This window comes from Pacificispira sp., assembly GCF_965228185.1.
GTDB lineage: Bacteria > Pseudomonadota > Alphaproteobacteria > UBA8366 > Aestuariispiraceae > Pacificispira.
In genome coordinates this window covers 630,001-685,925 of the sequence record NZ_CBDDHE010000006.1, presented here as the reverse complement: position 1 = coordinate 685,925, position 55,925 = coordinate 630,001, and the positions used below count along the sequence as shown (strand labels likewise).

Genomic DNA, 55,925 nt, shown 5'->3' with positions numbered 1-55,925 from the left:
TGTCGACGAAGTTTGGTGGCGACGTTGCCCTGAACATCGTTGAGATCCGCAAGCCGGAACTGGACGCCAAGCTGGTCGCCGAGAATATCGCGCAGCAGCTTGAGCGCCGCGTCGCGTTCCGCCGCGCCATGAAGCGTGCGGTTCAGAACGCCATGCGCATGGGCGCCGAAGGCATCCGTATCAATTGCGGCGGCCGTCTGGGCGGCGCGGAAATCGCGCGCACGGAATGGTACCGCGAAGGTCGCGTGCCGCTGCATACGCTGCGCGCCGACATCGACTACGGTACTGCCGAAGCCGAAACCACCTACGGCATCTGCGGCGTGAAGGTCTGGATCTTCAAAGGCGAGATCATGGCCCACGACCCCTATGCCCAGGACAAGCGTACGGCCGACCAGCAGGGCAGCGCGTCCTCGACGGGCGGCTCCGGCGGCGGAAACCGCTAAGTCGGGTTTGTAAGGAACGAAGGGTTTACGCGGCGCTAATCGCCGCAAACCGAGAGAAAACGGGTTAGAACGATGCTGTCACCGAAGCGCACGAAATTCCGCAAGCAGCACAAGGGCCGGATCCATGGCAATGCCAAGGGCGGCACGGCGCTGAACTTCGGCTCCATCGGCCTCAAGGCCATGGAACCGGGCCGGGTCACGGCTCGCCAGATCGAAGCGGCCCGCCGTGCGCTGGTGCGTCGCATCCGGCGTCAGGGCAAGGTCTGGATCCGGATCTTCCCGGATGTTCCGGTCTCGGCCAAGCCGGCGGAAGTCCGCATGGGTAAGGGTAAGGGTTCTCCGGAATTCTGGGCCTGCCGTGTGAAGCCGGGCCGTATGATGTTCGAAATGGACGGTGTGCCGAACGACGTCGCCACCGAAGCTTTCGAGCTGGCGGCGGCCAAAATGCCGATCAAGTGCAAGATCGTCACCCGCATTGGTGCGTAAGGAAGCGAAGCCATGACTAAGATCGCCGATCTGCGTCCGAAGACGGACGACGAATTGAAAGACCAGCTCGCCGAGCTGCAGAAGGAGCAGTTCAATCTGCGCTTCCAGGCTGCGTCCGGCCAGTTGGAAGATACCGCACGCGTTCGTACGGTGCGCCGCGACATCGCGCGCATCAAGACGCTGCTGAACGATCGTCGGGGCTCTGCCTCGGCGGCCACGGCCTGATCCGGCCGCGCATTAGGAGGTTCGGATAATGCCGAAACGCATTCTGCAGGGGACGGTGGTCTCCAACGCGACTGACAAGACCATTGTGGTCAAGGTCGAACGCCGGGTAAAACACCCGGTCTTCGGTAAGTTCGTGCGCCTGTCGAAGAAATTCATGGCGCATGACGAAAGCAACTCGGCGCAGGTCGGTGATACCGTCCGCATCCGCGAGTGCCGCCCGATTTCCAAGCGTAAGTCTTGGGAATTGGTCACCGGCGCGGACGCTTAACGCCACAGCCTGATCGGGAGTAGGTGCAATGATCCAGATGCAAACCACCCTCGATGTCGCGGACAATTCCGGGGCCCGGAAAGTCCAGTGCATCAAGGTTCTCGGCGGTTCCAAGCGCCGGTTCGCGTCGGTGGGCGACATCATCGTCGTCTCCGTCAAGGAAGCCATTCCGCGTGGCCGCGTGAAGAAGGGCGCCGTTCACCGCGCCGTCATCGTGCGGACCGCGAAAGAGATCGCCCGTCCGGACGGTTCGACGATTAAGTTCGACACGAACGCCGCCGTGCTGATCAACAAACAGAAAGAGCCGATCGGCACCCGTATTTTCGGCCCGGTCGTGCGTGAACTGCGTGCGAAGCAGTTCATGAAAATCGTGTCTTTGGCGCCGGAGGTGATCTGATCATGGCTGCGAAGATCAAAAAGGGCGACACCGTCGTGGTCCTGACCGGCCGCGACAAGGGCAAAGAAGGCGAAGTGCTGAAGGTCCTCCCGAAGGAAGGCCGTGCACTGGTCCAGGGCGTGAATATGGTCAAGCGCCATACGCGTCCGACGCAAGCTTCCACCGGCGGCATCGTCGACAAGGAAGCGTCGATCGCGTTGTCGAACATCGCGATCAAGGATCCGAAGAACGGTCAGCCGACCCGCGTCGGATTCAAGGTTCTCGAGGACGGTCGCAAGGTGCGTGTCGCCAAGCGATCCGGCGAAATCATCGACGCCTGATGTGGGCGACGGTTTAAGAAGGTAAGGGATACGAGCGATGGCTGAAGATCGTTACGTCCCGCGGCTCAAGAAGCTCTACGACGACAAGGTCAAGAGCGAATTGCTGCAGGAATTCGGGTATGACAACCCGCTGCAGGTGCCGCGGCTGGACAAGATCGTCATCAACATGGGCGTCGGCGAAGCGGTTGCAGACCGTAAAAAACTGACCAACGCCATGGCTGAATTGGCGCGGATCACCGGGCAAAAGCCGGTGGCCACGAAAGCGAAGAAGTCTGTTGCCAGCTTCAAGATCCGCGACAACATGGCGATCGGCTGCAAGGTGACCTTGCGCCGTGAGCGCATGTGGGAATTCCTGGATCGTCTGATCAATATCGCGCTGCCGCGCGTTCGCGACTTCCGCGGCGTGAACAGCAAGAGCTTCGACGGGTATGGCAACTATGCCATGGGTCTGAAAGAACAGATCGTTTTCCCGGAGATCGAATACGATCAGATCGACGAACTGCGTGGCATGGACATCGTGATCTGCACGACGGCTGGGACGAATGAGGAGGCCAAGAGCCTGCTCACCAAGTTCAACATGCCGTTCCAGGCCTAAGGCGGAGGAATGACGAGACATGGCTAAGAAAAGCGCCATCGAAAAGAACGAACACCGCCGGAAGCTGGCCAAACGCTACGCGAAGAAGCGTGCGGCCCTGAAGGCGCTGATTCACGACCGCGAACTGCCGCCGGAAGACCGCTTCTCTGCGGTGATGAAGCTGGACGCTCTGCCGAAGAACGCCAGCCCGATCCGCGTGCGCAACCGGTGCCAGATCACCGGTCGCCCGCGTGCGTTCTACCGCAAGTTCCGTATCTCCCGTATCGCGCTGCGCGACATGGCCTCTCTTGGCCTGGTCCCCGGCGTGGTCAAGTCGAGCTGGTGAGGAGGATCCAATCATGGCGATGAGCGATCCGCTCGGCGATATGCTGACCCGTATTCGCAACGGCCAACACGCCCGTAAGGCGGTGGTGCCGGTGCCGGCGTCCAAAATGCGTGCCCGCGTTCTGGACGTGCTGCAGCGCGAAGGGTTCATCCGCGGCTACTCCGAGACGGAACTCCGTCCGGGCGTCCGTGAGCTGTCCGTCGAACTGAAGTACCACGATGGCGAACCTGCCATCCGTGAAATGATGCGCGTCTCGAAGCCGGGCCGCCGCGTCTATTCGAAAATCAAGGATCTGCCCCGTTTCTACAACGGCCTGGGCATTCAGATTCTCAGCACCCCGCAGGGTGTGATGTCTGATGCCGAAGCCCGCGAAGCGAATGTCGGCGGCGAGATCCTGTGCCGCGTCTTCTAACCGGGAGGGTCGAACGATGTCACGAGTAGGTGTCTATCCGGTCGCGATCCCCACTGGCGTCGATGTTTCGATTGCCGACGGTGCGGTGAAGGCCAAGGGCAAGAACGGCGAACAGATCGTTAAGATTCTCGACAATGTCGAGGTCACGATCGAAGACAATGCGGTCAAGGTAACGCCGGTCAAGATGACCAAGCGTGCCCGTCAGGCATGGGGTACGACCCGTGCGCTGATCGCGAACGCGGTCCAGGGTGCGAACGAAGGCTTCGTCCGCCGGCTGGAAGTGAACGGCGTCGGTTACCGCGCCCAGGTCCAGGGCTCGACCCTGAAACTGGCGCTCGGTTTCAGCCACGACGTGAACTATCCGATCCCGTCGGATCTGAAGATCGTGATCGAAGGCGACCGTAACAACATCATCGCGATCTCCGGCGCCTCGAAGCAGCGCGTCGGCCAGGTGGCGAGCGAAATTCGCGCCTTCCGTCCGCCTGAGCCTTACAAAGGCAAGGGTGTGAAATACGCGGAGGAGACCATCCTCCGTAAGGAAGGCAAGAAGAAGTAAGGAACCGGACAGATGCTCAAGACGAAAGATCTTTTCGCGCGTCGCAAGGAGCGGACCCGGTTCAAGGTCCGCAAACTGGCGAATGGCCGTCCGCGCCTCTCGGTGTTCCGGTCGTCCAAGCAGATCTATGCCCAGATCATCGACGATCGGGCCGGCCGTACGCTGGCAGCCGCCTCGTCGGTCGACAAGGACCTGAAAGGCAAGCTGAAGACGGGTGCCACGGTGGAAGCCGCGGTCGAAGTCGGCAAGCTGCTGGCCGCTCGGGCGAAGGATGCCGGTGTCGAGACAGTTGTCTTCGACCGCGGCGGGTACAAATTTCATGGCCGGGTGAAGGCGCTGGCGGATGCCGCGCGTGAATCCGGTCTGAATTTCTAAGTCGGGAGCCGTTGATATGGCACAAGGACCCAGAGAAGACCGGGGCGGCCGTGGCCGCGGGCGTGATCGCGACAACCGCGACAACCGCGACAGCAACGAACCGGAACTGACCGAAAAGCTGGTCGCGATCAATCGCGTCGCCAAGGTCGTTAAGGGTGGCCGTCGCTTCGGTTTCGCGGCGTTGGTAATCGTCGGTGACGGCCGTGGCCGCGTCGGCTTCGGATCGGGGAAGGCGCGCGAAGTGCCGGAAGCCATCCGCAAGGCGACGGACCAGGCCCGCAAGACGATGATCCGCGTCCCGCTGCGCGAAGGCCGCACGCTGCACCATGACATTCGCGGTCGCTTCGGCGCCGGTAAGGTCATGATGCGTGCCGCCCCTCCGGGCACGGGTATCATCGCGGGCGGTCCGACCCGTGCGGTGTTCGAGGCGCTTGGCGTCCAGGACGTCGTCGCGAAGTCGGTCGGCACGTCGAACCCGTACAACATGATCAAAGCCGCGTTCGACGGCCTGAAGAACAGCAACTCGCCGCGCATGGTCGCGACGCGTCGCGGTCTGAAGGTTGCCGAGCTGGTCGGTCGCCGCGATGACGGCGTCGACAACAGCGCCCAGGAGGCCCTGAGCAATGGCTGATAAGAAAACCGTCACCATTCGGCAGACCGGTAGCCCGATCCGCCGCCCGAAAGAGCAGCGCGACACGCTGATCGGTCTGGGTTTGAACAAGATGGGCCGGGTCCGCACGCTGGAAGATACCCCGGCGGTTCGCGGGATGATCCGCAAGGTCCATCACATGGTGGAAATCGTCGAGGAGTCGAAGTAACCGCGGCTTAAGCCGGCGGCCTTCCCGCTTCTCTCAATCGTTTGAGGATGAGTGCTATGAAACTCAACGAACTCGCCGACAAAGACGGTGCCCGCAAGGATCGCACCCGAGTCGGCCGTGGTGCCGGATCCGGCAAAGGCAAGACCGGCGGCCGCGGCGTGAAAGGTCAGAAGTCGCGGACGGGCGTGTCGATCGCGGGCTTCGAAGGCGGTCAAATGCCGCTGTACCGCCGCCTGCCGAAGCGCGGCTTCAATAACCCGACCCGCAAGGATTTCGTCGAGGTCAATCTGGGCCGTGTCCAGAAAGCGATCGACGCGAAGAAGCTGGACGCCGGTAAGCCGGTCGACGGCGAGGCCCTGGTGGCCGCGGGCGTGATCAGCCGGGTGCGCGACGGTGTGCGCCTGCTGGCAAAGGGCGAACTGTCCGCCAAGGTTGCCTTCTCGGTCGCCGGCGCCTCCAAGGCTGCCGTCGAAGCCGTCGAGAAGGCCGGCGGTTCGGTGACCCTGCCGGCACCGGTCGAAAAGGTCGAAGGCAAGCGCGTCGCCCGCCGCAAGGAAGCGGCCGCGAAGCGTGCCGCCCGCCTGGCCGGCGAGTAATCGCGTGACCGGCCGGAACGGGTCGGAGAGTTAAGCGCGCGGGTAGGGGCGACAGGCGACATTCTGTCCTTTCGCCCCTCCCGCGCGTTTCCTATATAACACCAACCTTGATAGATCGGCCGGGCAGCTTTCCAGCCTGGCCCTGAGGACAGGACGGACCCATGGCTTCAGCCGCGGAACAACTGGCAGCGAACTTCAATTTCGGCTCGATCGCCAAGGCGACGGAACTGAAACAGCGGCTTTGGTTTACGCTGGGCGCGCTGATCGTCTATCGCATCGGGACCTATATCCCGCTGCCGGGCATCGATCCCCTGGTCCTGTCGGACATTTTTGAACAGCAGCGCGGCGGCGTGCTGGACATGGTCAACGCCTTCGCCGGCGGTGCCATCGGCCGCATGGCGATCTTCGCGCTGAACATCATGCCGTATATCTCGGCCTCCATCATCATGCAGCTCCTGACAGCCGTCTTCCCGACGCTGGAGCAGCTGAAGAAGGAAGGCGAAAGCGGCCGCAAGAAGATCAACCAGTATACTCGCTACCTGACGGTCGTCCTGGCCGCGGTGCAGGGTTATGGGATCGCGGTCGGCCTGGAGGGGCTCAATACCTCCGCCGGGTCCAGCGCGGTGATCGAGCCGGGCTGGTACTTCCGCGCCACCGCCGTGATCACCCTGGTCGGCGGGACCGTCTTCCTGATGTGGCTGGGCGAGCAGATTACCCAGCGCGGCGTCGGCAACGGGATTTCCCTGATCATCTTCGCGGGCATCGTTGCCGAATTCCCGGCCGCACTGGCTGCCACGTTCGAACTGGGCCGCAGCGGTCAGCTGTCGACCCCGATCCTGCTCGGCTTCCTGCTGCTGGCGATGGCGGTGATCGTCTTCATCGTCTTCGTGGAACGCGCCCAGCGCCGGATCCTGGTGCAATATCCAAAGCGCCAGATGGGGAACAAGATGTATGGCGGGGATACGTCTCACCTGCCGTTGAAGCTCAATACCGCCGGGGTTATTCCGCCGATCTTCGCCAGCTCCATCCTGCTGATGCCGCTGACGGTCGCCAACTTCTCCGGCCCGGGTGGCGCCGATGGTGGCCTGTTGGCCGAAATCTCGTCCTATCTGGGGCGCGGCCAGCCGATGTATCTGGCGATGTATATCGGCATGATCGTCTTCTTTGCCTTCTTCTACACGGCGGTCGTCTTCAATCCGCAGGACACGGCGGACAATCTGAAGCGCAATGGCGGCTTCGTGCCCGGCATCCGTCCCGGCAAGAACACGGCCGACTATCTGGATTATGTGCTGACGCGGTTGACGGTCGTCGGGGCGGCCTATCTGGCCCTGGTCTGTCTGTTGCCGGAACTGTTGATCAGCCAGTTCGCGGTCCCGTTCTATCTCGGCGGCACGACGCTCTTGATCGTTGTCACCGTCACGATGGACACCGTTACGCAGATTCAGAGCCATCTGATCGCCCACCAGTATGAAGGGCTGATCAAGAAGGCCAAATTGAGGGGGAAGAAGCGATGAACATCATTCTGCTCGGCCCGCCGGGCGCCGGTAAAGGAACCCAGGCGAAGCGACTCGAAGAATCGCGCGGCCTGGTCCAGCTTTCGACCGGCGACATGCTGCGCGCCGAAGTGCAGAGCGGCAGCCCGCTCGGCAAGGAAGCCAAGGCGGTCATGGAAGCCGGGCAGTTGGTGTCGGATGAACTGGTCATCGGGATCATCGCCAACCGGATCGATCAGCCGGACTGCAAGAACGGCTTCATCCTCGACGGATTCCCGCGCACCGTGGCCCAGGCCGAGGCGCTGGACGCGATGCTGTCGGACAAGGGCATGCAACTGCATGCCGTAATCGAAATGGAAGTCGACGACGCGGCCCTGACGGAACGCATTACGGGACGCTATACCTGCGCCAAATGCGGTCAGGGCTATCACGATTCCTTCCAGAAGCCGGCCACGGACGGCACGTGCGACAAGTGCGGTTCGACCGAGTTCAAGCGCCGCGCCGACGACAATGCCGAAACCGTCACCTCGCGCCTTGCCGCCTATCACGATCAGACGGCCCCCATCCTGCCCTACTATCGGGACAAGGGGATGCTGAAGAAGGTCGACGGCATGGCCGAAATCGACGAAGTAACCCGGCAGATCGAAGGCGCGCTGGGCTGAATCGCCCGGCAGCGCCGCATCGTCGGAAAAAACACAGAAACCGGGCATTTTCCGGCTTCTGCTGCGTTGACAAGCAGGCGCTTTTGCCTATACTCCGCGCGCTTCGCAGGGTGGAGCAAGCGGAAGCGCTTGAAAAATAAGCGACTTCGGGGTTGGCGCTTCAATACCAATCCCAGTTACGGGTCGATTGAGCCGCATGGGGATGTCCCAGAGGATATTCCGAGGCGAAGCCGATCCGACCGGAACGAGATGGATCGATGGACGGAGGCGTCAATGACGTCTCCTAAACACGTTTGAAGGAGTACGCGACGTGGCACGTATCGCCGGCGTTAACATTCCGACCAATAAGCGGGTGCTGGTCGCGCTGACCTACATCACGGGGATCGGTCGCACCAAATCCCAGGAAATCCTGGCCGCGTGCAACGTCGAGCCGACGACGCGCGTGAACGAGCTGGGTGAAGACGAGCTGGCTCGCATTCGCGAAGTCATCGACCGCGACCATACGGTCGAAGGCGACCTGCGCCGCGAAGTCGCGATGAACATCAAGCGTCTGATGGACCTCGGGTGCTACCGTGGTCTGCGTCACCGCAAGGGCCTGCCGGTCCGTGGTCAGCGCACGCACACCAACGCGCGCACCCGCAAGGGCCCGGCCAAGGCGATCGCCGGTAAGAAGAAGTAATTCCGACCGCCCGTGACGGGCGGTCCGGCGCGCGGCATCGATTCGCGCGGCAAGACGAAGGACGAAAGAGACAATGGCTAAGGCTCCTGTTCGCAAGCGTAAGGAACGGAAGAATATCGCGTCGGGCATCGCCCATGTGAATTCCACGTTCAACAACACGATGATCACCATTACCGACGTCCAGGGGAATGCGATCTCCTGGTCCTCCGCCGGTTCTAAGGGCTTCAAGGGCAGCCGTAAGTCGACGCCGTTCGCGGCGCAGATGGCCGCCGAAGAAGCCGGTGCGAAGGCTCAGGATCACGGCGTGAAGACGCTGGAAGTCAACGTCAAGGGTCCGGGTTCGGGACGTGAATCGGCCCTGCGCGCGCTGCAGTCCGTCGGCTTCCAGATCACCGCGATCCGCGACGTGACGCCGATCCCGCATAACGGCTGCCGTCCGCGCAAACGCCGTCGGGTCTGACCGATTTCTCGGGGCGGCCGTCCGGTTTCACCGACGGCCCGCCGCCAGCGACCAAGGCGGACGGCGCCATTCAGCGCCGTTTTCTTCGCCCGGTCCCACGCTTACTTAAGCTATGAGGCGAGAACCAAATGAGTGATATTGCCGCGAACGCCCAGAAAAACTGGCAGGCCCTGATTAAGCCGAAGAAGCTGGAAGTCAGCCCCGGCTACGATCCGCGCCGCATCGCCAATGTCGTCGCCGAGCCGCTGGAGCGTGGTTTCGGCCTGACGCTGGGCAACGCGCTGCGCCGGGTACTGCTGAGCTCTCTGCAGGGCGCGGCCGTGACCTCGATCCAGATCGACGGCGTGCTGCACGAATTCTCGTCGATCCCGGGTGTCCGCGAAGACGTCACCGACATCGTCCTGAACGTGAAGGCCCTGGCCCTGCGCATGCACGGCGAAGGCCCGAAGAAGATGCGCCTGTCCTGCGAAGGTCCGTGCGAAGCGACCGCCGGCATGATCGAAACCGGCCATGACATCGAAGTCATGAACCCGGATCTGGTCCTGTGCACGCTGGACAGCGGCGCGAAGCTGAACATCGAATTCACGGTCGACAACGGCATGGGCTATGTCCCGGCGACTCAGAACCGCCCGGAAGACGCGCCGATCGGCCTGATCCCGGTCGACTCGGTCTTCAGCCCGGTCCGCAAGGTCTCCTACAAGGTGGAAAACACCCGCGTCGGCCAGGTCACGGACTATGACAAGCTGTCCATGGCCCTGGAAACCAACGGTGCCGTGACCCCGGAAGACGCCGTGGCGCTCGCCGCCCGCGTCCTGCAGGACCAGCTCCAGATATTTATCAATTTCGAAGAGCCGGAAGTCCGCACCGAGGAAGACCGCCCGTCGGAACTGCCGTTCAACAAGAACCTGCTGCGCAAGGTGGACGAACTGGAACTGTCCGTCCGCTCGGCCAACTGCCTGAAGAACGACAACATCGTCTATATCGGCGATCTGGTTCAGAAGACGGAATCCGAAATGCTGCGCACGCCGAACTTCGGCCGCAAGTCGCTGAACGAGATCAAGGAAGTTCTCGGTCAGATGGGCCTGTCGCTCGGCATGGAAATCACCAATTGGCCGCCCGACAACATCGAAGACCTGGCCAAGAAGCTGGAAGAACCCTTCTAAGAAGGCCTTCCGCGTTTCGTCCCCCGCCGGCTGTAGCCTTGAGCGACCGGCGGAGACGCATCTCAAACCACTGTTACCTATGGAAGGACGAGTACGATGCGGCATTTGAACAAGGGGCGTAAGCTCAACCGTACGGCCGAACACCGCAAGGCGATGTTCGCCAACATGGCCAACGCGCTGATCAAGCACGAACAGATCGTGACGACGCTGCCGAAGGCGAAAGAACTGAAGCGCGTCGCCGACAAGCTGATCACCCTGGGCAAGAAGGGCGGCCTGCACCGCCGCCGTCAGGCCTATTCGCAGCTGCGCGACGATGCCATGGTCAAGAAGCTGTTCGACGAGCTGGGCCCGCGTTACGAAGCGCGCCCGGGCGGCTATACCCGCGTCCTGAAGGCCGGGTTCCGCTATGGCGACAGCGCCCCGATGGCGGTCATCGAACTGGTCGACCGTGACGAGAGCGCCAAAGGCCAGGACAGCGGCCCGACCCAGGAAGTCGAAGCTGCCGCGGAAGAATAATCCGCGACACCACTGAATGTTACGGCAAAGGCGGCGCCCACTCGGCGCCGCCTTTTTCGTTTGCGCGGACCGCAGGGCCAAAGAGTTGAGTTAGGCATGCTGACGTCTTTCAAACGGGGGCCGCGCTTCCTACACTAAGGGGATGACGATACGCTCCCTTTCAGCCTTCGGGCTCGCCGTTCTGATGGGTGTTGCCGCGGGCCTGCCCGCCGCCGCTCAGCAGGTGCCGCAAAGCCGTGAACAGATCACGCTCAGCTACGCGCCCCTGGTCGAACAGGTCGCGCCGGCCGTCGTGAACATCTATGCGACGAAAGTGGTGGAGACGGCGCGGTTCCGCAGCCCGCTGTTCAATGACCCGTTCTTTCAGCGCTTCTTTGGCGACAATTTCGGCGGGACGCAGCGCCGGTCGGAAAACTCCCTCGGTTCGGGCGTGATCGCGACGGAAGACGGCCTGGTCGTCACCAACCATCACGTCATCGCGGATGCCGACGACATTCAGGTGATCCTGCGGGACCGGCGCGAGTTTCAGGCGGAACTGATCCTGTCGGACGAGCGCACAGACCTTGCAATTCTGAAACTGACCAATCCGCAGGGCGATCTGCCGGTCGTCACGCTGGGCGATTCCGATTCCGTCGCCGTCGGCGACCTCGTCCTGGCCATCGGCAACCCGTTCGGGGTCGGCCAGACAGTGACCAGCGGCATCGTGTCGGGCCTGGCGCGGACATCCGTCGATATTTCCGACTATCAATCCTTCATTCAGACCGACGCGGCGATCAACCCGGGCAATTCCGGCGGCGCGCTGGTGGCGATGGACGGGCGTCTGATTGGGATCAACACGGCGATCTTCTCCGGCAGCGGCGGATCCCATGGCATCGGCTTCGCCATTCCCTCCAATATGGTCGCCGCCGTCCTGCGCAGCGCCGCCTCGGGCGAGACGTTGATTCGACCGTGGCTTGGCTTCACCGGACGGGCGGTCGATTGGGACATCGCCGCGGCATTGGGCATGGACCGGCCGCATGGCGTGATCGTGGAACAGGTCCGTGCGGACGGGCCGGCGGAGGCGGCCGATCTGCGCGGCGGCGACATCGTGACAGAAGTGGACGGCAAACCGGTCGAGGATATCAAGAACCTGCGGTTCCGCGCGGCCACGAAGGGCGTCGGCGAGACGGTGGAGCTGACGGTGATCCGGGAGGGCACGGTGCTGACCCGGGACTTCGCCCTGGTCGCCCCGCCGGAAATCCCGCCGCGCGAACCGATCACCATTCGCCGCAACGCGCCCTTTGCCGGCGCGGTCTTCCTGAACCTGTCGCCGGCCGTGACGGAGGAGTTGGGCCTGCCGCGCGACCGCGACGGCGTCATGGCCGTGGAAATCGCCAACGGATCGCCCGCGGCGCGGCTGGGCCTGAAACCGGGCGACATCCTGAGTGCGATCAACGGCTTCGAAATCAGGACGACCAAGGATATCGCCAGGGTCATGGAGGACCCGCCCTCGGTTTGGCGTCTGGTGATCGACCGGAACGGCGACCGGAAGACGGTCGAGGTCCGATAGGCATGGCCCCGCCCGCCTCCGGACCCGTGCCGGGCCTGTTCGAAGCCGATGCGCCGAGGCCGCTGGCCGACCGACTGCGGCCCCGGACTCTGGATGAGGTCGTCGGGCAGGACCATCTGATCGGGCCGGACGGGTCGTTGCGGCGGATGCTGGACAATGGCCGTCTTACGTCGCTGATCCTCTGGGGCGGTCCGGGATGCGGCAAGACCACGCTGGCACGCCTCCTGGCGGAGCGCAGCGGCTTGAAATTCGAACCGCTTTCCGCCGTCTTCTCTGGCGTCGCCGATCTGCGCAAGGTGTTCGACCGCGCGACGTCCCGCCGGCAGGCGGGGGAGGGCACGCTGCTTTTCGTCGACGAGATCCATCGCTTCAACCGCGCGCAGCAGGACGGGTTCCTGCCGGTGGTTGAGGACGGAACCATCGTTCTGATCGGCGCAACCACGGAAAATCCCAGTTTCGAATTGAATGCGGCCCTGCTGTCCCGCTGTCAGGTCTATGTGCTGAACCGGCTGGACGAAACCGCGTTGGGCCGCATGTTGGCGCGCGCGGAGGAGGCGGAGGGACGCGCCCTGCCGCTCGACGACGACGCGCGCACGGCCGTGATCGCCATGGCGGACGGGGACGGGCGCTATCTCCTGAACATGGCCGAGGCGCTGTTCGCGCTCGGCACGACCGAGAAGATGAACCCGGCCGGGCTGGCCGCTGCGGTACAGCGGCGCCTTCCGGTCTATGACAAGCATCAGGACAGCCATTTCAACCTGATCAGCGCATTACATAAATCCCTACGCGGATCGGATTGCGACGCGGCGCTCTATTGGTTCGGGCGCATTCTCGAAGGCGGTGAGGACCCGCTTTATGTCGCGCGCCGCCTGGTGCGTTTCGCCTATGAGGATATCGGTCTCGCCGATCCGCAAGCCGCGCATCAGGCGTTGATGGCCTGGGACACCTATGAACGCCTGGGCAGCCCGGAGGGCGAATTGGCCTTGGCGCAGGCGGTGATCTATCTGGCGACAGCGCCGAAGTCGAACGCCGCTTATGGCGCCTACAAATCGGCGCGGCGGACGGCGAAGGAAACCGGCTCGCTGATGCCGCCGAAACATATCCTGAATGCACCGACCCGCCTGATGAAGGACCAGGGTTACGGCAAGGATTACGCCTATGATCACGACGCGCCGGACGGTTTCTCGGGACAGAACTACTTCCCGGAGAACATGTCCCGGGCGAAACTGTATCAGCCGGTGGAGCGCGGGTTCGAACGCGAGATCCGGAAGCGGTTGGAATATTGGGACGGTCTGAGAAAGAAACGCCGGCAGGCCGAAATCGAGGAATAGGGGACGCCCGAGATGGATATCATGACGCTGGCCGCCAGTCCGGAGGCCTGGATTGCCCTGTTGACGTTGATCGTGATGGAAGTCGTCCTGGGCATCGACAATCTGGTCTTCATCTCGGTCCTGACCAACAAACTGCCGGAGGCCGAGCGCCCCCGCGCGCGCCGGGTCGGGATCGGGGCGGCCCTGATCATGCGGCTATGCCTGTTGAGCCTGCTGTTCGTGCTGGTCGGACTGACCAAGCCGGTTCTGACCGTCTTCACGCTGGATTTCTCATGGCGCGACCTGATCCTGATCGCCGGCGGTCTGTTCCTGGTCTGGAAGGCGACGATGGAAATCCATCACCATGTCGATCCCGGCGAGGAGGAAGAAAAGCCGTCGACCGGGGGCAAGATCGGTTTCGGTCTTGCCATCGTTCAGATCCTGCTGCTCGACATCGTCTTTTCCGTCGACAGCATCCTCACGGCGGTCGGCATGACGCCGCATCTGCCGATTATGATCTGCGCGGTCATCGTCTCGGTGCTTGTGATGCTTGTGGCCAGCGGTCCCCTTGCCCGGTTCATCGAACGCAACCCGACCGTGGTCATGCTGGCACTCAGCTTCCTCCTGATGATCGGCATGATGCTGATCGCGGAAGGCTTCGGCGCGCATGTGCCGAAGGGCTATGTCTATGCCGCGATGGCCTTCTCCGGCCTGGTCGAGGTGCTGAACATGCTCGCGCGCCGTGCCCGGCGGCTTCGGAAGGAGACCGAGGGCGGCGCGGGTTAGAACGGTTACCGTTCTAGTCGTTGATTGAAATTCGGAACTGCTCGGCCTCGGCGGAGCCGATCGGCCAGTCCGGGCGGTAGCGCGCAGTCAGATCGACCATCGGATTGCGGCTGGCGATGAAGACCAGGACGTTCATCATCATCGTTATACGGCCGTCCTTGCCCAGCGGCAGGATCGCCTCCTCCACGCCGCGCACCTCCGGCACGGGGCCGTAATAGCCCAGATAGTCGACATGCGGTTCGCCGGTCCGGACGACCTGTTCCAGTGCATTCCAGATGCCCGACCCCGGGCCCTTCTGGGGAATGTCGCGATGCCGCTTGCCGGTATAGGAGCCGCTGACATGACGGTCGACATAGGTGCCGATCAGGCGAAACCGGAAATCCAGCGGGTCATGCTCGACATCGATCAGGATGATATGCGGGATGATCCCAGGGATATCGATCGGGTCGATATCCTCGCGGCTGGGCATCGGCCTGTCACCCCGCTTGCGGTTCCAATAGGTATAGGCCTCTTGGATAACAGGGTGCAGATTGCCGATGTGATTGCTTCGGACCATGGGCTTCCCAAACATCGGATTTGGATCATGTTCGAGGGAACCGCGGAAATCCGCGATTGCGAAGCGCCTTTCTGGCCGCGGGCCGCATGCTAGCCCATTCAATTCGGTTTGAATAGGCGCTAATCCTGCCCAATGTTCCGTCCGGCGGCACTTGCATCCGGCCCTGCCCGGACGCATAACCTCATTCCATGAATGCGGTACTTGCCATCGCCGCCGGCGGCGCCCTCGGGGCCTTGGCCCGGCATTATTTCGCGGACCAGGTGATGCGCTGGACGGCGGGTGGGTTCCCTTGGGGAATCTTCGCCGTGAACGTTCTGGGCAGTATCCTCACGGGCGTCGCGATCCACGCCCTGACCCATATATCGGAACCCATGCCCGGATTGCGTGCCTTCCTGACCGTCGGGTTTCTGGGGGCGTTCACAACCTTTTCGACTTATGCACTGGACGTCGTGCTGCTGATCGAGCGCGGGCAGATGGCGCTGGCAGCGGCCTATGCGCTGGGATCGGCGGTCTTGGCGGTTCTTGGCCTTATCGGCGGCATTGCGTTCGCCAGGATGGTACTGGGATGAGTGGTGTGCAGACCTTGGAGGTCCGTCCGGAAGAAGAGGGCATGCGCCTGGACCGGTGGATCAAGACGCGCTGTCCGGATATGCCGCATAGCCGCATGCAGAAGGCGCTGCGCAAGGGCGAAATTCGGCTGGATGGCGGTCGGGCCAAGACAGATGCACGGGTTGCCGCCGGACAGTCCGTCCGGATTCCGCCCTATGATGCCGCGCCGCCCCCGGGGCAGCGCCCGCCCAAGGGGCCGGATCCGCGCGATGAGGCTTTCGTCCGCAAACTGGTCATCTTCCGCAACGCCGCCATTCTGGGCTTGGACAAGCCGCCGGGACTGGCGGTGCAGGGCGGCAGCAAGACGGACCGGCATCTGGACGGCATGCTGGAATTCCTGACCTTCGACGCGCAGGAGAAGCCGCGCCTGGTCCACCGTCTGGACAAGGATACCAGCGGCGTGATGCTGCTGGCCCGGGACCGGGAAACGGCGACGGAACTGGGGCGTGCCCTGAAGGGCCGTCAGATGCAGAAGATCTATTGGGCGATCACGGCCGGTGTGCCGGATCCGGAACAGGGCACGATCCGTATTCCCCTGTCCAAGCAGGGTGGCGCTGGGGGCGAGCGGGTCGTCGCCGATCCGGATGAAGGGCAATCGGCGGTGACCGAATTCCGCGTCATGGAACGGGCGGCACGGAAGGCGGCGCTGGTCGCCCTATGGCCCCGCACCGGCCGGACGCATCAAATCCGCGCCCATTTGGCGGCGATCGGCACGCCGGTCCTCGGCGACGGCAAATATGGCGGCAAGGATGCGTTCCTGCCCGGTGACGAGCTTCCCAAGGGCCTGCATCTACATGCGCGCTCGCTTACCTTGCCGCCCGGCGTGCCTGGGGCCGGGGCGCGGATCGTCGCCCAGCCGCCGCCACATTTTCGTAAGACACTGTCCCTCTTCGAATTCGAAACCGGGGGCCCGGATTTCGACGATCCCTTCGCCGAATTGACGGAGTGACCATGACAACGCCGAGGCTCATCGTTTTCGATTGCGACGGGACCCTGGTGGACAGCGGGCATATCATCGTATCGACCTTGTCGGCGGCCTGGCGCGCCGAAGGGATGGAGCCGCCGGACCCGGACCTGATGCGCCACCAGATCGGCCTTCCGCTGGTCGAGGCGATCGCGAATCTGGCGCCGCATGCCGGTCGTGCCCTGCACGAGAAGCTGGCGGAAAACTACAAGTCGGTGTTCGTCGGCGGCCGGGAAGTCGGCGCTCATGAGGAGCCGCTTTATGAAGATTGTGCCACAATCCTCGCATCCTTGGCGTCTGAGGAGCGTTATCTGCTAGGGGTCGCGACCGGTAAGGGCCGGCGCGGTCTGGGGCATACATTGACCCGCCACGGTATCGGTCACCATTTCGCGGTTCTGAAAACGGCCGATGACGGGCCGGGAAAACCGAACCCGGACATCTTGATTGACGCGATGGACGAGTTAGGTGTTAAGCCCTGGCATACGGTCATGATCGGCGATACGGTATTTGACGTGACGATGGCGGTCCGGGCCGGTGCCCATGCGATAGGGGTTTCCTGGGGCTATCACCCGCCCGCCGAACTGCGAAAAGCGGGTGCCCGCGTTGTTGCCGAACGCTTCGCTGAAATTCCCGGCCTTCTGCAAACGATATGGAGCGATGAGTAATGCGTCGAATTCTGAAAATTGTAGGCGGAATCCTGGCCGGCGTGGTCGTTCTCGTGGTCGGCGCCGTCGTCTACATCCTGAATGTCGACCTCAACGCCTGGAAACCTGAAATCCAGGAAGCGGTTCAGGATTCCACCGGCCGTCTGTTGGTGATCAATGGCCCGATCGAATTCGAATTGGGGTCCGACACCCTCTTGAAGGCCAGCGACATCACCCTGACGAATGCGGAATGGGGCTCGCGGCCGCAAATGGTCGAGGTCGGCTCCGTCGATATCGAACTGAAACTGTTCTCGCTGCTGGGCGACACGCCGGACATTACCCGCGTGCATGTCGACAATGTCCGCGCGATCGTCGAAACGAATGCGCAGGGCATGAGCAACACCGATTTCGGCACGGCCGCCGAGGAGGAAGAGCCGAAGACCTCCGGCGGCGACGCCGATCTGGTTCTGCCGATCATCCGCGATCTGCGCATCGCCGATGTCGAAGTCGTCATGAAAGACGGTGCCCAGAACACCGAACAGACCTTCCGTCTGACCGAACTGACGCTGGGCAGCGAGGCGGCCGACGCACCGCTGGCGCTCAATCTCGACGCGGCTTTCGACGATCTGGCCCTGATCATGACCGGGCAAATGGGCTCGCTTCAGTCGATGACCGACGCGGGTCAGCCGACCCCGGTCGATTTCGTCGGCAATCTGGCCGGCATCGACGTTTCCATCATCGGACAGATCCAGGATCTGGCCGGTCAGCAAGGCATCGACGTGACGATCAGCGCGCTGGGCCAGGAATTGGCCGATGCGGCCAAGATCGCCGGCATTCAGGTTCCCAGCCTGGGCGGGTTCAAGGTCGATGCGACCCTGAAAGGCAGCGGCGACGCGCTGTCGGTCGATCCGCTGGTCGTCGATATCGGCAAACCCGATGTCATTCATACCACCGTCAACGGCAAGATCGCCGACGCGCAGGGCCAGGAAGGGATTGAATTGGCGGTCGCGGTGAAGAGCACCGAAGTCGGCCGCCTGTCGCCGATCACGCGCGCCTTCGCCGGTCAGGACGTGCCGGATCTGGGGCCGCTGGACGTGAAGCTGAACGTTCTGGGCGGTCTGGAAGACGGGCTGCAGGTCTCCGGCCTGAATGCGCGTCTCGGCAAGGACGATCTGATCCTCGTCAATGCCGCGGGCGATATCCAGGACGTGATGCGTCAAAAGGGTATCGCGCTGAATATCGACGTGACCTCGCCGCAGATCGGCAATCTGACCCCGGTCGTGCAGCAGGTTGCGGGTCCGGATCAAAGCATCCCGCCGCTCGGCCCGATGAGCCTGAAGGTCGCCGTCAATGGCGGCATGGATTCGGGATTGGCGGCCGAGGGGCTGGACCTGACGCTGGGCGGGGCGGATACGTTGCTGCTGTCCGTCACGGGCGGCGTGGGCGATCTGTTGAAGCAGGATGCGATCGATCTGAACATCGCCGCGAAGTCGCCGGAACTGGGCAATCTTTCCGATATCGCCAAATCCTATTCCGGCCAGGGAATCCCGGATATCGGTCCGATGAACATGACCGCCAAAGTATCCGGCGGTATGGAATCCGGGCTGGGTCTGAACGATCTGGCGGTCGATTTCGGCCGGCCGGAAACCATCAAGGTCCAGGCCAATGGCGGGATTGCCAATCTGATGGCCCAGACCGGCGTCGACCTGACGGTCAAGGCGGTTTCGCCAGAAGTCGGTAACCTGTCGCCGCTGGTGGAGGCGTTCAGCGACGCTGCCGTCCCGGCGCTTGGACCGCTGGACATGTCCCTGCGCGTGGCCGGCGATGCGAACGGCACGATGTCGCTCAGCGAGCTAGCCCTGGCGCTCGGCAAGGCCGAAACCCTGCTGGTGGAGGCCAATGGTACCGTCGCGGATCTGGTCAAGATGTCCGGCGCGGATCTCGGCTTCAAAGTGGTCTCGCCCGATCTGTCGGTCCTGTCGGATGTCGCCGGAACGGATGTTCCGGCCATCGGACCTGTGGACATTTCCGGCCAGTTGAAGGGCGACGCCGGGGAACCGATGTCGCTGGAACCCTTCGCGGCCAAGATCGGCGACAGCGACATTTCCGGCACCGTGACCTTCGACGGGACCGGCGACGTGCCCAGCATTGTCGCGCGCCTGAACTCCGACCGTTTCGACCTCAAGGACGTCTCGCCGCCGTCTGAAGGCGGGCAAACCTCCTCCGGTGGGGGTGCCGCATCCGGCGGCGCGGCACAGCCGGATGACGGCAAGGTGATCCCGGCCGATCCGCTGCCGTTCGAAATGCTGTCCTCGATCAATGCCGATATTCAATACAAGGCGGGCACGCTGATCGCCGTGTCGCAATTGACCGATCTGGACGTGGCCATTTCGCTTCAGAACGGCAGTCTGACGGTCTCGCCCTTCAAGGCGGGCGTCGGTACCGGGTCGATCAGTGGCACGATCGCGCTGGACGGCAGCCAGGCGGAAGCGCCGCTGGCCATTGTTTTGAACGGCGACAAGATGGGGCTGGACGCGCTGCTGGCCGGTTCCGGCATGGCGGAGAAAGTTGAAGGCCCGCTGGATCTGACCATCGACCTCAAAGGGGCCGGTAACAATCCGCGCGCCATCGCCGCGTCGCTGGACGGCAAATTCCAGATGAGCGTCTATGACAGCCGCGTGCTGAAAAAAGCGTTCGAAGATGCGTTCGGCGACCTGATTGCCAATATGCTTGCGTCGGAGGGCGGCTGGATCCTGCTCGACTGTGCGGTCTTCGATTATGATCTGACAAAGGGCTTGGCCGAGACGAAGGCCGGCTATACCGCGTCGGGTCCGGTCACGGTGACCACGCGGGGACAGATCAACCTGGGGACGGAGCAACTGGATCTGGCGGTGAAGCCGCGCGGCGCCGGCCTTGCGACCTTGCCGCTGCAGGTCTCGGGTTCCTTCACCAACCCGTCTGTCATCCCCGATCCGACCACGGTCGGCATCGGTATCCTGACCGGCGTGCTGACCGGCGGGATTGCCCCGGCGCTGCTGGCGGTGGTCGGCGATCTGCCGGAAGATCACCCCTGCCGCAAGGAAGTGGCGGAAAGCCAGGAACAGCTTGAGAATCAGCCTGAGGAATCCGGTGCCGCCACCAACCCGGTGGAAAACCCGGCCAAGGCGATCGAGGAAGGGATCGGCGGGGCCGTGAAGAACCTTTTCGGCAACTGATCCCGTCCCGGACTTGAGCAAAAGCCCCGGCTGTCCTAAGCAGCCGGGGCTTTTTTCATGGAAGGGCGCGATGAAACGATTCTACAAGACCAGCAGCACCGGCACGGTGGAGGGCGGATTCTCCGTCCTGTTGGACGGCAAACCCGTCCGCACGCCGGCCAAGGCGCCGCTGACCCTGCCCAGTCGGGCGCTGGCCGAGGCGGTGGCGGCGGAATGGGCGGATCAGGGCGACAAGATCGTCCCGGATACCATGCCGCAAATGACCCTGTCGGCGACCGCGATCGACCGCGTCACGGCCGCCGCTGCACAGGTCGCCGCGGACGCCGCGGGCTATGCCGGGTCCGATCTGCTGTGTTACCGCGCCGACACCCCGGTGGAACTGGCGCAGCGTCAGGCGGAAGGCTGGGATCCGGTTCTGGCCTGGGCGTCGGAACGGTATGACGTGCAGTTCCAGACGACCGCCGGGCTGATGCCGGTCGACCAGCCCGAGGAAACCCGGGCGCGGTTCCGGTCCCTCGCGGAGTCCTTCGACCCGTTCCAGTTGACCGCCGTTCATGTTCTGACGACGGCGACCGGCTCCTTCCTGCTGGCGCTTGCCGTGGTCGAAGGCCGTTGCGCGCCGGCGGAAGCCTTCGCCCTGTCCCGTATCGACGAGACCTATCAGGAGGAATTGTGGGGCGTCGACGAGGAGGCCGCCAAGCGCCGCGACCGGCTGGCGCAGGAAATCGATCAGGCGCATCGTTTCCTCTCCCTTCTCGCATCTGCGTAATCGTACCGCTGGTCACCGCCGTAACCGCCCTGTAAAACACTGGGTCGAAACAAGACGAAAACGCATTCAAGCGGGGGGATTCCCATGCAGGACATTCTTCAACGCCTGGAGGACATGCGCGCCGGGGCCCGGATGGGCGGCGGCCAGGCCAGGATCGACGCCCAGCACGGTAAGGGCAAACTGACGGCGCGGGAGCGGCTGGATCTGCTGCTGGACGAAGGGTCCTTCGAAGAATGGGACATGTTCGTCGAACATGACTGCACCGATTTCGGCATGGACGAGAACCGGGTGCCGGGCGACGGCGTCGTCACCGGGCACGGCCTGGTCAACGGCCGCCGGGTCTTCGTCTTCTCCCAAGACTTCACCGTCTTCGGCGGATCGCTTTCCGCGGCCCATGCCCGCAAGATCTGCAAGGTCATGGACCAGGCGATGAAGGTCGGCGTGCCGGTTATCGGCCTCAACGATTCCGGCGGCGCGCGGATCCAGGAAGGCGTCGCCTCTCTGGCCGGATATGCCGATGTGTTTCAGCGCAACGTGCTGGCCTCCGGTGTCGTGCCGCAGATTTCCATGATCATGGGGCCCTGCGCCGGCGGCGCGGTCTACTCGCCCGCCATGACCGACTTCATCTTCATGGTCCAGGATTCGTCCTACATGTTCGTGACGGGGCCGGAGGTCGTGAAAACCGTCACCAATGAGACGGTAACCGCCGAGGAGCTGGGCGGCGCGTCGACCCATACGTCAAAATCCGGCGTCGCCGATCTGGCCTTCGAAAACGATGTCGAGGCGATCCTGCAGCTGCGCCGTTTCCTGGGCTTCCTGCCGCTGAACAACAAGGAACAGCCGCCGCATCGGCCGACGGACGACCCGATCGACCGCCCGGACCTGTCCCTGGACACGCTGGTGCCGCCGAATCCGAACAAGCCCTACGATATCAAGGAACTGATCCATAAGATCTCGGACGAGGGCGACTTCTTCGAGCTGCAGCCGAACAATGCGGCGAATATCGTCGTCGGCTTCGCGCGGATCGAAGGCCACCCGGTCGGCATCGTCGCCAACCAGCCCATGGTTCTGGCCGGCTGCCTGGACATTGCCAGCTCGATCAAGGCCGGCCGTTTCGTGCGCTTCTGCGACGCGTTCAATATCCCCATCGTGACCCTGGTCGACGTCCCCGGCTTCCTGCCCGGCACGGCCCAGGAATATGGCGGAATCATCAAGCACGGCGCCAAGCTGCTCTACGCCTATGCCGAGGCGACGGTGCCGAAGGTCACGGTCATCACCCGCAAGGCCTATGGCGGTGCCTATGACGTCATGGCGTCCAAGCATCTGCGCGGTGACGTGAACTATGCCTGGCCGTCGGCGGAAATCGCGGTCATGGGCCCGAAAGGCGCGGTGGAGATCATCTTCCGCGGCGACCGCGACGATCCGGAGAAGCTGGCGGAGAAAGAGGCAGAGTATCGGGCCAAATTCGCCAATCCCTTCGTCGCCGGAAAGCACGGCTTCATCGACGACGTCATCATGCCCCACAACACCCGCCGCCGCGTGGCCCGGGCGCTATCCATGCTGCGCACCAAGGACCTGAAGAACCCGTGGAAGAAACACGGGAACATTCCGCTCTGACGCGGACGGTCCAATGGGTCAGATTTGCACGATGAGGCGCAGGGTGTCAGGGCTTCGGGATATAGTCGCAGCAGACGAAGATCATATCGACGGTGCGGCCGTCTTCGGCCAGCGGCATCAGTATATCTTCGATCTCGTAGATTTCCTTCTTGGGGCCGACATAGGGCGCACGGGTGCTCATCGGCAGGCCGGAATTCGCGACCTTTTCCCAGGCGTTCCAGATGACGGTGCCGGGGCCCTGCTGCTCTGTGTCGCGGATGCGGCACCCGGTCAGATCCTTGATCCAGAAATCGCGATGCCGCGTCCCGATCAGGCGAAAACGGAAATCCAGATCCGGGTCGCGAATGACATCCATCAGCATGACATTCGGCAGGAACCGAACCATGCGATCAGGCAGGATGTCGCGCCGGGCCGGCAGGATGTCGTCCCGAACCAAACCGCACCAGTATTCGTAAGCCGCCGCATTCGCGCCGGATTTGAAATTCATGGGCCTGATGATTGCCATGGCCGTCTTTCACTCCCCACGAAACACTAACTGAGTTTCCGGAAGGATTGGGAAAAACATGTTCAAGAAGATCCTGATTGCCAACCGGGGCGAAATCGCCTGCCGCGTGATGCGCACCGCGCATAAGATGGGCATCACCCCCGTCGCGGTTTATTCCGAGGCCGATGCCGAGGCGCTGCATGTGAAGACGGCGCTGGCGCTGGGCGGAGAGGCGGTGCCGGTCGGTCCCGCAGCCTCGTCGGAAAGCTATCTGGTCATCGACCGGATCGTCGAGGCCTGCAAGCAGACCGGGGCCGAAGCCGTGCATCCGGGCTATGGTTTCCTCAGCGAGAACAAGAATTTCGCCCTGCGCCTGGAAAAGGAAGGCATTGCTTTCATCGGTCCGCCGGTCGGCGCGATCGAGGCGATGGGCGACAAGATCGAATCCAAGAAGATCGCCCAGGCCGCCGGGGTCAATACGGTGCCGGGCCATCTGGCGGCCGTGACGGACCCCGAAGAGGCGGTTCGGATCTCCAAGGAAATCGGCTATCCGGTGATGCTGAAAGCGTCGGCCGGGGGCGGCGGCAAGGGCATGCGCCTGGCCTGGAACGATGCCGAGGCGCGGTCCGGCCTGGTTTCCGCCATGAACGAGGGCCGCAACAGTTTCGGCGACGACCGCGTCTTCATCGAGAAGTTCATCGAGGAGCCGCGCCATATCGAAATCCAGGTCATGGCCGACGGCCATGGCAATTGCGTCTATCTGGGCGAACGCGAATGTTCCATCCAGCGCCGCCACCAGAAGGTCATCGAGGAAGCACCGTCGCCTTTCCTGGACGAGGCGACCCGCAAGGCCATGGGCGAGCAGGCCGTCGCCCTGTCGAAACAGGTGAATTACCGCACCGCCGGAACCGTCGAGTTCATCGTCGACAAGAACCGGAACTTCTATTTCCTGGAAATGAACACCCGTCTGCAGGTCGAACATCCGGTGACGGAATTCGTGACCGGTTTCGATCTGGTCGAGTTGATGATCCGCGTGACAAACGGCGAAAAGCTGCCCTTCACCCAGAAGGATGTGACGCTGAAGGGCTGGGCCATCGAGGCGCGGCTTTATGCCGAAGACGCCGAGCGTGGATTCCTGCCCTCTACCGGCCGTTTGAGCCGCTATATCGAACCGGGCGCGCAGGACAATCGCGTGCGCGTCGACAGCGGCTGTTACGAGGGCGCCGAGATTTCCATGTTCTACGACCCGATGATCTCGAAGCTGATCGTCGGCGGGAAGGACCGGGCCGAGGCGATCCAGGAGATGCGCCGGGCCATCGACGGCTATCATGTGCGCGGCCTGAGCCACAACATGCCCTTCCTGGCCAATCTGGCGAAGCATCCGCGTTTCGCCGAGGGGCAGATCACGACGAATTTCATCGCCGAGGAATATCCCGATGGTCTGACCGAAGACCATCTGAAGCCGGAAGATTCGGGGCTGTTCGCCGCCGTCGCCGCCGTCATTCAGGACCGGTTCGAGGCCCGCGAACGCCGCCTGACCGGTCAGGAGGAGAACCGCGCTCCGAAGCTGCCGACGGACTACACCGTCTTTCTGGGCGACAAGGACCTGACCGAGGTGACCTTGCATCTGGAGCGGTTGGCCGACGGAACGCGGCTGACGATCGATGGTCGGGAAATTGTCGTCGAAAGTGGCTGGAAGCCGGGTTCTCCGATCTTCCGTGCCAGTATCGACGGGGCCGAACGCCTGTTCCAGATCGACCGCGACGGCGCGGGGTTCGTCCTAAGCCATGACGGCGCGCGCATCCGGGCGCTGGTGCTGGAAAGCCGGCACGCGAAGCTGCGCCGGTTGATGCCCTACAAGCCGCCGCCGGACATGTCGAAATTCCTGCTGTCGCCGATGCCGGGCCTGTTGGTCCGCCTGATGGTTCAGGAAGGCGATACGGTCGAAGCCGGCAAGGAACTGGCCGTCGTGGAAGCCATGAAGATGGAAAACGTGCTGCGCGCAACCAGCGGCGGCACGGTCCTGAAGGCCCACGCCGCGGAGGGCGACAGCCTGGCGGTCGACCAACCGATCCTGGAATTCGAATGATGCGGACGGCGGGGCGGCGTCAGCCTTCCCGCCGGTTCAACGCGTCCAGCACCGCCTGGCGCTGGACCTTGCCGCTCGTCGTGCGCGGGATCTGATTGACGGTCAGGATGTTGATCGTGCCGATCAGGTCGGGCAGGGCGGTCGAAACCAGATCGGCCAAGGCATCGAAGGGCATCTCCGCAGCGCTGACGACGGCGACCCAGATCTCGTTCTCGCCCTTGGCGTTCGGCCGGGATAGCAGGCAGGCATCCGCGATTTCCGGCAGGGCGGTCAGAACACGTTCGTGCTCATCGGCGGAGAATTTTACGCCCCCGACATTTATCAGGGAATCTTCCCGGCCCAGGATACGGAACAGCGTCGCGTCCGGTTTCAGGCCGACATCGCCGGGATAGAACCAGCCGTCGTGGAATTTCTCGGCGCTGGCCCGCGCGTTATAGATATAGCCCGGCACCATGCCGGTCTTCCGGATGCGGACGATCCCCTCCGCGCCCGGCGGCAGCGGCCGGTGATCCCCATCGACGATCTGGACCTCGGAACCGGGGCAGCATTGGTAACTGCCGTCGGTCAGCCGCACCGCAATGGTGCCCAGCTCGTTCGTGGCATAGGTTTCGAACAGCCGGATATCCGGCCGTGCCTGACGGAATCGCGCCCGAACCGGCTCGGGGACCGCCCCGCCGTAACTGGTGATCGTCAGCCCCTCAGGTAGGGCCAGCAACGTCTCGTCCGATTCCAGCATCGTGAAATGGAAGGGCAGGACGGCCGTATGGGTCGCCTTCTTCTCCGCCAGGCCGTCCCACAATTCGGACAAGCCGACATGGATGCCGGTCCCACCGGCGCGCAGACAGGCGGAAGCCTGGAACTGCGCGCCCTGGAATGTATAGGGCATGCAGTGGACAAAACGGGACGCGGCGGAAAACCCGACCATCCATTGAATGACGTCCAGCCGCCGTTCGGTCTGGCCCAGCGTGATCGCAATGACCTTGGGCGTGCCGGTCGTGCCGGAACTGGTGACCATGCGGTAGACCGATGCCGGGTCGATCGGGGGCTTGGGCGGATCGCCCGCCGCCTTGAGCCCGGCACCCAATGTGGCGATCCCCATGGTCCTGCGCGCCGCGCCCGCCAGCGGCCGGTCGCTCAAGACCAGGTCGGCATGGGCCAGCATTTCGGCATGATCCTGCGCGGCCGCGTCGGGCAGGAAGGACGCGCTGGCCGCGCCGAGGCTCTCCAGCGCCAGGATCAGGGGCATATGATCCAGAAGCCCCGTCCATTCCACGCAGGCAAATCCGCCCGGTCCGATCCCGGCCTGCGCCAGGGCGGACGCGGCGAACCGCGCCCGATCCCGCAGTTCCGAAAAACTCAGGGACCGCCCATCCGCGATCAACGCCGTCGCCTGGGGGCGAAGGGCGGCGTGGAAGGACAGGTAGTCGCCCGTGCGGGCGACACCGTCTTTCGGCTGGAGGGGCGCTGGGTCAGCCACGTCGGGCGGTCACCTCGTATCCTGGTTCTTCCGGTTCGTCGTCGACCAGTTCCGCCGGGAAGCCGGGCGCGACGATGTGCATGTCACAGGCGTCTTCCAGGCGTCGGATGATGTTGGACGACCATTCGCGCGGGCCATAGCGGTCCTGACCGTCCTCAAATATCTTAATCAGCAACGGGTTCAGTTCCAAGGGAACGCCGACTTTGTCCGCGACGCTTTGGAACAGGCCGATATCCTTCAGCACCAGATCCATCGTGAAGCTGATGTCGCGGCTGCCGTTCAGGATGACCTGGCTTTCGGTCTCGTGAACGAAGGAGTTGCCGGACGAGATCTTGATGCCTTCGAAGGCCATGCCGAGATCCAGCCCGGACTTGCCGGCGACCATCAGCGCCTCGCAGACGCTGACCAGATTGGCGGTCGCCAGATAATTGGTGATGACCTTCAGAATCGATGCACTGCCCAGCGGGCCGGTATGCAGGACCCGGCGGCCCAACACGGTCAGGACCGGCAGCAGGCGTTCGAAGGTCGCCCGTTCGCAGCCCGCGAAGATCGCGATGTTGCCGGTATCGGCGCGGTGACAACCGCCGGAGACGGGGCAGTCGACGGGCGCCGCACCCTTGGCCTCGACCAGTTTGCCCAGGCGCGTGATCTCGGCGCTGTCGGTCGTGCTCATCTCCGCCCAGATCTTGCCGTCGGACAGGCCGGCAAGGATGCCGTCCTCGGCCTCCATCACGGCGGCGCTGGCGGCGGGGGAAGGCAGGCAAGTGATGATGATATCGCAGGCCTCGGCCATCGCCTTCGGACTGTCGGCCCATGCCGCGCCGCCGTCCAGGAAACGCTGGGCGGTCTCCCGGTTCAGGTCACGGACCGTCAGGTCCACACCATTGCGCAACAGGCTGCCCGCCAGCTTGCCGCCAACATTGCCCAGTCCGATAAAACCAATTTTCATTCAGTACGCTCCCTTGCAGGTGAGTAACGGCATTGCCGATTTGTGGAGATTGCGCCGCGTAGCGTTTCACGGATTCCGGCGCTTGCATATCGTGTGTTGCGTATTTTGGGACCCCAATTGCGCCAAAAATTTTCACTGGTCATAGTGCTGAAATCAACGGTGCGACCGGACAGGGGACAATGCGATGCCGGGATTGGCGGAGGCGGTTCTGACCGCCCTGAAAGCGCGTGGCGCGGGGGAGGTCTTCGGCATTCCGGGCGACTTCGCCCTGCCGTTCTTCAAGATCATGGAATCGAGCGCGATCCTGCCGCTCTATACCTTGAGCCACGAGCCGGGCGTCGGCTTCGCTGCCGATGGGGCCGCGCGGTTCACCAGCCGCCTGTCGGTTGCCTGCGTCACCTATGGGGCGGGCGCACTGAACATGATCAACCCGGTCGCCCAGGCCTATGCGGAGAAGACGCCGATGGTCGTCATCTCGGGCGCGCCTGGGGCGGGGGAGGGATCGCGCGGCCTGTTGCTGCACCACCAGGTAAAGCGACTCGATTCGCAATGGGAGATATTCAAGGAACTGACCTGCGATCAGGCGCGGCTGGACGATCCGGCGACGGCCCCGGCGCAGATCGCGCGGGTGCTGGACCGCTGCCTGCACGAATCCCGTCCGGTCTATCTGGAAATCCCGCGCGACCTGGTTGCCGCCGATGTTGCGCCGGTACCGGACTATCAGCCGCCGCAGGGCCATGCCGAAGCGGCGCAATCGGCGGCGCGCGAAGTCCTGGCCCGGCTAAAGGCTGCCGCGCGGCCGGCATTGATGGTCGGCGTCGAGGCGCGGCGCTACGGCGTTGAAGAAAAGATCGCCGAACTGGCCCGGGTTCTGAAAATCCCGGTCACGACCAGTTTCATGGGACGCGGCCTGATGGCGGGCAAGAACATCCCGCTGGCCGGCACCTATCTGGGCGCGGCGGGCAAGCCGGAGGTCAGCGCCGTCGTCGAGCAATCCGATTGCCTGCTGATGCTGGGTGTCATCCTGTGCGACACGAATTTCGGCGTTTCCGGCGGCAAGGTCGATATGCGTCACGCGGTCCATGCCTTCGACGGACAGGTGCGCGTCGGCCTGCATTACTATCCCGAAGTCTTGTTGGGCGCCTTCGTCGATGCGCTGCTGAAAGAGGCCGAGGCGCTGGGCGATGCCCGGTCCGGGCTGCGGCCGCATGACCTGGGGCCGTTGCAGGCGGATGGCGAGATGCTGCACCCGATGGACATCGCGCGCGGTATCAACGATCTGTTCGACCGGCACGGGGTCATGCCGATGACGTCGGATATGGGCGACTGTCTGTTCACGGCGATGGATATCGACAATTCCGAACTGGCCGCGCCGGGTTATTACGCCAGTATGGGATTCGGTGTGCCGGGCGGGTTGGGCGTACAGGCGGCGACGGGACGGCGTCCGCTGATTCTGGTCGGCGACGGTGCGTTTCAGATGACCGGCTGGGAATTGGGCAACTGCCGAAAATACGGATGGAATCCGATTGTCGTGCTGTTCAACAATGCCAGTTGGGAAATGCTGCGCGTGTTCCAGCCGGGGCCGGGCTATCACGACCTGCCGGACTGGCAATTCGCCAATCTGGCCGACGGGCTGGGCGGGCGCGGGCACCGGGTTACGACCCGCGCCGAACTGGCCGCTGCGCTGGAAGCGGCCCATGCCGATGAAAGCCGGTTCCAACTGATCGAGGCGATGCTGCCCCGGGGCGCGATCTCGGACACTTTGCAGCGGTTCGTCGACGCCATTCGGTCCTTGTCTGCCCTGGCGCAGGACGGGTAGTGTCCGCGCCCGTGGGGGGCCTTGCGCATTTCCGAAGAGGAGTTAGGGCCGTGACGGATCGACATGTCCATGTGGTGGTCGAAGGGAAAGTTCAGGGCGTGTGGTTTCGCGCTTGGACGGAAAAGGCCGCCAACAGGCACGGCCTCGCCGGATGGGTGCGCAACCGGTCGGACGGCACCGTCGAAGCGGTGTTCAGCGGTCCGCCGGACAGTATCGACATCATGCTGACGGATTGCCGGGACGGCCCGCCCCTGGCGCAGGTCACGGGTCTGCAGGTCACGGATTGCGAGGCGCCCGGAACCAAAGGTTTTCAGATTCGTCCTGATGGATAAGAGGACGTGAAGTCAAATCCGGAATGGGTTTAGGCATTCGCGCTGCTGCAACGCACAATTACTCTGTGTGCGCTGCGAATACATGACTTGAGGGTGCAAAATCGGGCCGTCGACTGTCGAAAATGGCGCGAATACGGCGTTTTTGTCCAATTGGGAGTCGGTTTTCCGCTACTGTGGCCCCGATCTTGCGTTACGCTAGGGGACCGGCGCTGCATCGGACTAGGCGGCAGGCGGTCAGCGACAGAAGACCAAAACCCTGGAAGGTCGATATGACGATGGACGAGAAGGAACGGAATCAGGACCACCCGTTGCGGGGTCCGCATCCGACCGACTGACCCGCCGAGCCGGCTGCGGGGTCACACCTTGCGGCCGATCGGTCCGAATACTTCCGCGAAGGCGGATTCCAGCGCGACGTCCAGATCGTGCAGGGTCGCTGGCAGGCCCAGATCGACCAGGGATGTCACGCCCAGATTCGCATCGCCGATACCGCAGGGCACGATGCCGCCGAAATGCGACAGGTCGGGTTCGACATTGATCGCGATGCCGTGAAACGTGACCCAGCGCCGGACCCGCACCCCGATCGCGGCGATTTTGTCCTCGCGCCCGTTCCCCCCAGGGCCCGTTCTGGCGACCCAGATTCCGACCCGGCCCTCGCGCCGCTCGCCGACAACATTGAAATGTGCCAGCGCCCGGATCACCCATTCTTCCAGATCATGGACATAGCAGCGCACATCCGCGCCGCGTTCCTTCAGATCCAGCATGGCATAGGCAATGCGCTGGCCCGGCCCGTGATAGGTATACTGTCCGCCGCGCCCGGTCTGATAGACCGGGAACCGGTCGGGCGTCAGCAGGTCTTCCGGTTTCGAACTGGTCCCGGCGGTGTAGAGCGGCGGATGCTCCAGAAGCCAGACCTGCTCCGGCGCGCCCTCGGCCCGGATCGCGGCGGCCCGCGCCTCCATTTCCGACAGGGCGGTTTCGTAGTCCGTCAGCCCGTCGGAGATGCGCCATTCCGGCCGCGCCGTCTCGCTGCGCCGCGCCGAATTGCAGGCTGTTGCCGTCTCGCTCATCGTTCCGTCGATTTCCTGGGTTTCCAGCACTCCGCCCGCTTGATCGGGCGCGTACGATTGGCTATACCATCGGCCTTCCGGGGGCGAAACCCCTCGGCCCGGCATGATTGTGCGGTCGTGGCGGAATTGGTAGACGCGCAGCGTTGAGGTCGCTGTCCGGTAACACGGGTGGAAGTTCGAGTCTTCTCGACCGCACCATTGCCTGCCCCCGATTGGCGCTAAGCGCTGAAGGGAGGCTCTTTCCCCCACCGGCAAATTCGCTAAGATGATGGCGCTGCATCGGTCGGCCGCGAGTCCGCGCCGGGTTATCATTCAATCGGGGGATATCCACGCATGGCGAAGAATTTCGACCAGGAGGCGCTGTACTATCACCGGCTGCCTCCCTACGGGAAACTGAGCGTCGTCGCGACCAAGCCGCTGGCCAATCAGCGTGACTTGAGCCTGGCCTATTCGCCCGGCGTCGCCGCCGCCTGCCGCGAGATCGAACGCGATCCGGCGGAGGCCGCGACCCTGACGGCACGCGCGAATTTGGTCGGCGTCATCTCCAACGGCACGGCCGTGCTGGGCCTGGGCTCCATCGGTCCTCTGGCGGCCAAGCCGGTGATGGAGGGCAAGGCCGTCCTGTTCAAGAAATTCGCCGGGATCGACGTCTTCGATATCGAAGTCGACGAGAAGGATGTCGACCGGTTCTGCAATGTCGTCGCGGCGCTGGAACCGACCTTCGGCGGGATCAATCTGGAAGACATCAAGGCGCCGGAATGTTTCGAGATCGAACGCCGCCTGCGCGAGAAGATGAACATCCCGGTTTTCCATGACGATCAGCACGGCACGGCAATCATAGTGTCCGCCGCCGTGTTCAACGCTCTGGAACTGGTCGGCAAGAAATTCGAGGACATCAAGATCGTGGCGTCCGGCGCCGGCGCGGCCGCGCTGGCCTGTCTGGCGATGTTGGAGGCGATGGGCGCGCGGCGTGAGAATATCTGGGTCACCGATATCGACGGCCTGGTCTATGAGGGCCGCGAACAGATGGATCCCTATAAGGGGATCTATGCCCAGAAATCGGACCTGCGCAGCTTGAACGACGTGATCGACGGGGCCGATGTCTTCCTGGGCCTCTCCGCGCCGAATGTGCTGACCCCGGATATGGTAAAGCGCATGGGCAAGGCGCCGATCATCATGGCGCTGGCCAATCCGAACCCGGAGATCCTGCCGGAAGATGCGCAGGAGGCACGCCCTGACGCCATCGTCGCCACGGGCCGTTCCGATTACCCGAACCAGGTAAACAATGTCCTGTGCTTCCCCTTCATTTTCCGCGGCGCGCTGGATGTCGGTGCGACGACGATCAACGAGGAAATGAAAGTCGCTGCCGCCAAGGCCATCGCCGCCCTGGCGCGGCGTGAGGTCTCGGAAGTGGTCGCCAAGGCCTATGGCAAGACCGGCGGCTTCGGCAAGGAACACCTGATCCCGAAGCCCTTCGATCCGCGACTGATCCTGGAAATCGCCCCTGCCGTCGCCAAGGCGGCGATGGAAACCGGCGTCGCGACCCGCCCGATCGAGGATTTCGAAGCCTATAACGCGCGGTTGGAAAGCTTCGTCTATCGGTCCGGCACGGTGATGAAGCCGATCTTCGACCGTGCCATCGGCGATCCGAAACGCGTCGTTTATGCCGAGGGCGAGGAGGAGCGCGTGCTGCGCGCCGTCCAGGTCGTGGTCGACGACAAGATTGCCCATCCGATCCTGATCGGTCGCCGCAAGGTCGTAAAGAACCGGATCGAGAAACTGGGACTGCGGTTGAAGATCGACCGGGACTTCGAACTCTGCGATCCGGAAAACGACCCGCGCTATAAGGATTACTGGACCGAATATCACGATCTGACGGGCCGACAGGGCGTGTCGCCCGAACTGGCGCGCGAGGTCGTGCGCACCCGGACGACGGTGATCGGCGCGCTGATGGTGCGTTTGGGCCAGGCCGATGCGCTGATCTGCGGCACGATCGGGCGGTTCCGCGATCATCTGAAGCATGTCCGCAGGGTCATCGGTGTCCGTTCCGGCGCGCGCGACTTTTCGACCCTGAACATGCTGATCCTGAACAAGGGGATCTATTTCTTCGCCGATACCCATGTCAGCTTCGACCCGACGGCGGAAGAGGTCGCCGAAATGGCGATACTGGCGGCGGACGAGGTGAAGCGCTTCGGGATCGAACCGAAGATCGCACTGCTGTCCCATGCGAATTTCGGCAGTTCGGATTCGCCGACATCGATCAAAATGCGTCAGGCGGTTGCCATTTTGCAGCGCGAGACCGATCTTGAAGTGGAAGGCGAGATGCATGCCGATACGGCGTTGGATGAAACGCTGCGGGCGACATTGCTGCCGGACAACAAGCTGACCGGGCTGGCGAACCTGTTGATCATGCCGACCCTGGATGCTGCGAATATCGCATATAATGCGGTTAAGATGCTGGGGGACGGGTTGTCTGTGGGGCCGATCATGGTCGGCGCCTCGCGGCCGGTGCATGTGTTGACGACGTCGGTGACCGCGCGCGGCATCGTCAATATGACCGCGGTCGCCGTGGTCGACGCGCAAATGGAAACCCGGCCCGCGGAGTGATTGGGCCGGCGAACAGGCTGGGATAGGCGGACCACGCGATGTCGGAGGCCCTGGAACAGACGGAATCGGAGGACGCGGACGCGTTCGACGAACTCTATGGTCTCAGTCACGAGATCGTCGAGGCCGTCGAGACCGCCGTCGACGAAGGCGAATCGCCCAGCGCGATCCGGGCGCTGGTCATCCCGCTGCACGCCGCCGATCTGGCCGACCTATTGGAGCGACTGCCCAAGGACGACCGGCTGGCCGTCGTGCACGCGCTGGGTGAAGAGCTCGATTCCGACGTCTTCTCCTATCTCGACGATTCGGTGCGCGAGAGTATCGTCGACGAGCTGCCGAACGCCGTTCTGGCCAATATCGTCCGCGATCTGGAATCCGACGACGTCATCGATTTCCTGGAGGATCTGGACGAGGAGGATCAGCGCGAGATCCTGGACAGCGTCCCCGCCGAGGACCGCGTTCTCTACGAACAAAGCCTGAGTTTCCCGGAATATTCCGCCGGCCGCCTGATGCGGCGCGAGACGGTGACGATTCCGGAATTCTGGACCGTTGGTCAGACCATCGACTTCATGCGCGGGGAGGAGACGGACCTTCCGGACGATTTCTATAATCTGATCGTCGTGACCCCGGCCCATAAGCCGGTCGGTCTGGTGCAGCTTTCGAAACTGCTGCGGACCAAGCGCGTGGTGCCGATCTCGGCGGTAATGGAAACCGACAACAAGGTCATGCCCGCGGATATGGACCAGGAGGACGTGGCCTTCCTGTTCCGGCAATACGGGCTGGTCGAAGCGCCGGTCGTCGACGGCGACGGGCGCCTGGTCGGGGTGCTGACCATCGACGATATCGTCGACGTCATGGACGAAGAGCATGAGGACGACATCCTGAAACTCGGCGGCGTCAGCGAGGACGATTTCTATTCCGACTTCATGGAAACGACCCGGCTGCGCTTCTCCTGGCTGATGGTCAATCTGGCGACCGCGATTGTCGCGTCGCTGGTCATCGCGCTGTTCGAAGATGCGTTGACCAAGGTCGTGGCGCTGGCGGTGCTGATGCCGATCGTCGCCTCCATGGGCGGCAACGCAGGGACCCAGACGCTGACGGTCGCCGTGCGGGCCTTGGCGACCAATGAACTGACGACCAAGAACGCGCTCAGAATCCTGGTCAAGGAAGTCCTGGTTGGCGGGGCGAATGGCATCCTGTTCGCCATCATCATGGGCATCATCGCCTGGCTGTGGTTCAGCGACCCGTTGCTGGGCGGCGTGATCGCCGTTGCCATGATCGCCAATCTTGTGATTGCCGGCCTGTGCGGAGTGCTCATCCCCCTGGGGATCGAAAAGATGGGCCAGGATCCGGCCATTGCGTCGACGGTCTTCCTGACGACGATCACCGATGTCGTCGGATTTTTCGTTTTCCTGGGCCTGGCAAGCTGGGTCCTGCTCTAGGCACGACTCTTGCTTTGTTGGCGGGGTATAACCGTCAAGCCAGGGCCGTTCTCATGCCGCAGACCTTCAGTTCCGACATTTTCCGCGTCGCCACCGCCTATGAGGCGTCCAAGGAATCCCGCACGGTCGTGCCGAATGCGGCCGAGGGGGTGCGGGCCCAGGGCCGGGCGCGATTTTATGATGCGCTGGCCGGGCGTTACGGCCTGCCGGGATCGATCTACGGGGAGGGAAGCCGCGACGACACCGCGCGCAATCCGGTCTCCGACTATTTCAATCTACGCGCCATGACCTTCAACCAGACCGACGGACTGGCCGACATGCTGCGCGATACGGGCCGGTTGGATCGGACGGACAGCGACCTTCTGAGCTACCGGTTGGGCGGATTATCCTATGCCGGCGACGCGGTTTTCTCGACCTCCCCCGTTGCGCAATTCGCGCGGCAAATGGCAGGCGCGCGCGGGACGGACCGGACGACGGACCTGATCGCCCAGCAGGAAGAACAGTTGCGCTACCTGACTGAGAACGGTGCCGATCCAAAGGCGATCCGGGGGGCACGGAACGTGCTGACGCAACTGCGCCAGCTTCAGATCGAACAGAGCCTATACGCCCAATTCGACTCCGCGCGGGACCGACGCTCCGGGAATGACGGCGGGATCGGTCCTTTCGGCGCGTCTGTGGATATGATCAGCCTGCCGCCTTCAGCCATCGCCCTGTTCTCTCAGCGCTAATTCCCGGTACTGCCCCCAAAAAGTCGCCGCCGCCCGAGTGGGTCTCGGACGGCGGCGGGGCGGGGAGGGAATGTGTGAACACAAGTCGAAGGCGTTCACGAGAAAAATCTAACATCCTGTGCGAGCACTTGGGAAGAGAAATATGTCCTATAAGGCGCTTTGGGTAAAAATAATCGAGTATTTAGTGTATTTTGAATCGACTTCTGCGAGCGGTCGGCGGGCAGTTTCCCTTCAGCCATTCTTGATGTGAATAAATCGAAATTTCCGATACAAAGAAAAAGTTAATTCGTTATGCGCGATACCGAAACCGCCTTAGCGTGGCCGCGATTCACCCCGCCGGAGCAAGGCCATGGCCGCAGGAACGATCGCCCAGACGCAAACGGAAGACAGCGGTTCGATGCTCGGCGTCTGGCTGTTGTCCCTCGGTCTGCTGATCTTCACCTTTCAGGATGTGATCGTCCGGGAACTGAGCAGCGGCTATCCGGTTCATGAATTGATTTTCCTGCGCGGCACCTTGGCGATCTGGCTGATGGGCTTCTATGTCTATTGGCGCTACGGCTTCGCCGGGTTCAGGATCTACCTGCCGTGGCTTGTCGTGCTGCGCGGCATGATCGGCGTGACCTGTTTCACCTTCTATTATCTGGCGCTGGCGAAGCTGACTCTGGCCGACACGGTCACCATCACCTTCGCCAGCCCGATCGTCATCGCGGTCCTGTCGGTCCTGATCTTGAAGGAACCGGTCGGCTGGCGGCGCTGGTGTGCCATTCTCTTCGGTTTCCTGGGGGTGATCGTCGTGGTCGGGCCGGCCGGACAATTCGACGATCCGGCGGTTCTGTTCGCGATCGGCGGTACGGTGACCTATGCCATTCAGAACATCACCACGCGGTTCCTGCGCAACGGCATGACCGGCCCCGGCATCGCCTTCTATCAAATGGCGCTGTTCGTCACCTTCAGCGGGATCGCCGGGCTGATCCTGGGGCATGGCGCGTTCTTCGACGACGGACAGCATGCCAGCATCCAGTTCTTCTTGCGGCCCTGGCAAATTCCGGAATGGACGGATTACGGGTTCATTGCCATCACCAGCGTGATCGCGGCCGTCGGGTTCATTCTACTGACCAATGCCTATGCCGTCTCGTCGCCCGCCCTGGTCGCGCCGTTCGAGTATACCGGCGTGCTGTGGGGAGTCATTGCCGGATGGGTCTTCCTGAACGAGGTCCCGGGCCTGTGGACGGTGGCGGGCGCGCTGATGATCGTCGGCAGCGGCCTGTACATTCTCTACCGGGAATCCCGGCATGGCAGCCCGGCGCGGTCGCCGCACAATCCGGCGTCGGCAATGCCGGACCCGCCGGATGTCGATGTCCGGAATCCGCCGGAAGCCGAGCGGCTGCTGGAGATCCTGTCCCCCGCCACGCCGCCAGCCGCCGACCCGGCCGCGCCCCCGGCCGATAACCGCTCGCCCGCCTGACCGGCCGGAGGCATCTCCGCACCCGAATACCGTGTTTGATTCTTGACGTTAACGTAAACGTCAACTAAACGAGATATCCAACAGACGTCGAATCCAAATCGGCGCGGATCGACAAGGGGAGAGCGCGCGTGACCGATACGACGGTCAAAACCATCGCAGACCTGACCCGCGAGTTCGGCGTGACGGCCCGGACTATTCGCTTCTATGAGGCGGAGGGCATGCTGTCGCCGGAACGGGCGGGAACGCAGCGCCTCTATCATCCGCGCGACCGCGTGCGCCTGAAGCTGATCCTGCGCGGCAAGCGCCTCGGCTTCTCCCTCGCCGAAATCCGCGAGATCATCGATCTCTATGACAGCGCGCCCGGCGAAGTCGCACAGCTCCATCACTTCCTGGACAAGATCGCGGAACGCCGCGCCGATCTGGCGCAGAAACAGCGCGATATCGAGGTTACAATGAAGGAGTTGCAGCAGGTCGAGGAAAGCTGCCGGTCGCGCCTGTCCGAACTGGCACCCCGCGACGGCCGGGAGGCGGCGGAATGAGCGACTTTCACGAAGATCCGGTCATGGCGCGCGGCACGGTCTATCCGGAGCATTGCGACCATATGGGACATATGAATGTCGCGGCCTATACGAAGAAATTCGACGAGGCGACATGGTCGCTTTGGGTCACCGTCGGGTTCAGCCACAAGGCGATGAATGCGGAAGAGACCGGTCTCGCCGCCCTGGAGAGCAACTTCACCTACCGGCGCGAATTGTTTCCGGGGGATACCTATATCGTCCGATCCCGGTTCCTGAAATTGCGCGACCGGACCGCAACCTTCCATCACCGCATGTATGTTCTGGACGGGGGGGAGGAGGCTCTGGCGGCGACCTGTACCTATACCGCCGCGTGCCTGGACCGGGCCGCCCATAAGGCACGGCCGTTTCCCGACGCGGTAGCAGGCAAAATCCGGACACAGTTGAAACCCCTTGCGGAGGAGGCGTCGCAATGACCACGCCCCAACCTCGCAATCCGGACTATGCCGCCCGCGTGCGCGACAGTTTCGGGCGTCAGGCCTTCATGGCGACGATCGGCGCCGACCTGACGGACGTCGCGCCGGGCCATGTCGAAATGCGCCTGCCCTATCGCCCGGAACTGGGCCAGCAGCACGGCTTTTTCCATGGCGGCGTCATCGGCACCTTGGCCGACAATGCCGGCGGTTACGCCGCCTTCACGCTGATGTCACCGGAAGATTCGATTCTGACGGTCGAATACAAGATGAACATTGTCTCGCCCGGCCGGGGCGACGCGCTGGTCGCGGTCGGCACGGTGTTGAAGCCGGGCCGGACACTGACCGTCTGCGAGGTGAAAGTTTACGCGGAGACGGCGGGCGATCGGAAACTGTGCGCCACCGCGATTTGCACTCTGATGACCATGAAAGACATGTCGGACGACAAGGCCGAGTGAACGGCCCCGATCCAACGGAGAGGAAACCATGATCCCCAACAGCTACCCCAGCCTCGACTTCGACCTCGGCGAAACCGTCGAGATGCTGCGCGACAGCGTGAAGACCTTTTCGTCCGACGAGATCGCGCCGCGCGCGGCGGAGATCGACCGGACCGACCAGTTCCCGATGGATCTGTGGAAGAAGATGGGCGACCTGGGGGTCCTGGGCATCACGGTCGAGGAGGAATATGGCGGCGCCGGTATGGGCTATCTGGAACATGCCATTGCGATGCAGGAAATCAGCCGCGCCTCGGCCTCGGTCGGTCTCAGCTATGGCGCGCATTCCAATCTCTGCGTGAACCAGATCCGCCGCAACGGCACGGCCGACCAGAAGCAACGCTATCTGCCGAAGCTGATTTCCGGCGACCATGTCGGCGCGCTGGCCATGTCCGAACCGGGGGCCGGGTCCGACGTCGTGTCGATGAAGCTGCGCGCGGACAAGAAGGGCGACCGCTATATCCTGAACGGCAGCAAGATGTGGATCACCAACGGCCCGGATGCCGACACGATGGTGATCTATGCCAAGACCGACGCCGATGCCGGCCCGAAAGGCATCACCGCCTTCCTGGTGGAGAAAGGCTTCAAGGGATTCTCCGTCGCCCAGAAGCTCGACAAGCTGGGCATGCGCGGGTCGCATACCGGCGAACTGGTCTTCGAGGATTGCGAAGTGCCGGAAGAAAACGTGCTGGGCGAGGTCAACAAGGGCGTCCGCGTCCTGATGAGCGGCCTGGATTACGAACGCGCGGTCCTGGCCGCCGGGCCGGTCGGCATCATGGATGCCTGCATGGACATCGTGATCCCTTATATCCACGAGCGGAAACAGTTCGGCCAGTCGATCGGCGAATTCCAGCTGATGCAGGGCAAGATCGCCGACATGTATACGACGATGAACGCGACCAAGGCCTACGTCTATGCCGTCGCCAAGGCTTGCGACCGCGGCCAGACGACCCGCAAGGACGCCGCCGGCGCGATCCTCTATGCCGGGGAAAAGGCGACCTGGATGGCGCTGGAAGCGATCCAGGTGCTGGGCGGCATGGGCTATATCAACGAAAGCCCCACCGGCCGCCTGCTGCGCGACGCGAAGCTGTACGAAATCGGCGCCGGCACGTCCGAAATCCGCCGCATGCTGATCGGCCGCGAACTGTTCAACGAGACGGCGTAAATTCGTCATCCCCGCGAAGGCGGGAATCCAGGGACGCCGGCACTTGCCGAGCATTTGGCGTGAACCCCGCCCCAGAGGGGACGTCACAAGGAGAGAATGAAACCATGACCACGCACGATCCCATCGTTATCGTCGGAGCCGCCCGAACACCCATGGGCGGCTTCCAGGGTGAGTTGAAGGACATGACCGCTGCCGAGCTGGGTTCCGCCGCCATCGCGGCCGCGCTGGGCCGCGCCGGTGTGCCCGCCGGCGATGTCGAGGAACTGATCTTCGGCAATGTCCTGCCCGCCGGTCAGGGCCAGGCCCCGGCGCGTCAGGCCAGCAAGGGCGCGGGCATTCCCGACGCGACGGGCTGCACGACGATCAATAAGATGTGCGGATCGGGCATGAAGGCGACCATGCTGGCGCATGATCTGCTGAAGGCTGGGACCGCCGATATCATGGTGTCCGGCGGCATGGAGAGCATGACCAACGCGCCCTATCTGCTGCCCAAGGCGCGCGGCGGGATGCGCCTCGGCCATGGCCAGGTCGTCGACCACATGTTCATGGACGGGCTGGAAGACGCCTATGACCGCGGCCGCCTGATGGGGACCTTCGCGGAGGAGACCGCGACCCATTACCAATTCACCCGCGAGGCGCAGGACGCGTTCGCCATCGAAAGCCTGACCCGCGCCCAGAAGGCGCAGCAGGACGGGACCTTTGCGGAGGAGATCGCGCCGGTCACGGTCAAGACCCGGAAGGGCGAGGTCGAGGTGGCGCTGGACGAACAGCCGCGAACCGCCAATCCGGCCAAGATCCCGACCCTGAAACCGGCCTTTGCGAAGGACGGCACGGTGACGCCCGCGAATTCCTCGTCGATTTCCGACGGGGCGGCGGCGCTGGTGCTGATGCGCCTGTCGGACGCGGAAAAGCGCGGCCTGACCCCGATTGCCGAGATCGTGTCACACGCGACCCATGCCCAGGCCCCGGCCTGGTTCACCACGGCACCGGTCGACGCCATGCGCAAATGCCTGGACAAGGCGGGCTGGGACGCGAAATCAGTCGATCTGTTCGAGGTCAATGAGGCCTTCGCCGTCGTCACAATGGCGGCGATGCGCGAGCTGGATTTGCCGCATGACAAGGTCAATGTGCATGGCGGCGCCTGCGCGCTGGGCCATCCGATCGGCGCGTCGGGGGCGAGAATTCTCGTCACCCTCCTTAACGCGCTGAGGAAATATGATATGGAGACGGGCGTCGCGTCGCTGTGTATCGGCGGCGGAGAGGCGACGGCCATGGCCGTGAAGCGGATTCACTGACCGGAGGACCCCCGATCCCATGCCCACAATTCTGATCACCGGCGCCAATCGCGGCATCGGCAAACGCTTGGCGGAACTGCACGATGCGGACGGCTGGTCCGTCATCGCGGCCAGTCGCGACCCGGCGAACTGCAACGCGCCGGGCGAAAAGATCGCCCTGGACGTGACCGACGATGCCAGCGTCGCGGCGGCGGCTGAAGCCCTGTCGGGCCGCCCGATCGATGTTCTGTGGAACAATGCGGGGGTCTATCTGGACAAGAATGTTCCGCTGAACGACCTGGATCTGGAGAAGTGGGAGGAAACCTTCCGCGTCAACACGATCGGACCGATCCGGCTGGCCCGCGCGCTGATGGACAATGTCGCGCGTTCCGACAGGAAGGTTCTGGCCTTCACGACCAGCAGAATGGGATCCATCGCCCAGCTTTCCAGCGGGGCCTATGCCTATCGGTCGTCCAAGACCGCGCTGAACATGGCGGTTTCCGTGCTGACCAAGGATGTTGCGCCGCAAGGGATCAAGACTGTTTTGCTGCATCCAGGCTGGGTGCAGACGGATATGGGCGGTGGCGCGGCGGATATCGACGCCGATACCTCCGCCGCAGGCATGAAGTCCATCGTCGAGGAACTGGACCCATCCCAGTCCGGCAAGTTTCTGAACTATGATGGGAAGGAGTTCCCCTGGTGATTCCGATCAATCGACTGCTCGCGGGCTATCGCAGCTACAAGGCGCTCTATCATGAAAAACGCGCGGAACTGACCCAGCGTCTGGCAGACGAAGGACAGCGGCCGGCGATTCTGGTGATTGCCTGTTCCGACAGCCGCGTCGATCCGGCCATCCTGTTCAACGCCGATCCGGGCGAAATCTTCGTCGTGCGCAATGTCGCGGCGCTGGTCCCGCCCTATGAGCCGGACGGCAGCCATCACGGTACGTCATCGGCCATCGAATACGCCGTCAAGGATCTGAAGGTCGAAGAGATCATCGTTTTGGGCCACCATAAATGCGGCGGCATCCAGGCCATGCGTTCCATCGTGTCGGGCGAGGTGGAAGACAATCACGAATTCGTCGGCACCTGGATGAACCTGGCGCGGGATGCCTGCGAACTGCACGGGGCCGATGATCCGAATTCCGGTGCGTCGGTCGAAATGGCGACGATCAAACTGTCGGTGAAGAACCTGAAATCCTTCCCCTGGATCCAATCCCGGATCGACGAAGGGAAGCTGCGGGTGCACGGCTGGTGGTTCGATATCTCCAACGGCGAACTATACGGTCACGACCCGCGGACCGGCCAATTCAGTGTGGTGGAAAAACTGGCGCCGCTCGGCGCGTCGGCATAACGCAAGAGGAAGCGACCCATGATCCTGAACGAAGAACAACAGATGATCCGCGACATGGCGCGCCAGTTCGCGCAGGAACGTCTTGTTCCCAACGCGGAGGAATGGGATCGCGAGGCGCGTTTTCCGAAAGAGGCGCTGGACGAGATGGCGCAGTTGGGCATGCTGGGCATGATGGTGCCGCCGGAATGGGACGGCGCCGGGACCGACTGCGTTTCCTATGCCATGGCACTGGAAGAGATCGCCGCCGGAGACGGCGCGGTTTCCGCCATCATGAGTGTCCACAATTCCGTCGGCTGCATGCCGATCCTGCGCTACGGCACGGATGAGCAGAAGGAAAAATACCTGAAGCCCTTCGCCCGCGGCGAAATGATCGGCTGTTTCTGCCTGACCGAGCCGCAGGCCGGCTCCGACGCCTCGGCGCTGAAAACCACCGCACGGCGCGACGGCAACAAATGGGTGATCGACGGCGCCAAGCAGTTCATCACCAATGGCTCGTCGGCCGGACTGGCCATCGTCTTCGCGGTGACCGATCCGGATGCAGGCAAGCGCGGGATTTCCGCCTTCCTGGTGCCGACGGATAGCGAAGGCTACATTGTTGAGCGGGTCGAAAAGAAAATGGGGCTGAATGCCTCCGACACCTGTGCGCTTCGCTTCGAAGGGGTCGAGGTGACGCCGGACATGATGCTGGGCGAGGAAGGCCAGGGCTATAAGATCGCCCTGTCGAACCTGGAAGGCGGCCGGATCGGGATCGCGGCCCAGGCGCTGGGCATCGCACAGGCGGCGCTGAACTATGCCGTCGAATATGCCAAGGACCGCACCTCGATGGGGCAGCCGATCATGAACCACCAGGCGGTCGGCTTCCGGCTGGCCGACGGCGCGGCGAAGCTGCAGGCCGCCCGGCAGTTGATCCTGCATGCCGCCGCGATGAAGGATGCCGGCATCCCCTGCCTGACCGAGGCGTCGATGGCGAAACTGTTTGCGACGGAAACCGCGGAAACGGTCGTGTCCGACGCGCTGCAGACCTTCGGCGGCTATGGCTATATGAAGGACTATCCGCTGGAACGCCTGGCCCGTGACGTGCGCGTCACCAAGATCTACGAGGGCACCAGCGATATTCAGCGCATGCTGATCGCCCGTTCTCTGGCCGCGTGAAGGAGCGGACAATGGGTATCCTGGACGGCAAGGTGATCCTGGTCACCAAGGTGACGGAATTCGTCGGTGCGGCCGTGGTCGACAGCTGTCTGGCGGAAGGCGCCATTGTCGTCGCCCAGGATGCGTCCTTTGGGGATACCGCCGAACAGACCCGCTTCGAAAGCGCCCATCCCGGTGTCATCGCGCTGGGTGTCGGCGATTTCGAAACCGCCGTGTCCGACGTGATCGCCGGGCAGGGGCGGATCGACGGTCTGGTCCCGAATGACGGGTTCCCGGCAATCCGCGCCAAGGTCGAAGACGCCAAACCGGAAGATATGCGCGCCGGTCTGGACGCGATGGTGGTCGAACCGTTCCGTCTGATCGGCGCCGTGGTGCCGCATATGAAAGAACAAGGCGGCGGGCGGATCGTGCTTGCTACCTCGGCGGTGCCGTATCGCGGGCTGTCGAATTACGGCATGTATGTCACCGGGCGCGGGGCCCAGAACGCGATGGTCCTGACCCTGGCTCGTGAACTGGCGAAGACCGGCATCACCGTCAACGCAGTCGCCCCGAATTTCGTCGAAAATCCGTCCTATTTCTCCGAGGCGCTGTTGAGCGACGAGGACGCCAAAGCGAAAATCCTGTCGCAGATTCCGATGGGGCGCTTCGGCAAGCCTCACGAGATATCGGACCTGATTGCCTTCCTGCTGTCGGACAAGGCGGGTTTCACCACCGGCCACGTAATCCCGGCCGCCGGTGGTTGGGCCTAAGGAGGTTCCGATGACCGGCGCGATCGACTTCTATTTCGAATTCTCCTCCCCATTCGGCTATATCGCGGCGGAACGCATCGGGGCGTTTGCGGCGAAACACGACCGTACCGTCAACTGGAAGCCGTTCCTGCTGGGCGCGGCCTTCAAGCGGGAAGGCACGCAATCGCTCGTTTCCTATCCGATGAAAGGGCCGTATTCGCGCCGGGACATTGAACGCTCCACTGCCTATTACGGCCTTCCGTTTCAATGGCCGCCGGAGTTTCCGGTCTTCACGGTGACGGCCGCACGGGCAACCCTTTGGACGCAGGAGCAGGCACCGGAGAAAGCGGTTTCCCTGATCCTCGCGATATACCGAAAGGCCTTCGCGGAAGGCGCTGATATCGGGCAGGCGGACGCCGTCCTGGCCGCGGCGCAATCTGTGGGTCTGGACCGGGACGCCGCCGCCGCCGGTATGGCCTCCCCGGACATCAAGGCCCGCCTGAAGGACGAGAACGAGGCGGCGCTGGACCGCGGTGTCTTCGGATCACCGTTTTTCATCGTCGACGGAGAGCCGTTCTGGGGCGTCGACCGGATGGACATGATGGACGCCTGGATCACGCGGGGCGGCTGGTAGGCGTCATGTCGGATCGCGGTGTTTCCTTCGTTGTGCCGGTCTATAACAAGGCGGACTGGCTTCCGGCGGTGATCGACCGGATCGCAGCCCAGCGGGGCGATTTCGACCGGCAATTCGTCTTTGTCGATGACGGGTCGACGGACGACTCTCTGGAAATCGTCCGGCGGAAGACCGACGGTTGGAAGAACGTCGTCATCGAAAGCCAGGCCAATGCCGGTTCCGCCGCCGCGACCAATCGCGGCATTGCGCTGGCCTCCATGCCCTATGTCAAATTCGTCGACGCCGACGATCTGCTGCATGCGGATGCGACACAGATTCTTCTGGATGCGCTGCAGGGCGATGACCGGGCCTGTCTGGCCTTCGGCGGGTACAGCCTGTTCCGGGATCAGGCGGATCTCGACCTGGACGGGGCGCTGGGGCGCCCGGCGATGCGCCGCCATGTGCGCCCGCTGCGCGCCGCGATCTCCCGGTCGCTGTTCAATCCGACTCAGTTCCTGGCCCGTACCGATGCGCTGCGCGCCGTCGGGGGCTGCGACGAGCGGGTCGTGTTCAGTCAGGAATATGCCCTGACCATGCGCCTTGCCCGGCAATGGGACTTCCTTGAACTCGACGCCGTGATCGCCTATTGGCCGGAGGTCGTGGGGGCGCGGCTGTCGAACAATCAGGGACGCCAGTTGCAGCGGGTCACCCGGGCGGTTCAACTGTTCCTGGAAGATTATCCCGACACGCCCTGGTCCCTGCGTCAGTATATATCTCGGCGCATGGCCTATCGCGCCTGGAAGTATCATCGCCGGGCCAACCGGGCCTTCTGGCCGACCAGCCCGGTGTTCTGGCGTCAGGCAATGGCGTGGCTGCCGATCCTTGGTGGACATGCGGCCTTCGTCGAACGTTGCGGCAAGGTGTATGAATCGGCGGAGATCAGCGCCGTCACAAGCGGGAACGAGGGGCGGGTTCATGGGCAGTAGCGATTACAATCCGGGCTATGACCACGGCTTCTATGCCGATCTGGAAAATACCGCCCTGCCGTCGGCGCGCAAAATCGTACCCATGCTGCGCGACTGGTTCCCGATCCGAAGCGCTGTCGACGCCGGATGCGGCGACGGCTCCTGGCTGTCGGTCATTCTGGAAACCGGCGCGGATCGCGTTCTGGGGCTGGACGGTCCCTGGGTCGACGCCGCGCAGCTGAAAATTCCGCAGGACAGTTTCCGTCGCTGCCGGATCGACGAGAAGATCGAGGCCGATCCCGCCGACCGGTTCGACCTGGCGGTCAGCCTGGAAGTCGCCGAACACCTGCCGCCCGCCCGGGCCGCCGGTTTCGTGTCGGACCTCTGCGCTCTGGCGCCCGTTGTCCTGTTTTCCGCCGCGATTCCGGGGCAGGGCGGACACCACCACGTCAACGAACAATGGCCGGAATACTGGGCCGACCTGTTCGCCGCGCAAGGCTACCGGCCGGTCGACACCTTGCGCCTGTCGGTCTGGAACGATCCGTCGGTGTGCTGGTGGTACAAGCAGAACCTGATGCTGTTCGCGTCGGATGCGGCGCTGGCCGGCAATCCGAAACTGAAGGCGGAAGCGGACCGGACCCAGATTCCGCCGGTGCCGCTGGTTCATCCCGAAGTGTTCGGGCAGATGCGGCGCCTGGCCTTCCCGTCCTTCGGGCGCTGGTTGAAGCAGGGCCGCAAGGCCTTCGCGCGGTCCGCCGCGAAACGCAAAGCGAAGCGGGGGCGCTGACCGGATCATGTGCGGGATCGCCGGTTTCATCGATACGACACGCGGACGCGATGCCGACGCGCTTTCTGCCATCGCCAAGGCGATGTCGGACAGCATGCTGCATCGTGGTCCGGACGATGAGGGCGTCTGGTGCGAAGTTTCGACCGGGGCGGCGCTGGGCTTCCGACGGTTGGCGATCCAGGATCTCAGCGCCGACGGCGCGCAGCCGATGGCATCTCCCGACGGCCGCTTCATCATCGTCTTCAACGGCGAGATCTATAATTTCCTGGAGCTGCGGCGTGAGCTCGACAATGGCCGCAACTGGCGCGGCCATTCCGATACCGAAGTCATGCTGGCAGCCTTCGACGCCTGGGGGGTCGACGGGGCGCTGGCCCGGTTCGACGGTATGTTCGCTTTCGCGCTTTATGATGCCAAGGCGCGGACCGTCACCCTGGCCCGCGACCGGATGGGGGAGAAGCCGCTTTATTGCGGCTGGGCGGGCAAGAGCTTTGTCTTCGCCTCGGAACTGAAAGCCATTGCCGCCCATCCGGATTTCGAACCCGCCATCGACCGTCGCGCCGTGGCGGCGTTGATGCGCTATTCCTACATCCCCGCGCCGGTGTCGATCTATCGCGGGATCGAGAAACTGCCGCCGGGCGCGACGCTGACGGTCTCGCTGGATGGCGGCGCGGTCTCGCAGTCCCGGTATTGGGACCCGGTCGCGGAAATCGAGGCGGCCCCCGCCTTTGAGGGCGACGAGACCTCGGCGGTGCGGGAACTGGAGCGGCTGATGCTGCGGTCGATTTCGCGCCGCATGGTCGCAGACGTGCCGCTGGGTGCCTTCCTGTCCGGCGGGATCGACAGTGCGACCGTTGTTGCCCTGATGCAGACCCTGGCGGAAAAGCCGGTGCGAAGCTTCACCATCGGCTTCACCGACCGGCGCTTCGACGAGGCGCCGCAGGCCGCCGCCATCGCACAGCATCTGGGGACGGACCACAATTCGGTCACCGTCGCGCCGGAAGACACGCTGCAAATGGTGGCGCGCATGCCCTTCGTCTATGACGAACCTTTCGCGGATGTCAGCCAATTGCCGACGCTGTTGCTGTCGCATCTGGCCCGCGAACAGGTGACGACGGCGCTGACCGGCGACGGGGGTGACGAGTTGTTCGGCGGTTATCCGCGCTATGAGAAGACCGCTGCGCAATGGGACCGGGACCGGCCCTTTTCCCGAGGTCTGCTGAACCTGATCCCCTTCGGCCCGCTGAACGTGATTTCGTCGGGCGTCGGGAAGCCTGGGCGCTTCGGTGACAAGCTGTGGCGCAAACTCTCCGACCGGTCGAAACCGTCCATCGAGATGCTGTATGAGGGTCAGATGTCACGCTGGCGCGTTTTCGACCGGCCCATCGAGGATCCGATTGTCGGCTATTTCGTCGAAGGGACGCGCCGGCCGAAACTCGATGACGACCGGTTGCGTCTGATGTTCTGCGACGCGGTCAGTTATCTGCCCGACGATCTGCTGGTAAAGGTCGACCGGGCCAGCATGGCGGCGTCGCTGGAAACCCGCGCGCCGCTTTTGAACCATGATATCGTGCGCTTCGCCTGGGGCCTGCCCAGCCGGTTCAAGTTCCGCAACGGTCAGGGCAAGGACGTGCTGCGCAAGGTGTTGGACCGGCATGTGCCGCGCACGCTGATGGACCGGCCGAAACAGGGGTTCGAACCGCCGCTGGCCGAATGGCTTCGCGGCCCGCTGCGCGACTGGGCGCAGGCGCTGATCTCCTCCGACCGGTTGGAGGATGGGGGTTTCCTGGACCCCGAACCGGTCCGGGCGGTCTGGGAGGAACATCTGAAAGGGTATCGGAATTGGCATTTCGAACTCTGGAACGTGCTGATGCTGCAAAGCTGGCGCGAAGCTTGGAAACTTTGAGGGACGGGCGATGAGCGTACTGACCACGACCTACGATCCGCGATCCGAGGAAGCGGCCGCGAACCGCGCGGCCATGACGGCGCTGATGGACGACCTGAAGACGCGGCTGGCCGCAGTGAAGGTCGGCGGCGGCGAAAAGGCGCGCGAACGGCATCTGTCGCGCGGCAAGCTGTTGCCCCGCGAACGCGTGCGCACCCTGCTGGATCCCGGCGCGCCCTTCCTGGAACTGTCGCAGCTTGCCGCCTATGGCATGTATGACGACGAGGTGCCGTCCGCCGGCGTCATCACTGGCATCGGCCGCGTTGCCGGACAGGAATGCATGATCGTCGCCAACGACGCCACGGTGAAGGGCGGCACCTATTACCCGATGACGGTAAAGAAACATATCCGGGCCCAGGAAGTGGCCTGGCAGAACCGTCTGCCTTGCGTCTATCTGGTCGATTCCGGCGGGGCGAACCTGCCGAACCAGGACGAGGTCTTTCCCGACCGGGACCATTTCGGGCGCATCTTCTATCACCAGGCCAATATGTCGGCCGACGGCATCGCGCAGATCGCGGTCGTCATGGGGTCCTGCACGGCGGGCGGCGCCTATGTGCCGGCCATGTCGGATGAAAGCATCATCGTGCGGAACCAGGGCACGATCTTCCTGGGCGGCCCGCCGCTGGTGAAAGCCGCGACGGGGGAAGTTGTCTCAGCGGAGGATTTGGGCGGCGCCGATGTTCATTCCCGCATCTCCGGCGTGACCGACCATATGGCCGAGAACGACACCCATGCCCTGTCCATCGCGCGGCGCATCGTCGGCAATCTGAACCGGGTCAAGCCGTCCAGCCTGAAGATCCAGGACACGAAGGACCCGCTGCTGGACCCGGACGATCTCTACGGCGTCGTCCCGTCCGACCTGAAAAAACCCTATGACGTGCGCGAGGTCATCGGCCGCATCGTTGACGGATCCGAATTCGACGAGTTCAAGAAGCTTTACGGCACGACCCTGGTCTGCGGCTTCGCCCATATCTGGGGCTATCCGGTCGGAATCGTCGCGAATAACGGAATCCTGTTTTCGGAATCGGCGCAAAAGGGCGCGCATTTCGTCGAGCTGTGCTCTCAGCGCGGCATTCCGCTGATCTTCCTGCAGAACATCACCGGCTTCATGGTCGGATCGAAATACGAGTCCGGCGGTATTGCCAAGGATGGCGCGAAACTGGTCACCGCCGTCGCCACGACGTCCGTGCCGAAATTTACCGTCATCCTGGGCGGCAGTTTCGGGGCCGGCAATTACGGCATGTGCGGCCGCGCCTATTCGCCCCGCTTCCTTTGGATGTGGCCGAACGCCCGGATCTCCGTCATGGGCGGGGAGCAGGCGGCCAATGTCCTGGCGACCGTCAAGGAAGACAATATGGTCAAGGCGGGCCAGACCTGGGCGGCGGAAGAGAAGGAAGCCTTCATGGACCCGATCCGTCAGCAATACGAACATCAGGGGCATCCCTATTACGCCAGCGCGCGTCTGTGGGATGACGGGATCATCGACCCGAAGGATACGCGCATGGTGCTGGGCCTTGGCCTGTCCGCCGCGCTGAACGCCCCGATCGAACCGACCCGGTTCGGCGTCTTCCGGATGTGAGGTAGAGATGAGCAAAACCGTGAACCTGGAAATCCTGCGCGACGGCCCGATCGCCCGCGTGCGGATGACCAATCCCGAAAAGCACAACGCCTTCGACGACGGCCTGATCGTCGCCCTGACCGAGGCGTTCGACAGTCTGGACAAGGACGAGGCCATCCGCGCGGTGGTGCTGGAAGCGGAGGGCAAGAGCTTCTCCGCCGGGGCGGACCTCAACTGGATGAAGCGCGTCGCGGGCTATTCCTTCGACGAGAATGTGACCGACGCCCGCGCCCTCGCGCGCATGCTGAAGGTGCTGAACTTCCTGTCCAAGCCGGTCATCGCGCGGGTGCAGGGCGCGGCTTTCGGCGGCGGGGTCGGCCTGGTCGCCTGCTGCGATATCGCTATCGGAACGGAGCGGGCCAGCTTCTCCCTGTCCGAGGTCAAGCTGGGGATCATCCCCGCCGCGATCAGCCCCTATGTGGTCGATGCCATCGGCGCCCGCGCCGCCCGGCGCTATTTCCAGACCGGGGAGCGGTTTGACGCCGCGACGGCGCTGCGGCTCGGCCTGCTGCACGAGGTCGTGCCGGAAGCGAAACTGGATTCGGCCGTCGACGCGGTTCTGAACGCGATCCTGGGCGTCGGCCCCATCGCGGCGGCGGAGGCGAAGGATCTGGTCTTCGCGGTCGACCGTCCCGTCACCGACACGATCATCGAGGATACGGTACAGCGGATTGCCCGCCTGCGCGCGACCGACGAGGCGCAGGAAGGCATGACGGCATTTCTGGAGAAGCGGAGGGCGTCGTGGAACAAAGCCAAATAGAACGCGAGCGCGCGACGTTTCTGGCCCACGACCAACACTCGCTGGGCCTGCCCAGCCTGTTCTACGGATCGCTGCGCGCGCCGGAAGTCTTCGAACTGGTCGTCGGCCGTCCGATGGCGGATGTCCCGTGCGAGCCGGTGGTGCTGCATCGGCACGAATTGGCGCGGATCATCGCCGGCGACGATTTCCCCGGCATATTTCCCACCGAAGACAATGTCGACCTGCATTGCCTGCTGGTGCCCGGGCTGACCTATGAGGAACAGCTGCGCGTCGCCTGGTATGAATGGGACGAATACAAGCTGTCCCGGTTCGAGACCACGGACGGACGGCAGGCCCAGGCCTTTGTGCCGGATGTCGACGCGATCCACCGCCTGCATGGCGCGATCGATTTCAAACCCTGGTCCTTCGAGGAATGGCGCGAACGCAATCTAACCGCCGCCATTCCGAATGCCCGGACTTGGATGTCGAAGATGCCGGATATCAGCGCCAAGCTTTGCGCAGCGGAATAACCCTATCGGGAAGCAGACCATGTTCAAACGTATCCTGATCGCCAATAGAGGCGAGATCGCCTGCCGGGTCATAGAGACGGCGCGGCGCCTGGGCATCGAAACCGTCGCGGTCTATTCGGACGCGGACGCCAAGGCGATGCATGTCGATCTGGCCGATTACGCGGTGCGCCTCGGCCCGGCCCCGGCGCGCGAAAGCTATCTGCGCGGCGAATTGATTCTACAGGCCGCCAAGGACACCGGGGCGGAGGCGATCCATCCCGGCTATGGCTTCCTGTCGGAGAATGCCGACTTCGCCGATGCCTGCGACAAGGCGGGCATCGTCTTCATCGGACCGCCCGCCGATGCGATCCGCGCCATGGGATCGAAATCCGAAGCCAAGGCGCTGATGGGCAAGGCCGGCGTGCCGCTGACCCCCGGCTATCACGGTGCCGACCAGGATCCGGCCCATCTGAAAGCGGAGGCAGACCGGATCGGCTATCCGGTTCTGATCAAGGCGTCGGCCGGCGGCGGCGGCAAAGGCATGCGCCTGGTCGAGCGGACGGAGGATTTCGACGAGGCGCTGGCCTCCTGCCGCCGCGAGGCTTCGGCCAGTTTCGGCGACGACCGGGTCCTGGTGGAACGGTTCGTGACGCGCCCGCGCCATATCGAAATGCAGGTTTTTGCGGATTCGCACGGCAATGCGGTCCATCTGTTCGAACGCGATTGTTCGATCCAGCGGCGGCACCAGAAGGTGGTCGAGGAAGCGACCGCGCCCGGCATGCCGGAAGATTTGCGTCAGCGCATGGGCGAAGCGGCCGTCGCGGCCGCCAAGGCCGTCGGCTATCGCGGCGCGGGCACGGTTGAATTCATCGCCGAGACCAGGCCGGACGGCACGCCGGGCGACTTCTTCTTCATGGAGATGAATACCCGCCTGCAGGTCGAACATCCGGTGACGGAACTGGTCACCGGCCAGGATCTGGTCGAATGGCAATTGCGCGTCGCGGCGGGCGAAACCCTGCCGATGGACCAGTCGGAAATCTTCGCCTTCGGCCATGCCATGGAGGTCCGCCTCTATGCCGAGGATCCGGATGGCGGCTTCCTGCCGTCCATCGGCACGCTTAACCGGCTGCGGCTCCCGGATGGGAACGATATCCGCGTCGATACCGGCGTGCGGGAAGGGGACGAGGTCTCGCCCCATTACGATCCGATGATCGCCAAACTGATCGCTTTCGGCGACGACCGGAAAGAGGCGATCCGGAAACTGATCGCGGCGCTGCGCGCGACGGAGGCGGCGGGCATTACCACGAACCGCGATTTCCTGATCCGCGTTCTGGCCGACAAGGATTTCCAGGACGGCACGCTGGATACCGGCTTCATCGCGGCGCGTGAGGCGGCCCTTCTGCCCGGCCGGGCGCGGGCGGATGAGTCGGTCCTGATCGCCGCCGCGCTGGCGGTTCTGGACGGGGAAGCGCAATCGGCACGCCGCCGCGCGTCGGCTGCCGGCGACCCGCATTCGCCCTGGGCGATGGCAACGGGCTGGCGTCTCAACGATTCCGGGCCGGTCGATCTGCGCTTCCGGGATTTCGAAGGCGAACGGTCGGTTTCCGCCCGTTTCGACTCCGGTCATTGGCGCTGTCGGGTGGAGGGCGGCGATCCTATCGAGGCCCTGTTGCTCGGCTGGGATTCCGACGGGTTGCGGGTCCGCATCGGCGGGACGTTGATGCGCTTCGGCCTGGACCGGACGGGGGAACGCTTCACCCTGTTCAGCCCGTCGCATACCTATGTGCTGGACCGGGTCGACCCGCTGGCGGCGGCCACCGGCGCGGATCAGTCCGACCATGCGCTGACGGCCCCGATGCCGGGCAAGGTGACGGCGGTCTTTGTTAAAAAGGGCGACACGGTGAAGGCCGGGACCTCGCTGATGATTCTGGAAGCCATGAAAATGGAACACACGATCAAGGCCCCGGCCGACGGCGTGATTGAAACCCTGCCCTATGCCGAAGGCGACCAGGTCGGCGACGGGGCGGTGCTGGTAACCTTCGAAGGCGACGCATAGTTCAGGCGGGCACCGGTCCTCTTTTAGCCCCTTTTCGGCCCCGGTTAGGTCACGGGCCGGCCCAGACCCGGCCCGGTTTCAGGCGAACCCTGCCCCATCTTCAATCCCGGGTGGAGGGTTCCATGAAAAGCCGGATGTCCTATCTGAGTGCGGCGGCGCTGATCGCCGCCACTATTCTAGCCGCCTGCGGTCAGGCACAGCCCCAAATGGCGGGTGAGACGCGAACGGCGTCCGTCCCGCCGCCGACACCTTCGCCTGCGCCACTGGGCGTGGCTGGTGCGATCACCGGCCCGGCGCCGGTCCTGTTGCAACCGCCGTCTGCAATCGGCCAGCACCCGTCCTATGAAATAGGCGTGGTGAAATCCGTCGCGGAAGAGCCGTTTTCCACCTTCTCTCTCGAGGTGGACACCGCCTCCTATTCGGTGGTTCGCCGCTATCTGCGCAACGGCACATTGCCGCCGCCGGAAGCGGTCCGCGTGGAGGAGATGCTGAACTATTTCGACTACGACTATCCGGGTCCCGAAACCCGCGAGGAGGGGTTCCGTCCGACCGTGTCGCTCTATCCCGCGCCGTGGAAGCCGGACTGGGCCCTGCTGCGGGTCGGCGTGAAGGCATTCGTCCCGTCCCCGGAAGACCGGAAGTCGCTCAATCTGGTGCTGCTGGTCGACCGGTCCGGATCGATGCAGGGATCGGACCGGCTCAACCTCGTGCAAAAAGTCGTCGGTGACTTCCTGTCGACCTTGCGGGATGACGACCGTGTCGGCCTGATGACCTATGCCAATGGCGTCTCGGTCCATGCCGAGCCGACCACGGACCATAAATCGGTCGCGGCGGCCCTGCGCGGTCTCGATGCCGCTGGCGGCACGGCCGGCGGCGCGGCGCTGGAAAAGGCCTATGCGCTGGCACAATCGGTTTACGATCCGGCGGCGGAGAATCGGATCCTGCTGATCACCGATGGCGACTTCAATGTCGGGATCCGCAATTCGAAGGAACTGGAACGCTATGTCGACCGCAAGCGGCAGACCGGGTTCGGCCTGTCGGTGTTGGGCGTCGGGCAGGGCAATTTCAACGACAGCTTGGTCCAGGCCATTGTCCAGGCGGGCAATGGGGTTGCGGCCTATATGGATTCGCCGGTCGAAGGGGCCCGCCTCTTCGCCGACGGGGCGGCCGGCCTGCTGCATACCGTGGCCGCCGATGTGAAGGTGCAGGTCGAATTCAACCCGGCCCAGATCGCCGAGTATCGGCTGATCGGCTATGAGACCCGGGCGTTGGAAACGCGAGACTTCCTGGATTCCGGCAAGGATGCGGGTGAGGTCAATGCCGGCCGCAGTGTGACGGCGCTCTATGAAGTCCTTCCGGTCGCCGCCGCGTCCCGGACCCTGCCGGTGCCGCGCTATGATGGAAACCGGCCCGCGCCCTCGCCGGAAGCGGAGACGGCGTTGAACGCCGAATGGGCCGAGGTGAAGATCGCCTTCAAGCCGGACGGGCCGGACGGGGCGCAGACGGTTATTCGCCAGCCGGTCTCGCCGGACCTTCTGCGGGACCTGTCCGCGATCGGGCCGGATGACGCGCTGGCCGCTGCCATCGCGGGCTTTGCGGGCAAGCTCCGCCGCGATCCCGCCTTCGACGCTTATGACTATGACGCGATCAAGGATCTGATCGCCATTGCCCGTGCACGGGACGATGACGGCTGGCGCAGCGAATTGCTGCATCTCGTGTCGGCCGCGGAAAGTCTGGACGGCTAGGCGGCGGTACAGACCCCGACGGGCTGGACCTGTCGGGGGAAGCGACCCAATATGGATGAGCTCGGGCCGGGCGCTGGACGGAATCCGGCGTCCGGCTCCGATTATCAGGGATCAACTCCGTCAAAAGGAGACGCGCCATGCCGGACCAAGTGAAAATCGTCGAAGTCGGCCCCCGGGACGGTTTGCAGAACGAAAAGGCTGCGGTCACGACGGAACAGAAGGTTCGGCTGATCGCGCTGCTCGGCAAGGCAGGGCTGACCGCAATCGAGGCCGGCAGTTTCGTGTCCCCGAAATGGGTGCCCCAGATGGCCGATTCCGGTGAGGTCTTCGACCGAATGGAAAAACGCGCCGGTGTGGACTATCCGGTTCTGACTCCGAACATGAAGGGGCTGGAAGCCGCGCTCGCCCATGGCGCAAAGGAAGTGGCGATTTTCGGCGCCGCCTCGGAAAGCTTCTCGCAGCGGAATATCAACTGTTCGATCGCGGAATCGCTGGAACGCTTCGTTCCGGTTTGCGCCCGGGCCCTGGACGAA

60 protein-coding genes and 1 tRNA gene (2 of these 61 only partly in view) are annotated in these 55,925 nt (G+C 63.6%); 56 read left to right on the top strand and 5 right to left on the bottom strand.

All coding sequences use genetic code 11. The annotated features are described in order from the left end of the window. From rpsC to ACO06O_RS13825, 23 genes are all read left to right on the top strand, one after another. A protein-coding gene (gene rpsC / locus ACO06O_RS13935; protein WP_420419559.1) for a 30S ribosomal protein S3 crosses the window boundary here: on the top strand, nt 1-443 show its 3' portion. 268 nt of this gene lie to the left of the window's left edge; 443 of the gene's 711 nt are visible here — the last part of the coding sequence; its start codon lies beyond the left edge, outside the window; the stop codon is at nt 441-443. Nucleotides 444-515: 72 nt separating this feature from the next. Further along, nucleotides 516-929 carry a 50S ribosomal protein L16 gene (rplP, locus tag ACO06O_RS13930; protein WP_420419560.1) on the top strand — a complete coding sequence of 138 codons (414 nt, stop codon included), beginning with the start codon at nt 516-518 and terminating at the stop codon, nt 927-929. 12 nt (nt 930-941) lie between these two features. Further along, nucleotides 942-1,154 (top strand): 50S ribosomal protein L29, encoded by a 213-nt coding sequence (gene rpmC / locus ACO06O_RS13925; RefSeq protein WP_421880800.1) that lies wholly within the window; start codon nt 942-944, stop codon nt 1,152-1,154. Between the two features lie 28 nt (nt 1,155-1,182). After that, a complete protein-coding gene (gene rpsQ / locus ACO06O_RS13920) occupies nt 1,183-1,422 on the top strand; it encodes a 30S ribosomal protein S17 (RefSeq protein ID WP_420419562.1) in 240 nt (79 codons plus the stop codon). Between the two features lie 28 nt (nt 1,423-1,450). Then, on the top strand, nt 1,451-1,819 hold the full coding sequence (gene rplN, locus ACO06O_RS13915; protein WP_420419563.1) for a 50S ribosomal protein L14: 369 nt from the start codon (nt 1,451-1,453) through the stop codon (nt 1,817-1,819). After that, a complete protein-coding gene (gene rplX / locus ACO06O_RS13910) occupies nt 1,819-2,139 on the top strand; it encodes a 50S ribosomal protein L24 (RefSeq protein ID WP_420420474.1) in 321 nt (106 codons plus the stop codon). Before rplN ends, rplX begins: the two co-directional genes overlap by 1 nt. A gap of 37 nt (nt 2,140-2,176) precedes the next feature. Continuing rightward, complete coding sequence (rplE, locus tag ACO06O_RS13905) at nt 2,177-2,734, top strand: 50S ribosomal protein L5 (RefSeq protein ID WP_421880797.1); 558 nt, start codon at nt 2,177-2,179, stop codon at nt 2,732-2,734. A 19-nt stretch (nt 2,735-2,753) separates the two neighbouring features. Continuing rightward, complete coding sequence (gene rpsN, locus ACO06O_RS13900; protein ID WP_420419565.1) at nt 2,754-3,059, top strand: 30S ribosomal protein S14; 306 nt, start codon at nt 2,754-2,756, stop codon at nt 3,057-3,059. 13 nt (nt 3,060-3,072) lie between these two features. After that, nucleotides 3,073-3,471 (top strand): 30S ribosomal protein S8, encoded by a 399-nt coding sequence (gene rpsH / locus ACO06O_RS13895; protein ID WP_420419566.1) that lies wholly within the window; start codon nt 3,073-3,075, stop codon nt 3,469-3,471. Between the two features lie 16 nt (nt 3,472-3,487). Then, complete coding sequence (gene rplF, locus ACO06O_RS13890) at nt 3,488-4,027, top strand: 50S ribosomal protein L6 (RefSeq protein WP_420419567.1); 540 nt, start codon at nt 3,488-3,490, stop codon at nt 4,025-4,027. Nucleotides 4,028-4,039: 12 nt separating this feature from the next. Then, the gene (rplR, locus tag ACO06O_RS13885) at nt 4,040-4,402 is read left to right on the top strand and encodes a 50S ribosomal protein L18 (RefSeq protein WP_421880793.1); all 363 of its coding nucleotides are present in this window, start codon (nt 4,040-4,042) and stop codon (nt 4,400-4,402) included. 16 nt (nt 4,403-4,418) lie between these two features. Continuing rightward, nucleotides 4,419-5,033, top strand: a complete 615-nt coding sequence (gene rpsE, locus ACO06O_RS13880; protein ID WP_420419569.1) for a 30S ribosomal protein S5 — start codon at nt 4,419-4,421, stop codon at nt 5,031-5,033. Next, the gene (gene rpmD / locus ACO06O_RS13875) at nt 5,026-5,220 is read left to right on the top strand and encodes a 50S ribosomal protein L30 (protein ID WP_420419570.1); all 195 of its coding nucleotides are present in this window, start codon (nt 5,026-5,028) and stop codon (nt 5,218-5,220) included. The genes rpsE and rpmD overlap by 8 nt, the downstream gene beginning before the upstream one ends. Before the next feature lie 56 nt (nt 5,221-5,276). Next, a complete protein-coding gene (rplO, locus tag ACO06O_RS13870) occupies nt 5,277-5,816 on the top strand; it encodes a 50S ribosomal protein L15 (RefSeq protein ID WP_420419571.1) in 540 nt (179 codons plus the stop codon). Between the two features lie 161 nt (nt 5,817-5,977). Next, nucleotides 5,978-7,330 carry a preprotein translocase subunit SecY gene (gene secY, locus ACO06O_RS13865; RefSeq protein ID WP_421880789.1) on the top strand — a complete coding sequence of 451 codons (1,353 nt, stop codon included), beginning with the start codon at nt 5,978-5,980 and terminating at the stop codon, nt 7,328-7,330. Next, complete coding sequence (locus ACO06O_RS13860) at nt 7,327-7,971, top strand: adenylate kinase (protein ID WP_421880786.1); 645 nt, start codon at nt 7,327-7,329, stop codon at nt 7,969-7,971. The genes secY and ACO06O_RS13860 overlap by 4 nt, the downstream gene beginning before the upstream one ends. Nucleotides 7,972-8,281: 310 nt before the next feature. Next, nucleotides 8,282-8,650, top strand: coding sequence for a 30S ribosomal protein S13 (rpsM, locus tag ACO06O_RS13855; RefSeq protein WP_420419574.1), 369 nt, complete (start codon nt 8,282-8,284; stop codon nt 8,648-8,650). Between the two features lie 73 nt (nt 8,651-8,723). Next, nucleotides 8,724-9,110, top strand: coding sequence for a 30S ribosomal protein S11 (rpsK, locus tag ACO06O_RS13850; protein WP_420419575.1), 387 nt, complete (start codon nt 8,724-8,726; stop codon nt 9,108-9,110). A gap of 128 nt (nt 9,111-9,238) precedes the next feature. Beyond that, entirely contained in the window at nt 9,239-10,273 is a 1,035-nt protein-coding gene (locus ACO06O_RS13845) for a DNA-directed RNA polymerase subunit alpha (RefSeq protein ID WP_420419576.1), read from the top strand. Nucleotides 10,274-10,369: 96 nt separating this feature from the next. Next, nucleotides 10,370-10,789, top strand: a complete 420-nt coding sequence (gene rplQ, locus ACO06O_RS13840; protein ID WP_420419577.1) for a 50S ribosomal protein L17 — start codon at nt 10,370-10,372, stop codon at nt 10,787-10,789. Between the two features lie 142 nt (nt 10,790-10,931). Continuing rightward, nucleotides 10,932-12,338, top strand: a complete 1,407-nt coding sequence (locus tag ACO06O_RS13835; protein ID WP_421880782.1) for a Do family serine endopeptidase — start codon at nt 10,932-10,934, stop codon at nt 12,336-12,338. Between the two features lie 2 nt (nt 12,339-12,340). Continuing rightward, nucleotides 12,341-13,669 carry a replication-associated recombination protein A gene (locus ACO06O_RS13830; protein WP_421880779.1) on the top strand — a complete coding sequence of 443 codons (1,329 nt, stop codon included), beginning with the start codon at nt 12,341-12,343 and terminating at the stop codon, nt 13,667-13,669. 12 nt (nt 13,670-13,681) lie between these two features. After that, nucleotides 13,682-14,434 carry a TerC family protein gene (locus tag ACO06O_RS13825; protein ID WP_421880776.1) on the top strand — a complete coding sequence of 251 codons (753 nt, stop codon included), beginning with the start codon at nt 13,682-13,684 and terminating at the stop codon, nt 14,432-14,434. Nucleotides 14,435-14,447: 13 nt separating this feature from the next. Here the strand turns inward: ACO06O_RS13825 and ACO06O_RS13820 are convergent, their stop codons facing one another. Further along, a complete protein-coding gene (locus tag ACO06O_RS13820; RefSeq protein ID WP_421880774.1) occupies nt 14,448-14,990 on the bottom strand; it encodes a PAS domain-containing protein in 543 nt (180 codons plus the stop codon). Nucleotides 14,991-15,178: 188 nt separating this feature from the next. Between ACO06O_RS13820 and crcB the strand changes: the two genes are divergently transcribed. From crcB to ACO06O_RS13790, 6 genes are all read left to right on the top strand, one after another. Further along, nucleotides 15,179-15,559: a fluoride efflux transporter CrcB gene (gene crcB / locus ACO06O_RS13815; protein ID WP_421880771.1), complete on the top strand. Its 381-nt coding sequence runs from the start codon at nt 15,179-15,181 to the stop codon at nt 15,557-15,559. Further along, on the top strand, nt 15,556-16,548 hold the full coding sequence (locus tag ACO06O_RS13810; RefSeq protein WP_420419583.1) for a pseudouridine synthase: 993 nt from the start codon (nt 15,556-15,558) through the stop codon (nt 16,546-16,548). The genes crcB and ACO06O_RS13810 overlap by 4 nt, the downstream gene beginning before the upstream one ends. A 2-nt stretch (nt 16,549-16,550) precedes the next feature. Further along, on the top strand, nt 16,551-17,228 hold the full coding sequence (locus ACO06O_RS13805; protein WP_421880768.1) for an HAD-IA family hydrolase: 678 nt from the start codon (nt 16,551-16,553) through the stop codon (nt 17,226-17,228). Further along, nucleotides 17,228-20,422, top strand: a complete 3,195-nt coding sequence (locus tag ACO06O_RS13800; protein ID WP_421880764.1) for an AsmA family protein — start codon at nt 17,228-17,230, stop codon at nt 20,420-20,422. The genes ACO06O_RS13805 and ACO06O_RS13800 overlap by 1 nt, the downstream gene beginning before the upstream one ends. Before the next feature lie 70 nt (nt 20,423-20,492). Further along, on the top strand, nt 20,493-21,191 hold the full coding sequence (locus tag ACO06O_RS13795) for an ATP12 family chaperone protein (protein ID WP_421880760.1): 699 nt from the start codon (nt 20,493-20,495) through the stop codon (nt 21,189-21,191). An 84-nt stretch (nt 21,192-21,275) separates the two neighbouring features. Next, nucleotides 21,276-22,808: an acyl-CoA carboxylase subunit beta gene (locus ACO06O_RS13790; RefSeq protein ID WP_421880758.1), complete on the top strand. Its 1,533-nt coding sequence runs from the start codon at nt 21,276-21,278 to the stop codon at nt 22,806-22,808. 46 nt (nt 22,809-22,854) lie between these two features. Here the strand turns inward: ACO06O_RS13790 and ACO06O_RS13785 are convergent, their stop codons facing one another. After that, entirely contained in the window at nt 22,855-23,313 is a 459-nt protein-coding gene (locus tag ACO06O_RS13785) for a PAS domain-containing protein (protein WP_421880755.1), read from the bottom strand. Between the two features lie 58 nt (nt 23,314-23,371). Between ACO06O_RS13785 and ACO06O_RS13780 the strand changes: the two genes are divergently transcribed. Next, nucleotides 23,372-25,381 carry an acetyl-CoA carboxylase biotin carboxylase subunit gene (locus ACO06O_RS13780; protein ID WP_421880751.1) on the top strand — a complete coding sequence of 670 codons (2,010 nt, stop codon included), beginning with the start codon at nt 23,372-23,374 and terminating at the stop codon, nt 25,379-25,381. Nucleotides 25,382-25,400: 19 nt separating this feature from the next. On the opposite strand, the gene ACO06O_RS13775 is transcribed toward ACO06O_RS13780, so the two are convergent. Together ACO06O_RS13775 and ACO06O_RS13770 are read right to left on the bottom strand one after the other, a co-directional pair. Continuing rightward, complete coding sequence (locus ACO06O_RS13775) at nt 25,401-26,858, bottom strand: class I adenylate-forming enzyme family protein (protein ID WP_421880748.1); 1,458 nt, start codon at nt 26,856-26,858, stop codon at nt 25,401-25,403. After that, nucleotides 26,851-27,807: an NAD(P)-dependent oxidoreductase gene (locus ACO06O_RS13770; RefSeq protein ID WP_421880745.1), complete on the bottom strand. Its 957-nt coding sequence runs from the start codon at nt 27,805-27,807 to the stop codon at nt 26,851-26,853. Before ACO06O_RS13770 ends, ACO06O_RS13775 begins: the two co-directional genes overlap by 8 nt. A gap of 184 nt (nt 27,808-27,991) precedes the next feature. On the opposite strand from ACO06O_RS13770, the gene ipdC reads away from it, so the two are divergent. Further along, nucleotides 27,992-29,626, top strand: coding sequence for an indolepyruvate/phenylpyruvate decarboxylase (gene ipdC, locus ACO06O_RS13765; RefSeq protein WP_421880742.1), 1,635 nt, complete (start codon nt 27,992-27,994; stop codon nt 29,624-29,626). A 50-nt stretch (nt 29,627-29,676) separates the two neighbouring features. Further along, the gene (locus tag ACO06O_RS13760) at nt 29,677-29,958 is read left to right on the top strand and encodes an acylphosphatase (protein WP_421880739.1); all 282 of its coding nucleotides are present in this window, start codon (nt 29,677-29,679) and stop codon (nt 29,956-29,958) included. Nucleotides 29,959-30,314: 356 nt separating this feature from the next. Here the strand turns inward: ACO06O_RS13760 and lipB are convergent, their stop codons facing one another. Next, complete coding sequence (gene lipB / locus ACO06O_RS13755) at nt 30,315-31,025, bottom strand: lipoyl(octanoyl) transferase LipB (RefSeq protein WP_421880737.1); 711 nt, start codon at nt 31,023-31,025, stop codon at nt 30,315-30,317. A 111-nt stretch (nt 31,026-31,136) separates the two neighbouring features. Here lipB and ACO06O_RS13750 point away from each other — a divergent pair. The 24 genes from ACO06O_RS13750 to ACO06O_RS13635 form a co-directional block, all read left to right on the top strand. Beyond that, a tRNA-Leu gene (locus ACO06O_RS13750) sits at nt 31,137-31,223 on the top strand. Nucleotides 31,224-31,358: 135 nt separating this feature from the next. Beyond that, the gene (locus tag ACO06O_RS13745) at nt 31,359-33,632 is read left to right on the top strand and encodes an NADP-dependent malic enzyme (protein WP_421880734.1); all 2,274 of its coding nucleotides are present in this window, start codon (nt 31,359-31,361) and stop codon (nt 33,630-33,632) included. A gap of 38 nt (nt 33,633-33,670) precedes the next feature. Beyond that, a complete protein-coding gene (mgtE, locus tag ACO06O_RS13740) occupies nt 33,671-35,071 on the top strand; it encodes a magnesium transporter (RefSeq protein ID WP_421880731.1) in 1,401 nt (466 codons plus the stop codon). A gap of 53 nt (nt 35,072-35,124) precedes the next feature. After that, entirely contained in the window at nt 35,125-35,799 is a 675-nt protein-coding gene (locus ACO06O_RS13735; protein ID WP_421880728.1) for a hypothetical protein, read from the top strand. Between the two features lie 349 nt (nt 35,800-36,148). Continuing rightward, nucleotides 36,149-37,264 (top strand): DMT family transporter, encoded by a 1,116-nt coding sequence (locus tag ACO06O_RS13730; RefSeq protein WP_421880725.1) that lies wholly within the window; start codon nt 36,149-36,151, stop codon nt 37,262-37,264. Between the two features lie 128 nt (nt 37,265-37,392). After that, nucleotides 37,393-37,803 carry a MerR family transcriptional regulator gene (locus ACO06O_RS13725; protein ID WP_421880722.1) on the top strand — a complete coding sequence of 137 codons (411 nt, stop codon included), beginning with the start codon at nt 37,393-37,395 and terminating at the stop codon, nt 37,801-37,803. Continuing rightward, nucleotides 37,800-38,255 (top strand): acyl-CoA thioesterase, encoded by a 456-nt coding sequence (locus tag ACO06O_RS13720; protein WP_421880719.1) that lies wholly within the window; start codon nt 37,800-37,802, stop codon nt 38,253-38,255. The genes ACO06O_RS13725 and ACO06O_RS13720 overlap by 4 nt, the downstream gene beginning before the upstream one ends. After that, entirely contained in the window at nt 38,252-38,710 is a 459-nt protein-coding gene (locus ACO06O_RS13715; RefSeq protein ID WP_421880716.1) for a PaaI family thioesterase, read from the top strand. The genes ACO06O_RS13720 and ACO06O_RS13715 overlap by 4 nt, the downstream gene beginning before the upstream one ends. A gap of 28 nt (nt 38,711-38,738) precedes the next feature. Then, nucleotides 38,739-39,911, top strand: a complete 1,173-nt coding sequence (locus ACO06O_RS13710) for an isovaleryl-CoA dehydrogenase (protein ID WP_421880713.1) — start codon at nt 38,739-38,741, stop codon at nt 39,909-39,911. A 104-nt stretch (nt 39,912-40,015) separates the two neighbouring features. Then, complete coding sequence (locus ACO06O_RS13705) at nt 40,016-41,206, top strand: acetyl-CoA C-acyltransferase (RefSeq protein ID WP_421880710.1); 1,191 nt, start codon at nt 40,016-40,018, stop codon at nt 41,204-41,206. Nucleotides 41,207-41,225: 19 nt separating this feature from the next. Beyond that, nucleotides 41,226-41,888, top strand: coding sequence for an SDR family oxidoreductase (locus ACO06O_RS13700; RefSeq protein WP_421880707.1), 663 nt, complete (start codon nt 41,226-41,228; stop codon nt 41,886-41,888). Next, the gene (locus ACO06O_RS13695) at nt 41,885-42,538 is read left to right on the top strand and encodes a carbonic anhydrase (protein ID WP_421880704.1); all 654 of its coding nucleotides are present in this window, start codon (nt 41,885-41,887) and stop codon (nt 42,536-42,538) included. The genes ACO06O_RS13700 and ACO06O_RS13695 overlap by 4 nt, the downstream gene beginning before the upstream one ends. Before the next feature lie 18 nt (nt 42,539-42,556). Then, nucleotides 42,557-43,690: an acyl-CoA dehydrogenase family protein gene (locus tag ACO06O_RS13690; protein ID WP_420419606.1), complete on the top strand. Its 1,134-nt coding sequence runs from the start codon at nt 42,557-42,559 to the stop codon at nt 43,688-43,690. 11 nt (nt 43,691-43,701) lie between these two features. Next, nucleotides 43,702-44,439 carry an SDR family oxidoreductase gene (locus ACO06O_RS13685; RefSeq protein WP_421880701.1) on the top strand — a complete coding sequence of 246 codons (738 nt, stop codon included), beginning with the start codon at nt 43,702-43,704 and terminating at the stop codon, nt 44,437-44,439. A gap of 10 nt (nt 44,440-44,449) precedes the next feature. Further along, nucleotides 44,450-45,052, top strand: a complete 603-nt coding sequence (locus ACO06O_RS13680; protein WP_421880698.1) for a 2-hydroxychromene-2-carboxylate isomerase — start codon at nt 44,450-44,452, stop codon at nt 45,050-45,052. 5 nt (nt 45,053-45,057) lie between these two features. After that, on the top strand, nt 45,058-46,017 hold the full coding sequence (locus tag ACO06O_RS13675; protein ID WP_421880695.1) for a glycosyltransferase family 2 protein: 960 nt from the start codon (nt 45,058-45,060) through the stop codon (nt 46,015-46,017). Continuing rightward, the gene (locus tag ACO06O_RS13670; RefSeq protein ID WP_421880692.1) at nt 46,007-46,783 is read left to right on the top strand and encodes a methyltransferase domain-containing protein; all 777 of its coding nucleotides are present in this window, start codon (nt 46,007-46,009) and stop codon (nt 46,781-46,783) included. Before ACO06O_RS13675 ends, ACO06O_RS13670 begins: the two co-directional genes overlap by 11 nt. A gap of 7 nt (nt 46,784-46,790) precedes the next feature. After that, nucleotides 46,791-48,686, top strand: a complete 1,896-nt coding sequence (gene asnB / locus ACO06O_RS13665; protein WP_421880689.1) for an asparagine synthase (glutamine-hydrolyzing) — start codon at nt 46,791-46,793, stop codon at nt 48,684-48,686. Nucleotides 48,687-48,696: 10 nt separating this feature from the next. After that, nucleotides 48,697-50,304 (top strand): carboxyl transferase domain-containing protein, encoded by a 1,608-nt coding sequence (locus ACO06O_RS13660; protein ID WP_421880686.1) that lies wholly within the window; start codon nt 48,697-48,699, stop codon nt 50,302-50,304. Nucleotides 50,305-50,311: 7 nt separating this feature from the next. Further along, complete coding sequence (locus ACO06O_RS13655) at nt 50,312-51,103, top strand: enoyl-CoA hydratase/isomerase family protein (RefSeq protein ID WP_421880684.1); 792 nt, start codon at nt 50,312-50,314, stop codon at nt 51,101-51,103. Continuing rightward, nucleotides 51,085-51,612, top strand: coding sequence for a hypothetical protein (locus ACO06O_RS13650; protein WP_421880682.1), 528 nt, complete (start codon nt 51,085-51,087; stop codon nt 51,610-51,612). The genes ACO06O_RS13655 and ACO06O_RS13650 overlap by 19 nt, the downstream gene beginning before the upstream one ends. Nucleotides 51,613-51,631: 19 nt before the next feature. Continuing rightward, complete coding sequence (locus tag ACO06O_RS13645) at nt 51,632-53,647, top strand: acetyl/propionyl/methylcrotonyl-CoA carboxylase subunit alpha (protein ID WP_421880679.1); 2,016 nt, start codon at nt 51,632-51,634, stop codon at nt 53,645-53,647. Between the two features lie 122 nt (nt 53,648-53,769). Then, nucleotides 53,770-55,392 carry a YfbK domain-containing protein gene (locus ACO06O_RS13640; RefSeq protein WP_421880676.1) on the top strand — a complete coding sequence of 541 codons (1,623 nt, stop codon included), beginning with the start codon at nt 53,770-53,772 and terminating at the stop codon, nt 55,390-55,392. 137 nt (nt 55,393-55,529) lie between these two features. Then, a protein-coding gene (locus ACO06O_RS13635; protein WP_421880673.1) for a hydroxymethylglutaryl-CoA lyase crosses the window boundary here: on the top strand, nt 55,530-55,925 show its 5' end (the start). The gene runs 507 nt beyond the window's last position; only the first 396 of its 903 coding nucleotides appear in the window; its start codon is at nt 55,530-55,532; its stop codon lies beyond the right edge, outside the window.

Excerpts from the sequence above, each read along its gene's own strand:
- rplP (WP_420419560.1), top strand. The coding sequence starts at position 516 with ATGCTGTCACCGAAGCGCACGAAATTCCGCAAGCAGCACAAGGGCCGG.
- rpmC (WP_421880800.1), top strand. The coding sequence starts at position 942 with ATGACTAAGATCGCCGATCTGCGTCCGAAGACGGACGACGAATTGAAA.
- rpsQ (WP_420419562.1), top strand. The coding sequence starts at position 1,183 with ATGCCGAAACGCATTCTGCAGGGGACGGTGGTCTCCAACGCGACTGAC.
- rplN (WP_420419563.1), top strand. The coding sequence starts at position 1,451 with ATGATCCAGATGCAAACCACCCTCGATGTCGCGGACAATTCCGGGGCC.
- rplE (WP_421880797.1), top strand. The coding sequence starts at position 2,177 with ATGGCTGAAGATCGTTACGTCCCGCGGCTCAAGAAGCTCTACGACGAC.
- rpsN (WP_420419565.1), top strand. The coding sequence starts at position 2,754 with ATGGCTAAGAAAAGCGCCATCGAAAAGAACGAACACCGCCGGAAGCTG.
- rpsH (WP_420419566.1), top strand. The coding sequence starts at position 3,073 with ATGGCGATGAGCGATCCGCTCGGCGATATGCTGACCCGTATTCGCAAC.
- rplF (WP_420419567.1), top strand. The coding sequence starts at position 3,488 with ATGTCACGAGTAGGTGTCTATCCGGTCGCGATCCCCACTGGCGTCGAT.
- rplR (WP_421880793.1), top strand. The coding sequence starts at position 4,040 with ATGCTCAAGACGAAAGATCTTTTCGCGCGTCGCAAGGAGCGGACCCGG.
- rpsE (WP_420419569.1), top strand. The coding sequence starts at position 4,419 with ATGGCACAAGGACCCAGAGAAGACCGGGGCGGCCGTGGCCGCGGGCGT.
- rpmD (WP_420419570.1), top strand. The coding sequence starts at position 5,026 with ATGGCTGATAAGAAAACCGTCACCATTCGGCAGACCGGTAGCCCGATC.
- rplO (WP_420419571.1), top strand. The coding sequence starts at position 5,277 with ATGAAACTCAACGAACTCGCCGACAAAGACGGTGCCCGCAAGGATCGC.
- secY (WP_421880789.1), top strand. The coding sequence starts at position 5,978 with ATGGCTTCAGCCGCGGAACAACTGGCAGCGAACTTCAATTTCGGCTCG.
- ACO06O_RS13860 (WP_421880786.1), top strand. The coding sequence starts at position 7,327 with ATGAACATCATTCTGCTCGGCCCGCCGGGCGCCGGTAAAGGAACCCAG.
- rpsK (WP_420419575.1), top strand. The coding sequence starts at position 8,724 with ATGGCTAAGGCTCCTGTTCGCAAGCGTAAGGAACGGAAGAATATCGCG.
- ACO06O_RS13845 (WP_420419576.1), top strand. The coding sequence starts at position 9,239 with ATGAGTGATATTGCCGCGAACGCCCAGAAAAACTGGCAGGCCCTGATT.
- rplQ (WP_420419577.1), top strand. The coding sequence starts at position 10,370 with ATGCGGCATTTGAACAAGGGGCGTAAGCTCAACCGTACGGCCGAACAC.
- ACO06O_RS13835 (WP_421880782.1), top strand. The coding sequence starts at position 10,932 with ATGACGATACGCTCCCTTTCAGCCTTCGGGCTCGCCGTTCTGATGGGT.
- ACO06O_RS13830 (WP_421880779.1), top strand. The coding sequence starts at position 12,341 with ATGGCCCCGCCCGCCTCCGGACCCGTGCCGGGCCTGTTCGAAGCCGAT.
- ACO06O_RS13825 (WP_421880776.1), top strand. The coding sequence starts at position 13,682 with ATGGATATCATGACGCTGGCCGCCAGTCCGGAGGCCTGGATTGCCCTG.
- ACO06O_RS13820 (WP_421880774.1), bottom strand. The coding sequence starts at position 14,990 with ATGGTCCGAAGCAATCACATCGGCAATCTGCACCCTGTTATCCAAGAG.
- crcB (WP_421880771.1), top strand. The coding sequence starts at position 15,179 with ATGAATGCGGTACTTGCCATCGCCGCCGGCGGCGCCCTCGGGGCCTTG.
- ACO06O_RS13810 (WP_420419583.1), top strand. The coding sequence starts at position 15,556 with ATGAGTGGTGTGCAGACCTTGGAGGTCCGTCCGGAAGAAGAGGGCATG.
- ACO06O_RS13805 (WP_421880768.1), top strand. The coding sequence starts at position 16,551 with ATGACAACGCCGAGGCTCATCGTTTTCGATTGCGACGGGACCCTGGTG.
- ACO06O_RS13800 (WP_421880764.1), top strand. The coding sequence starts at position 17,228 with ATGCGTCGAATTCTGAAAATTGTAGGCGGAATCCTGGCCGGCGTGGTC.
- ACO06O_RS13795 (WP_421880760.1), top strand. The coding sequence starts at position 20,493 with ATGAAACGATTCTACAAGACCAGCAGCACCGGCACGGTGGAGGGCGGA.
- ACO06O_RS13790 (WP_421880758.1), top strand. The coding sequence starts at position 21,276 with ATGCAGGACATTCTTCAACGCCTGGAGGACATGCGCGCCGGGGCCCGG.
- ACO06O_RS13785 (WP_421880755.1), bottom strand. The coding sequence starts at position 23,313 with ATGGCAATCATCAGGCCCATGAATTTCAAATCCGGCGCGAATGCGGCG.
- ACO06O_RS13780 (WP_421880751.1), top strand. The coding sequence starts at position 23,372 with ATGTTCAAGAAGATCCTGATTGCCAACCGGGGCGAAATCGCCTGCCGC.
- ACO06O_RS13770 (WP_421880745.1), bottom strand. The coding sequence starts at position 27,807 with ATGAAAATTGGTTTTATCGGACTGGGCAATGTTGGCGGCAAGCTGGCG.
- ipdC (WP_421880742.1), top strand. The coding sequence starts at position 27,992 with ATGCCGGGATTGGCGGAGGCGGTTCTGACCGCCCTGAAAGCGCGTGGC.
- lipB (WP_421880737.1), bottom strand. The coding sequence starts at position 31,025 with ATGAGCGAGACGGCAACAGCCTGCAATTCGGCGCGGCGCAGCGAGACG.
- ACO06O_RS13745 (WP_421880734.1), top strand. The coding sequence starts at position 31,359 with ATGGCGAAGAATTTCGACCAGGAGGCGCTGTACTATCACCGGCTGCCT.
- mgtE (WP_421880731.1), top strand. The coding sequence starts at position 33,671 with ATGTCGGAGGCCCTGGAACAGACGGAATCGGAGGACGCGGACGCGTTC.
- ACO06O_RS13735 (WP_421880728.1), top strand. The coding sequence starts at position 35,125 with ATGCCGCAGACCTTCAGTTCCGACATTTTCCGCGTCGCCACCGCCTAT.
- ACO06O_RS13730 (WP_421880725.1), top strand. The coding sequence starts at position 36,149 with ATGGCCGCAGGAACGATCGCCCAGACGCAAACGGAAGACAGCGGTTCG.
- ACO06O_RS13720 (WP_421880719.1), top strand. The coding sequence starts at position 37,800 with ATGAGCGACTTTCACGAAGATCCGGTCATGGCGCGCGGCACGGTCTAT.
- ACO06O_RS13715 (WP_421880716.1), top strand. The coding sequence starts at position 38,252 with ATGACCACGCCCCAACCTCGCAATCCGGACTATGCCGCCCGCGTGCGC.
- ACO06O_RS13710 (WP_421880713.1), top strand. The coding sequence starts at position 38,739 with ATGATCCCCAACAGCTACCCCAGCCTCGACTTCGACCTCGGCGAAACC.
- ACO06O_RS13705 (WP_421880710.1), top strand. The coding sequence starts at position 40,016 with ATGACCACGCACGATCCCATCGTTATCGTCGGAGCCGCCCGAACACCC.
- ACO06O_RS13700 (WP_421880707.1), top strand. The coding sequence starts at position 41,226 with ATGCCCACAATTCTGATCACCGGCGCCAATCGCGGCATCGGCAAACGC.
- ACO06O_RS13690 (WP_420419606.1), top strand. The coding sequence starts at position 42,557 with ATGATCCTGAACGAAGAACAACAGATGATCCGCGACATGGCGCGCCAG.
- ACO06O_RS13685 (WP_421880701.1), top strand. The coding sequence starts at position 43,702 with ATGGGTATCCTGGACGGCAAGGTGATCCTGGTCACCAAGGTGACGGAA.
- ACO06O_RS13680 (WP_421880698.1), top strand. The coding sequence starts at position 44,450 with ATGACCGGCGCGATCGACTTCTATTTCGAATTCTCCTCCCCATTCGGC.
- ACO06O_RS13675 (WP_421880695.1), top strand. The coding sequence starts at position 45,058 with ATGTCGGATCGCGGTGTTTCCTTCGTTGTGCCGGTCTATAACAAGGCG.
- ACO06O_RS13670 (WP_421880692.1), top strand. The coding sequence starts at position 46,007 with ATGGGCAGTAGCGATTACAATCCGGGCTATGACCACGGCTTCTATGCC.
- asnB (WP_421880689.1), top strand. The coding sequence starts at position 46,791 with ATGTGCGGGATCGCCGGTTTCATCGATACGACACGCGGACGCGATGCC.
- ACO06O_RS13660 (WP_421880686.1), top strand. The coding sequence starts at position 48,697 with ATGAGCGTACTGACCACGACCTACGATCCGCGATCCGAGGAAGCGGCC.
- ACO06O_RS13655 (WP_421880684.1), top strand. The coding sequence starts at position 50,312 with ATGAGCAAAACCGTGAACCTGGAAATCCTGCGCGACGGCCCGATCGCC.
- ACO06O_RS13645 (WP_421880679.1), top strand. The coding sequence starts at position 51,632 with ATGTTCAAACGTATCCTGATCGCCAATAGAGGCGAGATCGCCTGCCGG.
- ACO06O_RS13640 (WP_421880676.1), top strand. The coding sequence starts at position 53,770 with ATGAAAAGCCGGATGTCCTATCTGAGTGCGGCGGCGCTGATCGCCGCC.